The following is a 56642-nucleotide window of genomic DNA, read 5'->3' on the forward strand; positions in this document are numbered from 1 at the left end:
GCAACCTCTCGAGATCAATTTGTTGTAAACAGGAGTTCACTTTAATATTACAAACGAATATTGATCATAGCTTTTATTCATGGCTGATATTTTTTCTGAGTGGTTAAGAACCAATCGCGTTGATGATGCCTTTCTCAGGCGTAACCTGACGGATCATGCGCTTCCGATTTTTCTGACGGGCGCTGGGGCATCCGGTCGCAGCATGCCTCCGGAAACAAGCGCTGAGGCAGCGTGGGAGATGGCCGCACAAGCGCTGACTGCGGGTATTCCCGAACTGTCGCGGCTGATTCGGTTCGTGCAGACGCGGGTGCCGAGAAGTTTTGAAGTGCAGCAGGGCAGGGATGGTCGTGCCTTCACGTACGACCGGGGCGACCGGGGCGACCGGGGTGGCCGGGGGCGAAAGACGTTGCCCTTTGTGAGTTGTCCGTACCGCGGCACGGCTTCCGACATCCTCACGGTCGCGCACGAATTTTCCCACGCCCTGCAGATTGTCAGCTCCGGGCGTTCCACCATGCCGCCTTTATCCCGTGAAGTCTGCGCGTTCGTCGGCGAGCAGCTTCTGTTGGGCTGGGTGCGTCAGGCTCGACCGGCGTTATCGCCATATCTGGAAACTGCCTGGTTAACCGATAATTCCCGCTATCTCGGTACGGATCTACAGTCACTGAAAACCGCTCTGGAATCCGGAAGCGACACCTACGATTACGCATGGAACTACCCGATTGCGCGTCTTCTGGCGCAGTCGATTGGTCAGGAATGGACCAGAAAGAAAATCGCCGCGTTATTCAGAAGCGGCGAAAAGGCCCCGTCTCTCCTTAAAGATTATCACGATCGCCCGCGCATTCTGCAGCAGCGCTACGTTCTGCCTGGCATGCACGATGCGGACGGGACCGTTGCCGGTCTCTACCGCCAGATCGGTGGCCTTTTGTTACTCGACCTTCAGGATATGGATGCAGGCGCCGTCGATCGCTCGATTGGCGACCGCTACGCACGGCTGCTGCAGTCCATGCAGGACCGAAGCGTTTTTCTGGCACTCGATCGTCAACAGGTGCCGCTGGGGTACGTGCTGTGGCAGCGCGACGGGGAGGGCAAGACAGTCCACCTTGAGCATCGAATAGCCTGCAGGCAACGGCTTCCGGATCTGCTCGCGTCTCTTGAGAGCCACTGTCCGCAGGTCGCCATGGAGCTCCGGCACGCAAAACCAACCGATTCATCATGGGGGATCAGGCAATGACGGCCGTGGATCTGTATTCCGGCATTGGCTATGCCCTGGAGCTTCTCGCTCGCTCCGAGAACCATCGCGCCTTCTCCGTCGAGCGCTATCTCGACGTGGAAATCCTGCCCCCCCTCCATCTTGGCCAGGCGCGGTTTTATCTGACGCCGGACGGGATACCCACGGGCTTCGTTAGCTGGGCGCTTTTGGATGAAGACACCGAGCGAGCCATCCTGCAGAGCGGTCGCGCACTCGCATTCCGCGAATGGAGATGCGGCGACCGCCTGTTCTTCAATGACTTCATCGCTCCCTATGGTACGGCGCGTGAAATCATTGCCGATCTGAGACGCAATATTTTTCCCGGCCGTCGTGCAACCAGTGTGCGCAGAAATACCGATGGCGCTCTTCGAACCGTCAAATACTGGAAGAGTTCCGCGTAAGCCGAACATCCGGGCCTTGAGGCATTTTGCAGGTCTCCCACAGCCCGGGACGAATGCCCTCGATGCGTTTCTCGTATCGGGTGCATGCCGGTGAACATTATTCACCGGTCAAACCGCCGGTTATCCGGCTTCATACTCAAAAGCACATTTGAAATAGGGATATTGGAAATGTTTGAAGATTTTCAGATCGATAACCCGGGTATTGATACGCCTGTGAGCTTCGGCGGCGGCGGAGAAGCAGTCCGGGGTCTGGGACACACCATCGGTGCAGCCATCGGTTCGGTTGTCGGCGGAGCGATCGGTGGCTTCTTCGGAAGCGCGCCAGGGGCTGAAGTTGGCGGTGTGGTCGGAAACACCGTCGGCGGGATTATCGGCGACGCGATCGAAAGCGCCGTCGCCTGATCCTCAGTCGCGATAGAAGACATCGCCTTTCGCGGCGATGTCTGCACTGAACGGGGTCGGGGGCCTGAACGCATCAGGGCCCCGACTGCCGGATACCCGATCAGCAGGTCTCCACATGACACAACGCCTTCAACCGACCGATCAGGGCGTCCCCCTGTCCTGGTTCGCAACGACGTTGCGCAAACATATTCCGCTCTATGCGGAGCTCACCTTTCTGGCCGTCTGCGTTCGAACGATCGGGCTGCTTGAGCCGTTTGTTTTTCAGGTTGTCATCGACCGGATATTGCCGTTCCAGCGCGAAGCGTCTCTGATCGTGGTGGTGGTTGTCATGGTCGGCGCCAGCCTCTTTCAGGTCAGTTTCAACCTGCTCGCGGCCTTTCTGGGTATCTCTGTTGCCAACCGCCTGACTCTGGAACTGGGCACACGGCTGTTCGATCATCTCTTCCGCCTGCCACTACAGCACTTCCGAAGATGGCCTGTGGGCGAAACCCTGTCCCGGATCGGCGAGACGGACACCATTCGCGCCTTCCTGGTGGGACTGACCACCGGTGCGTCGCTGGATCTGTTCTTTACTCTGCTCTACATCGCGGTTCTTCTGTCGATCTCGGGGCAATTGACCGTGGTCGTGGCCGTGGCGCTGCCGCTTCAGGCGCTTCTTTATCTGGGGTTCGGGCCCGTGTTGCGAAAGCGCCTGCGCGCGCAGTTCGATGCGGGTTCGCGCCATCAGGCTCGGCTGGTGGAAAACCTGTCCGGCATGACTGCGGTAAAGGCGCTCACCGCGGAGGGCGCGATGCTGTCGCGTCTGCGCCAGACACTCTCCCAGACCCTCCAGGCTTCGCGCCGTGTCTACACGATGAACGCCGTCAGCGGCCAACTGGCCATGCTGTGCGAGAAAGGCGTCTTCATCGGTGTGATCTATGTCGGTGCGCAGCAGGTCTTTGCCGGCGATCTGACGCTCGGGCAACTCATTGCCTTTCAGTTGATTGCGGAGAAGATCGCCGCGCCCATCGCCGGCTTCTCCAAGTTATGGCAGGACTGGCAGAACCTTCGCGTCTCGCGCCAGCGACTGGGCGACATATTGAGCAGCACGCGTGAGCCTTTCGGCGAGAAAAACAGGCTCCCCGCCGGACTTGAACCCCTGCTGGAGTTTCGCTCCGTTTCTTTTGCCTATGCGGTCGATCAACGACCGGTTCTGGACGGGGTCGACCTCCTCATTCCGCCGCACTCATGCACCCTCGTGGTCGGGCCATCGGGGGTGGGAAAGTCAACATTCGGACGCCTGGCTGCCGGTCTGGAAGTGCCGCAGGGCGGCACCATCCGCTTCGGTGGCGAGGACCTTTCGGAATTCGAACCGGAGAGCGTCCGGTCGCAGATCGTCTATGTCCCGCAGGATCCGTATCTCTTTTCGGGAACCCTGCGCGAGAACCTTCAGCTTCGATGTGCGGAAGCCACCGACGCGATGCTGCGCGAAGCGCTGGTCGTGGCGGCGGCGGATGACCTCGTTTATCGGCTGCCGCTGGGCCTCGATACGCCGGTCGGAGAGCAGGGGAATGCCCTGTCGGGCGGGCAGAGGCAGCGCATCGCCATCGCCCGCGCCGTGCTTCAGAACCCGGCCGTCCTCATACTCGACGAGCCGACCAGCGCGCTCGATGAGGCGGCACAGAGCCGGATGGTGAGTGAACTGATGCGGCTCAGGGAAAAGATGACGGTCATCGTCATCACCCATCGACCGGACGTTTTCTCGCAGCGGGATCGCATTATCGATTTTGGTACGGGAGTTGCTCATGCGGATGCTTGACGAACCGGGCGGCTCTTCACCGACATTGCATGTTACCGTGCTGTTCAGCATGGCGGTTTTTGCCATCATCCTGATCGCTGCTTGCATCCTGCGCGTCGAGGTGACCGCCCGCGGCACTGTCCGGATCGTCCCGCTTGATCGGGTGCAGGTGGTGCAGGCCGAATACCCCGGCTCCATCACCCGTATCCTCGTGCGTGACGGGGTGGGTGTGAAGAAGGGCGATCTGCTGCTGACGCTCGACGCCACCGCCGCCGTGGCAAAGCAGGCAACGCTGGTTGAGGAAGAGGTTCGGCTCAGGCGCGAGACTGTGCGGCTCGCCGCTTTTCTGTCGCGTCTCGCTGAAATGCGGGATGGCGGCTCGCCGACACGAAAATTCGATGCCGGCGATCTTCTGCCCGGTGGTGAAGATGGCGATGAAGAGGCCGCGCAGGCACGCCTGCTTGCCGCCGAACTCAACGACTTTACCGACGGGCTGGCCGGTGCGGATGCACGCATCGACGTCAATCGCAAGGCGCTGGATGTCCTTCTTGGACGGGTTGAGCAGGCAGATGCAGCGCTGGCGGTGCAGGAGGAACGGCTTCAGGCGGCGGAGAAGCTCATGGATCGCGGCATTTCCTCCCGCGAGGCGTATCTCAAGGTCCGTGCGGCTTATGACGACCTTCAGGCGGAAAAACACGTGGTCGAGCGCCAGATCGCCAAAACGAGAGCTGAGGCGTCCGTACTGAAAACCGAGCGGGCAGGGCTCTTCAGCGCGAACCAGAACAGGGTCATGCAGCGACGGGACAAGATCGATGCCCGGCTGGCTGCGTTGCGCCAGGAACGCAGGGCACTGGACGAACGGATTGCGGCAGCGGCGCTAAAAGCTCCGGTATCGGGAACGGTCGAACAACTTGCCGTGTCGACAATCGGCGGCGTGGTTCAGGCCGGCCAGGACCTCATGCGGGTGGTGCCGCAGGACAGTGAGCTTGAATTTGAAGCGCTGTTTTCCAATCAGGACAGCGGCTTCCTCAAGGTCGGACAAAGTGCGCGCATCCGGCTCGATGCCTATCCTGCCGAGCGATTTGGCTCGATGATGGCCGTAATCACCGATATCGCGACCGATTCGATCGAACTCGGAGCCAGCGGCCGCTGGGGATTTGTCGTGCGCTTGAAGCCTGAAAGCGATGCGCTGCAATCGCCGTCAGGTCGTCTTGCGCTGCGTCCCGGGATGACCGGCAATGTCGATGCGATCACCGGCGACCGGCGCCTTATCAGCTACTTTCTGGCACCAATCACGGCACAGTTCGGCCAGAGCCTCGGCGAACGTTGATCCGGTCTTCGGGATCGTGCCTCAAAGTCCGCCGCCGATGGCTTCATGCGCCGGCTTGTTGTATTGCTTTGGCCGGTCTGACTGATTGGGGGAACGATGACAGACGGAACGGTTTTACTGGAAAACACGGAACTGCGCGTTCGCGTATCGCCGCGTTACGGTGTGATTCTTGACGGATACCACCGCAACGGGCATCCGATCCTGCGGCCATTCGCCGGGGAGGAGGGGGCGTTTGGCCCGACCGATGCGGCCTGCTTTCCGATGGTGCCCTTTGCCAATCGGGTCGGCGGAAATGCCTTTGAGTATGAAGGCCGCACATACAGGTTTGAACCCAATGATGTGCCGCCCCTCTACCTGCATGGCGAAGGCTGGAAGAGCGACTGGACCGTCACCGAGCGTACCGCGCATTCCGTAGCAATCGACATGCAGCGCGAGGGCGACGCGCAATCACCCTACACCTACAGGGCGACACAGCGGTTTGCGCTTGATGGCAGCCAGCTTACAATCTCCATTGCGGTGGAAAACAGGGCGCGCCACGCCATGCCGTTTGGCCTTGGTCTGCATCCGTATTTCCCCCGGACACCCCGGATGACCCTGCAGGCCCGCGCACGATCCTGGTGGACGGAGGACGACTACCACGTTCCTGATCGAAACGAACCGCTGCCCGATACGGTGGATTTCTCAAAGCCGCGCCTCCTTCCGGATCACGGGCTCAACAATTGTTTCGAGGGATGGGATTGCAGGGCCGGTGTGGTCTGGCCCGAACATGGTCTCAGCGCGACCATCGACACCGACCCCGTCTTCTCGCGCTACATGCTTTTTTCACCGCCGCCGGACTTTGCATTTCTGTGTTTCGAGCCCATGAGCCACACGGCCGACGGTTTTCATCATCCCGATTTCGGAGGCCTACAGCGACTCGCGCCGGGCGAGACGATGGGCGGAAGCATGCGCCTGACGGTGAAGGAGAGCGCGTAACGACGGGCAGGGTATGCGCGCTCTGTCTGCTCTTGCCCCGGTTCTCGAATGGATTGTGTGTCGCCGCGCATCACGAACAGACATTCCCCACACCGCATTTCCTGTTTGAACAGGGGGAGAGAGCACAAGAAGGGAAAGGGCTTCGTGCGCGCATTTTCGTATCGAACCGCTCGCAAGCCGCACTTCAAACTTGAACCCACCCCGCCACATCAGAAGATCGCATAAGATAGATTATGGAACTTATCGACATTGAGCTATTAGATGTCCGGCAGAGCACTGCCGGTGTCGTTTACACCGCAATATCGGCCTTCTGCACACCTGCCGCCGTGAAAAGCGCACCCGGCTCGGCAGAGAAAACGGCATCGTGCGCGCCGGCCGCAGCCCAGACAAGATCGAAACCCGCCAGGCTCTCGTCGCCAAAGCGCGCAACCTCGTCGGGCTGTCCGAGTGGCGATACGCCGCCAATGGCGAACCCGGTGACGTCGCGGATGTGCCGTGGGTCGGCGCGTTTCAGGGTTTCGCCGACCAGTGCCGATGCCTTGGCGGTGTCGAGCTGGCGGCTGCCGGAAACCAGAAACAGATAGAGTTTCTGGCTCTGCTCGCCCTGAAAGATCAGCGATTTGACGATCTGCGCGACACTGCAGCCGCACTGGCTGGCCGCTTCCTCGGCGGTTCGGGTCGATTCACCCATCCGCTTGACCTCGATTGCCAGTCCGGCAGCTTCGGCGGCCGCCTGTACGCGTTTGATGCTCTTGCTCATTCCGTGTCCTCCTCAATGGGCAATTCGAGCACCATGCCGTCAAAGGCCGGCTCCACGTGATCCGGCGTCTCCCGCAGCACGGTTTCATAGTCGAGCGGTATGTGCATGTGTGTCAGAACTGCGCGTCGTGGTGACAGCCGCTCGATCCACTCCAGCGCTTCCCCGAGCGAAAAGTGACTTGGGTGCGGCCGGTATTGCAACGCATCGATAATCAGCGTGTCCGCGCCCGAGATCAGCTCCGGTGTGTCGTCCGGAAATGCGCTGACATCGGGACAATAGGCAAGACCGCCAATGCGATAACCGAGTGAAAGAATGTCGCCATGTATCTGAGGCAGCGGCTGAAACAGAAGCCGCCCGCCAGCGCCGTCGATCGAAAACGCCTCTTCGTGGTTGATTGGATGCGCCTTCAGGATCGGCGGATAATTGCTGCCCGGCGGCGTTTCGAAGCAATAGCCGAAAGCTTCTCTCAGACGTTCCAGCGTCGGCTTGTCCGCGTAGATGTCCATCAGTTGCCGCTGGTTTAGGACATAGCCGCGCAGATCGTCGATGCCGTGAATATGGTCGGCATGGGGGTGCGTGTAGACAGCCGCATCCAGCCGGTCGACGCCGGCAGCGATCATCTGCTCGCGGAAATCCGGTCCCGTATCGATGACGACCCGCGTTATCCCGCCATTTTCCGAGATGCGTTCCACCAGTGCCGCACAGCGCCGACGCCGGTTTTTGGAATTGGCGGGGTCGCAGGCTCCCCAGTCACCGGTGATGCGCGGCGTTCCTGGCGAAGAACCACATCCCAGGATCGTCAGGCGCAGAACATCGCTCACCGCGCCGCATCCCGTGGCACTTTCCTGAAAAGACGGAAGAAGTTCTCTGTCGTCAGATCAGCCGTCTCTTCATCGGAAAGTCCGATGGTCTCCGCTAGAACATGCGCCGTATGTGCGACGAAAGCCGGTTCGTTGCGCTTGCCGCGCTTTGGCACGGGGGCGAGATATGGCGCATCCGTCTCGACCAGAAGCCGGTCATGCGGCACGGTCGCCGCGATGTCGCGCAGTTCCTGCGAGTTGCGGAAGGTCAGAATGCCGGAGAACGAAACGTAGCCGCCGAGTTTCACACCCGCCTGCGCCAGTGCTGCACCGGAGGAAAAACAGTGCAGAATGAAGGGGAAGGCCCCCTTCCCTGTTTCTTCTTCGAGAATTTCGATCATGTCGTCATCGGCATTGCGCGCATGGATGACGAGCGGCAGACCTGTCTGGCGCGCGGCCTCGATATGCGTGCGAAGGCCCTGCGCCTGTGCCTCGCGCGGCGCCTTGTCATAGAAGTAGTCGAGCCCCGCTTCGCCGATGGCCACCACCTTCGGGTGTCCGGCGAGGCGCACGAGCTCATCGGATGTCACATCGAGTTCCTCATCCGCATTGTGCGGATGGGTGCCGACGGAGCAGAAAACGTTCTCATGCGCCTCGGCAATCGCCAGAATCCGGTCGAACTGACGCACACGGGTCGAGATGGTCACCATAAGCCCGACGCCGGCTTCGCCCGCGCGCTCGATGAAACCGGCCCGGTCCTCCTCGAAATCGGGAAAATCCAGATGGCAGTGGCTGTCGACCAGCATCCCTATCAGGCTCCTTCGCCTTCCGTTTTCGGCTCGACATAGCGTGGAAAGACCGGCTGCGGTGCCGGTAGCGCGCTGCCGGAAACGAGCGCATTCTCTTCGCCAAGATGCGCAAAGGACCGGGCGTCCCCTTCCACGGCCAGCAGGTCGAGCAGCTTTTCAGCAGAGCCCGGAATGAAGGGCTGACAGAGAATGGCCACACGGCGCACCAGTTCGGCGGTCGTATAGAGCACGGTCTGCATGCGCGCCGGGTCTGTCTTTTTCAGCGCCCAGGGCTCCTGCCCGGCGAAATAGCGGTTCGCCTCGGCCACGACGCCGAAAATCGCGCCGAGCGCCTGGTGCAGAGCCTGCGTTTCCATGGCTGTGCGTGCCGTTTCAAGCGCCTCGCCAGCGCGCGCCAGAATTGCCTGATCGGCCGCATCAAGCGTGCCCTTCTCGGGAACCTGCCCGCCGCAATTCTTGGCGATCATAGACAGGGAACGCTGCGCAAGATTCCCAAGATCGTTGGCCAGATCCGCATTGGTGCGGTTGACGATGGCATCGTGGCTGTAGCTGCCATCCTGCCCGAAAGGCACTTCGCGCAGGAAGAAGTAGCGCACCGCATCGAGCCCGTAATGCTCAATCAGCGCAAAGGGATCGACCACATTGCCGACCGACTTCGACATCTTCTCTCCGCGGTTGAACAGGAACCCGTGCGCGAAGACGCGCCTGGGCAGCTCGATCCCTGCCGACATCAGGAATGCCGGCCAGTAGACCGCGTGGAAGCGCACGATGTCCTTGCCGATCACATGCACGTTGGCGGGCCAGTAGGACCAGTTCTGCGCATCCGTGTCGGGATAGCCCGCAGCGGTGATGTAGTTGGTGAGCGCGTCGACCCACACATACATCACATGCTTTTCGTCGCCCGGCACCGGAACGCCCCAGTTGAATGTCGAGCGCGAGATGGAAAGGTCTTTGAGGCCCGAGCGCACGAAGCTCATCACTTCGTTGCGGCGTTCGGCCGGACCGATGAAGTCCGGATTGGCCTCGTAATGGGCAAGGAGCCTGTCCTGATAGGCGGAGAGGCGGAAGAAATAGGTTTCCTCCTCGTTCCATTCCACCGGTGAGCCGAGCGGCTCACGGCGCACGCCATCCTCGCCGACCGTCGTTTCGCTTTCGTCGAAATAGGCTTCCTGGCGCACCGAATACCAGCCCGAATAACGGTCCAGATAGATGTCGCCATTGTCGGCCATTTTCTGCCAGATGGCCTGGCAGGCGCGATGGTGCCGCTCCTCGGTGGTGCGGATGAACTGGTCGTTCGAGCCGCCCAGCGCGGCAATCATGTCGCGGAACACGGCGGTGTTTCGGTCTGCGAGCGCCTGCGGCGTGATGCCTTCCTTGTCGGCGGTCTGCTGCATTTTCAGCCCGTGCTCGTCGGTACCGGACAGAAAGAAGACATCCTTGCCGTCAAGCCGCTGGAAGCGTGCCATCGCATCCGTCGCGATCACCGTGTAGGCATGACCGATATGCGGCTTGCCATTGGGATAAAAAATGGGCGTGGTGATGTAATACTTGTCGCGGGCCATTGGGAAGAACGTCCAGGAAACACATTGCTTGATGACGCCCAGATAGCGCATCGCGCATGCGCATGCCAGCCCAACCAGCGTCTTCAGGCGTTGAATGCGGCATTAAGCTTCGCGGCAATGCCTGCAGCATGCTGCTTGCGGTCGAGGTTGAAGGTCTCCGCATCGCGGATTGCCGTGTTTATCTCGTCCCAGAGGTCAGCAGCCGCGGCAGCACCCCTTGTGTCACCTGCTTCGGCCCGCGCCGCGGCGTGCCGATTGATCATATCCAGAACCGCACGGTTGAAGATCGAGAATTGAACGTCCCGGTCGCGCCCGCTGACCGCTTCGCCGAGGCGCAGTGCTTCGGCGGCGTCAAAACTGCGGCCGGTGACCAGTTTCTGCAAAACATCGGCGATTTCGGCACCGCCAAACTGCGATAGGAGAATCGCATTGCGCACGCTGCCCTGCGCGCGTGCCGCAATCTCTTCGTCGCTGCCCGCTTCCGCCGCCCCGAATTGGCGCAGCAGACCCGCGAGGTCGGGCGCGTCGAGTGGTTGAAGCCGAACGATCTGGCAGCGCGAACGGATGGTCGGCAGAAGCCGCCCGGGCGAGTGGGCTATCAGAATGAACACCGTGCGCGGCGGTGGTTCTTCCAGGCTTTTGAGCAGCGCGTTGGCGGCGCTGACATTCAGGTCGTCGGCCGGATCGACAATCACGACCCGATAGCCGCCATCGTGTGGCGTCAGGGAGAGAAACCGCTGGATACGGCGGATTTCATCCACCGTGATGACGGTCTTGAATTTCTTGTCCCGCTCCACGAAGGGCCGCGTCAGGTGCAGCAGCGAGGGATGCGCGTCCTGCGCGATCAGACGGAAGGCCTGCCCTTTGGGGTCCGGAGCGGAAAACCGGGCAGGCGCGCTCTCCGCCTGCGGGTGGGAGAATAGATGATTGGCGAGATGAAAGGCGAGCGTTGCCTTGCCGATACCGGGCGGGCCGGCAAAAAGGAGGCCGTGATGGAGTTTCCCGGCCCGGTAGGCGCCGGCCAGCATGTCGGCCACCCGCTGATGCCCGACCAGAATCGGGTTTTCCGAAGGCTCGGGTATGTCCGGCAGTGTATCGAAGCGCTCGGGTGCCGTCCGCTCAAGCATCAGGCCTGCCTCCGTTCGCGCCCGGTCTGTCCCCTGACCATGGCCTGTTCGACGGCGCGCTGAATGGCTGCGGTGACCCTGTCTGCCGGCATGGATGCGTCAACCACAACACAGCGTCCCGGTTCCGCCCGGGCGATTTCGAGGAATGCCTTTCTGCGGCGGCGATGCGTTGCCAGCGCTTCCTTTTCAAAACGGTCTGGCGCGTCGGTGCCGCGCCGTGCGCCGGCCCTGCGCAATCCCTCTTCAGGATCGATATCGAGGATGACGGTCAGATCCGGCACCATGCCGTTCACGGTGACACGCTCGAGCTCGCGCATGAAACCGTCATCGAGATTGCCTGTAACCCCCTGATAGACGCGCGAGGAATCCAGAAATCGGTCGCACAGAACGACCGCTCCCCGCTCGATTGCCGGGCGGATCACCTGCTCTACGTGGTCGGAACGTGCGGCCGCAAAAAGGATCGCCTCCATCGCCGGTCCAAACGGCTCCGCTGCGCCTGACAGGAGAACATGCCGGACGGCTTCGGCTCCCGATGAGCCACCAGGCTCACGCGTGATGATCACGTCGTGTCCCTGATCACGCAGGCTGGCAGCAAGCTGCGTGATCTGAGTCGATTTTCCAGCCCCCTCGCCTCCCTCGAATGTGATGAAGAAACCGCGAGACAAGAGACCTTGTTCCTTTTTCACCTTTCGTGCGGCGTCATTGCCGGACGCAACCTACTTAGAGCATCGGACCGAAAAGTGGAAACCGGTTTTCGGATTATCCCGATGTCCCGATCAGGAACGGTATTTTCGCAGCCAGCCGATCAGCAACTCGCCCATTGCGTCCAGTGCCCGGTCTGGCAGACCACCCTCCTTCACGCTTTCAGCGGCGTAGAGAGGCGTTTCCTGGCTCAGCGTGTCGCCGATCCATACTTTCAGCGTGCCGACCTGCATGCCCTCCTCCACGGGAGCCGGAATCGGTCCCTGATAGACGATGCGCGCGCGCAGCCGATCGGCATTGGTGATCGGGCGAAAGATCGCGATCGGTCCGTCAGCCCGCACGGCAAGCTCCGCCCTGTCACCGCCGAAAACCGAAACCCGGCCAACTGTTTCGCCGGCTTTGAAAAGTTCGATCTTCTCAAAAGCGCGAATACCCCAGTCCAGCAGTTTGCGGGCTTCCTCGGCCCGTTCGCTCTCGCTCGACAGTCCGCTCATCGCTGCGAAGAGGCGGCGGCCGTTGCGGTTCACCGCCCCCACAATGGCGTAGCCGGAAGCCTCCGTATATCCGGTCTTGAGGCCTTCGGCGCCAATGTTCATACGCAAAAGCGGGTTGCGGTTGCGCTGCAGGATCTTGTTCCAGGTGAAGGATTCCTGCGCGTAATATTTGTAGAACTCGGGGTATTCTTTCTGCAGATGCATTGCCAGCGCAACCAGATCCCGCATGGTGACATGCTGCCCCTCGGCGGGCAGGCCCGTGGCGTTGACAAACACGGAATCCGTCAGGCCGATCTTGCGTGCCCGCTCGGTCATCAACTGGGCGAAGTTCTCTTCAGAACCCGCCATGCCCTCCGCGATGATGATACAGCCGTCATTGGCGGATTGCACGATCACGCCCTGTATCAGCGCTTCAAGAGGCACGGAGGACTTGATCTCCGCGAACATGGTGGATGTTCCAGAAACAGCCCCGCCGGTGCGCCAGGCGTGCTCGCTGACATAGAACGCGTCACTCAGGGAGAGCCGCCCGCTCTTGATCGCATTGAAGACGACCTCCATCGTCATCAATTTCGCCAGTGATGCCGGCGGTATGCGCTCATCGGGATTCTTGGAAAAAAGTACAGTGCCCGTTTCGGCCTCAACGAGAAATGCCTGCTTCGCCCGGGTTTCAAACAGCTGAGCCATGGCTGCCTGGCTCGCAAGGAGCGTCAGACCGAAGGCAAAAAACAGTATCTTTTTGAACGCGGCAAACACGTCGACGCCCCCAAGCGCAGGAAAACTTCCTGAATCTAGCGGTATGAGAGCGTGAAAATCAACCGTTGCGGCGCAGTTTGCCGCCGGCTAACGAACGATGAAAGCGTCCTCGGCACCCGTTGCCCAGGCAGCCTGCAACAACTGGTCGATCCGGAATTGAGCCTCCGGCGTTACCGTCAACGCGTAGTGAACCACACCGGCTTCGTCGGATACGGTTTCGATACGCGTTTTGCCATATGAGGCCAGTTCGCGAGCCCGCGTCTCGGCTTCTGCTTTCACCGTCCAGGTGCCGACACTCACGAAAGTGTCCGGCTCTGCGACGGGCCCCGGCAGCGCCCCTCCGTTTTGCCTGCGCCACCAGCGCGCAACGTCCTGCGAACGGGGGTCTGCGCCCTGCAGAACGCTGTCAAATGCACCCGCTGCAGCGCTGATCCGCTGATCGGCATAGGACAGTGCGGCCACATCCTGCGGGACACCCTCGAGCGGCAGCGTACGCGGACGGTCAGGGATAATCGGACCGGATGCCGGCAGTTCAAACGTTGCCGATGCGGCAATCGGCTGGGGCGGCGTCAGGCCTGGCTGGCTGGCGAAGGCATCCGCAGCCCTCACGCCCGGGAGGGTGGCGGTCGGTGTCGGGCCGTTCATCGCCACCATCACACCGGTCGGCAGGCCGTCGGAGGGATCGGGTGCCGCGCCGCCCGGCCGGTAGGAGGCCAACAGATATTCGTCATCGCGGCCTTCCAGCGGAGCAGGCCCCACATATTCGACCTTCACCTCGGCCACGCCGGCGCTCTGATAATCGAGAAGCTGTGCGGCGCGCTTTGAAAGATCGATGATGCGGTTGTGTGCAAAAGGACCACGGTCGTTCACGCGCACCAGAACCGAATTGCCATTGTCCATATTGGTGACGCGCGCGTAACTCGGCAGTGGCATGGTCGGATGCGCCGCCGTCAGATGCGTCATGTCATAGATTTCGCCATTGGCCGTCAGCCGGCCGTGAAACGCATCGCCGTACCAGGAAGCCGCACCGATCTTTTCGTAGTCGGGGTCTTCCTTGGGGCGATACCACTTCCCCCTGATCTGGTAAGGCTTTCCGACCTGATAGCGTCCACCGCCTCGGCGCAGGTTCGATGTTTTTGTCGCGACCCGCGGGCTGGCCTTCACGCCATATTCGGATTCGGCGAAATACTCTTTGGATTTGCTCTTGCTGACGGCCACCTTCGGTGTCGTCGAATTGCATGCCGAAAGCAGTGCCGCGCATGCGGCAATGGCGATACCGGATGACAAGCGACGGACCGTCATGCGGCGCGCGACAATCGAAAAATTCATGCGCCCGCATCTCCCCCGGGCATCGAAATCTCGTTCATGATCGCGAGATATCCCCACTCATCAAAATTACCGGAAACGAGGCGTTCCAGTCTTGAACAGTACAGGATGCCCTCCGCACCCTGCCCCGAAATACCTTAGCAAGCTGTTAATCATTTGTGGCAGCAAAGGGGCAAATCGCCAAAATTGCGACAGGCCATGGCATTTCTCGTCGCTGGTTTAGTGTGACAGCGACAAAAACGCAAATGACGGCACCGGTGCCTGCCGTCACAATCACATGCGGGCCAGTTCCTCGCTCACTATCCTCTGAACCAGTCTTATGCGGGGGCTCGCCTCCAGTCCCTGATGGGTGATGAGCCAGATCGGCACCGTGATTCCGGGCAAATCGAGCGGCAGGCGCGTCACCTCGGGGGTGCGCTCGGCCACTTCGCGCAGCATGGCGGCAACACCGAGACCCTGCCGGACCATCTGCCAGACGGCGATCCCGGAGTTGGAAAGCAATCGGAAATCCGAAACGCCAATGGGGATGCCCATGCCGTTCAGGTAAGCCGTGTAGCGTTCGACATCCTCTATGCCGATAAGGTCGGAATGCGCCAGTTCATCCACGCTGCGCGGCAGGCCATTGCGCTCGACCCAGTCGTGAGAAGCGTAAAAATGCGCTTCGGTGTCGCGCAGGCGCTGCCCGACCAGCCTCTCCCGGTCGGGAGCGACGTGGCGGATCGCAATATCGGCCTCCCGCCGGTGCAGATCGCTCAGATCGTTGGAGGCCACGACCATCACGCTGAGTTGCGGTGCCTCGAGCCTTATGCGGTCAAGAATTTCAGGCAGGACATAAGCGGAAAACGTATCCGTGGCCGAGATACTGACCCGCCCGGTCAGTGCCTGCACGTTTCCACTTGCAGCCAAGGAAAATGCATCTGCGGCGTCGCCCATGCGCTCGATGTGCTCAAGCAGGGCTGAGCCCGTCGGGCTCAAAGACAGCCTCCGTCCAATCCGCTCAAACAGTTCAACGCCCAGTTCCGCTTCAAGGGCGATGATCTGCCGCGAGAGCGTCGGCTGGGTCAGCGAAAGATGCCGGGCCGCAGCCGAGAGCGACCCCAGCGTCGCCGTGGCGTGAAATGCACGCAGAAGGTTCCAGTCCAATGCTTTCATGCATTTACGTATATATATCGTGCCGATTTAATCAATTGTCGCGCCAGATGCATATGCTAGGCTCTGGCCGATCAATCTGGAGCCTCGCATGACGGCAATTTCGGACGCCCGTTTCTGGGACAGGACCGCCAGAAAATACGCCGCATCGGCTGTTGCCGATCCGGAAGGATACGAGCGCACGCTGGCGCGCACGCTCGGCTTCCTCCAGAAAAACCACAGCGTGCTCGAACTTGGCTGCGGCACAGGGACAACCGCCCTGCGCCTGGCGCATGCAGCCGGCTCTTACCTAGCCACTGACATCTCCGAAGCGATGATTGCCATCGCCAGCGACAGGCTGCGGGAAGCCCCCTGTCCCGGCCTGGCTTTCCGTCAGGCTGTCGCGGAGGATTTTTTGGCGGGAGATGACCGCTTCGATGTCATCCTTGGGTTCAACTACCTGCATCTCACGCGCGATCCCCGGGCCACGCTGCGCACCATCCGCCGGCTGCTCATGCCCGAGGGGATATTCATTTCCAAGACCCCGTGCGTCGGCGAGATGAACCTTCTGATCAGGCGTCTCCTGCTGCCGGCCATGCGAGCCGTCGGCAAGGCGCCGCATGTGAGTGTTTTTTCCGTCAATGAGTTGAAACAGCTCATGAGCGACGAGGCCTTCACCATCGCTGAACTGGAAAATCACGCCAGCAAAGGTTCGAAGGCCCGCCCCTTCATCGTGGCCGTGAAAGCCTAGCAAGCCGAATGTTTGGGCGCCCTGCCCGTTACGACCGGGAAGAAGGGCCCGACGCGAGCCCGCGTCCTGCGCTCCATGTCCGCCTGCATGCAAATCAGGCGAATTGCGCGAGGCCGTGGCCGACAGACCAGTTCTCTTTCGCGGCCTCGATGATGTTGATGAACACATCCTCCGGACGGATGCCCGGGTGTTCGCCGAGAAGGTCTGTGGCCCGCCGGAAGAACGCCTTTTTCTGGTCCAGGGTGCGCGTGTCGAACACAAGGATCTGGATGTAGACCAGATCCTCGCTCCGTGCGACGCCAAACGCCGCGCCATGGCGGAAATTTGCGACATCATGCTCGGTAATGGTCATGAACTGGTCGTCTTCCGGCACCGCGAGTGCGTCGCGCATCGCACTGTAAAGGCTGTCGAGGATCGCCTGTCTGTAGGCTTCCGGCTTTCCAGCGCGCAGTGAGATGTTGAGACGTGGCATGGTGATCCTTTCCATCTGGTTTGGACAGGACACTAACCGCTGCCGATCTATTTATGTATGGTATTGCTTCTTATATCAATGATAACATATCTAAATGATAACACGCACCCTCGACATTGATTCCGTCCGTGCCTTTCTCCACATCGTCGAGCTTGGCAGTTTCACCCGCGCTGCCGAAGCCATGAGCACGACTCAGGGCGCGATCAGCCTCAGACTGAAGCGGCTGGAAGACCGGCTCGATTGCCGGCTCATCGAGCGGACGCCGCGTTCTGTGCAGCTTTCGGCACGGGGCGCGGCCTTTCTGGAACGGGCGCGGGAGCTTATGGAAACCCATGATCGTGCGCTCGCTGCGTTCGCGACCACTCGCCAGCGGCTCACCATAGGCATCAGCGACCATGTTGCTGGGCCGGAACTTCCCGCACTCATCGCGCGCATGAACGCGCAGGACCCGCATTTGCTGATAGACATCCGCATAGGATCGTCGGGCGACCTGCTTCAAAGCTTCGACCGGCGCGAGCTCGACGCCGCCCTTGCCCGTCTGCATGTGGGACGCGGCGACGGAGAGGTTATCGCTGAAGAAAAGTTCGGCTGGTTTGCATCGCCGGGCTGGCAGCATCGCGCGGGCGAGCCCCTGCCGATCGCCACAATGCCAGAGCCCTGCGGCGTACGCACCATGGCGAGCCGGATTCTTGACGAGGCGGGCGTTGCTTGGACGGAGACATTTGTCGGCGGCGGTGTTTCGGCGGTCTCGGCGGCTGTTGTGGCGGGTCTGGGCATTGCCGCCCTTTCTCCACGCATGCTGCCCTTGGGCGCGGTCGATGTGGGCCCCCGGCTCGGCCTTCCCGATCTGCCCCGTTTGCCGGTTCTGCTCCATTCGAGAGTTACCGACGACCGATCCCGGGAGGCCCTCGCCGCCCTGTCCGCTGCTTTTCGGAGCGCGGTGCGGGGGTAGATTGGCGTGAAACGCGACGGTTGACGGAGGGCTGTGATGAAACGGGGAGCTGCGTCTGCGCTATAGCCCCCTAGAATTGACGCAAGAGCGAGTGGCCACAATGCGGTGAGAAGCGGAATGTCTGGTTCTGCCAACGATCGGCGTTAGCGGACCCATTCCGGATGAGGAGCAAGGTGGCGCACCTGTGGATTATGCTGCAGCCCGAGACTCCGATCAACTACTGCCATTATACTGAGCCATTCATTTAAGGATGGAAGGCCGATGTCGGGCAGCGATGAGTACTATTTTTGGGGAAGACTACCTCACTTCACCTATTACTCGCGCCGAATAACAAAAGCCGGTGAGACGAACATCCCACCCAAGCGGTTTATTCATCGGGTGGTAGAGGGCAAGGGGGGAATTATCGCGGTGAGAGAAGGCAAGGAAGTTGTACTACGCAAAAGCCGTGCTGGCCGTTACCAGTTTAAGGCGACGCTGCATGAGGACAGCCAAAAGATCAGTACGCTGACTTTCCAGAAATGGAACAGCAAGGACATGCCCTACGCCGCCGACTCCTTCCCTCTCTATGGCAAGGAAATTGACGAGCTTCTGTCCTTCATCAAAACCTGCGAGACCATGATTTTCGTGGATGAGGATGGTGGGAGGCTCTCCGACCGCGCGCACATTCAGTCGTCGTTCGACCGGCGCCAGATTGCCAAGGTCCTGATTGAAGACCCCGCCCTCCTGAATGCGGTGCTTGAGACGGATGTGCAGGCCCAGGAAATCTACAGCCTAGCGCTCCGCAAGAAGGAGCTGGTGTACTTCAAACGGATGCTGGACGACGAGGATTTCCGCGAAAGCGAGAAGCTAGCCTGCCACGGTCGCATGGAGGATGCTTGGCAGGCCTTCTTCGAGCGGAACACATGGATATTCGGCTACGGGCTCTCCTATGTCCCGATGGACAAACTGGACGGTCAATCACTCAAAGCGAGGGTCGCCGGCTATAACGTAACCGGCCGGGGAAAGGAGGTAGACGGTCTCATGAAGACCGTCGCCGCCATCAATTCACTCTGCTTTGTTGAAATCAAGACGTCGGAAACCGAGTTGGTGAGGGAATACCGGCCCGGCGTCTTCGCCCCGAGCATCGAGATGGCTGGCGCCGTATCCCAGATTCAAGTCACCGTGCAAAGAGCGCTTGAGGACCTCACGGAAGTGCACAGGCCCAACCATCCTGACACCGGCGACCCGACCGGCGAAACCTTATTTCAATTCCAGCCCCGCTCGTTTCTCGTCATCGGTAACCTTGGAGAGTTGGACAGCCCGAATGGGGCGAACAAGGACAAATTTAGGTCGTTTGAGCTGTTCCGTCGCTCCCTTCGTTGGCCTGAGGTGATGACGTTCGATGAGCTCTACGCGCGGGCCAAGTTCATCGTGGAGGACGCCGAAGCGGCGGCTGAGTAATTCATATCGGTCTTGGCAGCATACTCAATGATGCCATTCCTCAAATCGTGATGCCGCTTTCGGGAACCCGCAGAAGTCAATTGAACGACCGCTACGAGGTCGAGAGCCGTCACCCCGATCTTCAAGAGATATCGGACCGTAGCGTATAATCGGCCGTCCGTGGCGTCGGTTGGTGTGAGCGTGCAATCAGCAAAAAATGGCGGAGGGAGTGGGATTCGAACCCACGAGACGGTCACCCGCCTGCCGGTTTTCAAGACCGGTGCCTTCAACCGCTCGGCCATCCCTCCGGTCACTGTCGGGCGCTTTTACAGCCCTGCCCGGCTCGGCGTCAACTCGTTCGATCCATGTCTGTGCGAATTGTGCCGGGGACCGCAGCAAAGTGTTTTCAGGCGGCCGGAAGTGCGATTTGCTTCCCGCTGCGTGCTTGCCTAGAAAGAACCTTCCAGACTCACTCAGCGCATACGCGCGAACAGGCGATCTCTTCATGGCAGACATCACCCCCGTTTTCGACGGCCACAATGACGCGCTCCTTCGACTTCATCTGAGTGGGCGGCAGGACGCCGAAGAGCTTTTTCTGAATGGTATGGACCAGGGGCACATCGACCTTCCCCGCGCCCGTAAAGGAGGCCTTGCCGGCGGCCTCTTTGCGATCTTCCCCCCGCCGCTTTCAAACATGAAGGTAAACGGGAAACGCCCCGAAGACGTTACCTTTCCGCAACTCAAACAGGCCGATGCCCTCGCCTCGACGCTTGCCATGGCTGCACTCCTGCAGCGTGTCGAGCGCGCTTCGGAGGGCCGTTTTGCGATCTGCCGCGACGCGGACGCGATTCGCGCGGCGATGGCATCCGGCGCGCTGGCCGCCGTATTTCATGTCGAGGGCACGGAAGCGGTCGGTGCCGATCTCGACCTGGTCGACGTCCTCCATGCCGCCGGGCTGCGTTCACTCGGGCCCGTCTGGAGCCGTTCCAACATTTTCGGCCATGGCGTGCCGTTCCGCTTCCCCGCTTCGCCCGATATCGGCGATGGATTGACCGAGGCCGGCAAGGCGCTGGTGCGCAAGTGCAATCGCCTGCGCATTCTGGTCGATCTCTCCCACCTCAACGAAAAGGGGTTTCGTGACGTTCAGGCGATCAGCGACGCGCCGCTCGTCGCCAGCCATTCCAACGTTCACGCCATCTGCCCGCAATCCCGCAATCTGACGGACTGGCAGATGCGCGCGATCCGGGAAACCGGCGGACTGGCCGGGCTGAATTTCTCGGTCAGTTTCCTGCGGCCCGACGGCGACACGAATGCGGATACGGAGTTCGACGTTCTGCTGAGACATCTGGATGCCATGCTCGAAGCGCTCGGCGAAGACGGGGTGGCACTCGGATCCGATTTCGACGGTGCACTGGTGCCGCGACAGATCGGAGACGTCACCGGCCTTCCGAAACTGATTGAAGCGATGCGCGCGCATGGTTATGGACGCGAGCTGATCGAGAAAATCGCCTGGCGAAACTGGCTGCGCGTGCTGGAACGCACTATTGGTTAGGGCCGTTCTGCGAAAAGCGGGCACGGGTTTTCCGTCCGGAATTGCGTAAATTCAACAGGATGGAGCGCTTTTGCGGTCCAATGAAATGCGGTAGCGCTCCGGGTTCAGTCCCCGGGTCAACACAGGAAGACAAGGATGCAGCCTTCTAGGGATATCGTCGGCCTTCTCGAGATCATGAAGGCGCTACGCACGCCCGAAACCGGTTGTCCCTGGGATGTCGAGCAGAACTTTGCGTCCATCGCGCCCTATACGATTGAGGAAGCCTACGAAGTCGCCGATGCCATCGAGCGCAATGATCTCAACGATCTCCGCGATGAGCTGGGCGACCTTCTGCTGCAGGTCGTGTTTCATGCCCGCATGGCGGAAGAAGAAAACCAGTTCGATTTCGGTGACGTGGTGGAGGCGATTACCCGGAAGATGATCCGGCGTCATCCGCACGTGTTTGGTGATGCAGAAGCCCGCAGCCGGGGCATGGCAAAGGGCATGTGGGATGAGATCAAGGCACAGGAAAAGGCCGAGCGGCTTGCGCGGCGTCGGCAGAACGGCAGCCCTGCCGAACCTGTAGCCTATCTGGATGAGGTGCCGCGCGCCCTGCCCGCGCTCATGCGCGCACACAAGCTCCAGCAGCGCGCTGCCCGCGTCGGCTTTGACTGGGGGCAGGCCGGACCGGTTCTCGACAAGATCGAAGAGGAAATCGGCGAGCTGCGCGAAGCCCTTCAGGAACGGGACGACGTTCATGCCGCGGAGGAGTATGGCGACCTTCTGTTTGCCGTCGTCAATCTGGGGCGGCATCTGGGGCATGATGCAGAGGCCGCGCTCGCCCGCACCAACGACAAGTTCCGCAGGCGCTTCGATTTCGTCGAACGTGAGCTGACAAAGGCAGGGCGCTCGCTAGACGAGGCGGATTTGACAGAAATGGAAACACTCTGGCAGCGCGCGAAAACCGAAGCGGGCTGAACGGATTTCAGCGTCGTAAAGCCCTTTTCTTTCAGATGGATAGAGCCTTTACCTGGAGGTTTTGTTTCCAGAAAGCTGCTCCTGCACGTCCTGCCTTGCGGTTTCCGTCATCCGCACCTTCAAGGAGATGCTGCCATCGTCATTGTTGCTGCGCTCGACGACTTCGCTGTTGCGGTAAATCCAGTCGAGAAGCGACATCCGCTCGGGCGAAAGCTCGATGGAAGTCATGACGACCTGGCCTGAAATGCGTTCTTCGATCAGCGCCAGAAGGTCTGAAATCCCCTCGCCCGTGATCGCGGAGATCGCCAGCGGCGCGTCGCTTGCGCGCGTTCCCTCCAGCAGCGCGCGGCGGCGCTCCGGGTCCAGGCTGTCGATCTTGTTCCAGACCTCAAGAACCCGCTTCCGGTCCGCCGCATCGACGCCCAGGTCGCCGAGGATGGCTTCCACATCCATGGCCTGGGCGGCCGTGTCGGGGTCAGAAATGTCGCGCAGATGCACGATGAGGTCAGCCTCGATCACCTCTTCAAGCGTGGCGCGGAACGCTGCCACCAGATGTGTCGGCAGATCGGAAATGAAGCCGACCGTGTCGGAAAGAATGATCGTTGTGCCATGTGGGAGCTGCACCCGGCGAAGGGTCGGGTCGAGCGTGGCAAAGAGCATGTCCTCGGCCATCACGCTAGCGCCCGTCAGCCGGTTGAACAGCGTCGATTTTCCGGCGTTGGTGTAGCCGACGATTGCGACGATCGGGAACGGAACCTTGCGGCGCTTGGCCCGGTGAAGGTCGCGCGTGCGGCGGACCTGTTCCAGATCTTTCTTCAGGCGCATGATGCGCTCCTGAAGCTGGCGCCTGTCGGCCTCGATCTGGGTTTCGCCCGGTCCGCCCATGAAGCCGCCGCCACCGCGCTGTCGCTCCAGGTGGGTCCAGCTGCGCACCAGCCGGCCACGCTGATATTCCAGATGCGCGAGATCGACCTGAAGCCGCCCTTCCTTGGTGCGCGCGCGGCGGCCGAAAATTTCGAGAATCAGGCCCGTCCGGTCGAGAACCTTGGCCTTCAGCGCCTTTTCGAGGTTGCGCTGCTGAACCGGCGTGAGCGGATGATCGATGATCACCACCTCGACGGCCTCTTCTTCAACCCGCGCGGCTATTTCCTCGAGTTTTCCCGTGCCGAGCAGCGTTGCCGGGCGTGGCGTGTTCACGCTCACGATCTCTGTAAAAGCCACATCGAGATCGATGGCTTCGGTGAGACCGATCGCCTCTTCATGGCGTGCTTCGGCGGCACGCGAAGAGGCCGCGCTGCTTTCGGCAGCCCGGCGTTCGGATGTGAGAACAGGCGATATGACGGCGGCCCGGGTGGGATCGGGCTCGAAGGTCAACCGATCGTCACCGCGCGCTGCTTCGGCTGGCTTGCGTGTGTCGGCCAATCAGGAGTCCCGATTGCTTTCCTCGGCGTCGTAAAGCTGAACGGGCTGGCTCGGCATGATCGTCGAGATCGCATGCTTGTAAACGAGCTGCGAATGTCCGTCGCGGCGCAGGAGCACGCAGAAATTATCGAATGAAGTAACAATGCCTGTGAGTTTGACACCGTTGATGAGAAAGATCGTGAGAGGATTCTTGCTCTTGCGAACGGTATTCAGGAACAGGTCCTGCAGGTTTTGAGTTCGTTCCGCCATTTTTGGTCTTTCACCCATTCGCTGCCTTGGAGCAGCCAGTAGCGCAAATATGACACGCTCCTGTCAAGAAAGTCTGCGACAGAGACTGCGTGATCAATTGATGCCAGTCGTCGCCCGTTATACCGAGCCGCATCATCATGCGCGTTGGTTAACAGCTAGGACTTTTTTCCGCAATCGCAAAAAACGCCTCTCGCAGGGACCGCGCGACAGTCCCCGGATGGCCATTGGCCACGGGTTTGCCGTCGATGCTGACCACCGGCATGACCACACTGGTCGCGCTCGTCACGAAGGCTTCGCGCGCGCTCTGGGCTTCTTCAACCGAGAATGCGCGCTCCTCGACCTTGAGACCGAGATCGTCGGCGACCTTCATGACGGTCGCCCGGGTTATCCCGCGCAGAATGCCGAAATCGGCCGGCCGCGTTACCAGGCCGCCATCCGCGGTAACGATCCAGGCATTGGTGGACGCGCCCTCCTTGACCGTTCCGTCCGGATCGACGAACCAGGCCTCCTGCGCACCAGCGTCGACCGCCGCCTGGCGTGCCAGAACGTTTGGCAGAAGGCCGATCGTCTTGATGTCGACCCGCTCCCACCGGTTTTCCGGCACCGTAATGACCGTCATCCCCTTTTCGGCCTTCTTTGCCGCGGCTTTCGGGTCCATGCGCTTGGCCGTTACCACCAGAGCTGAGCGAACCGGCGTGGTCGGGAAGGCATGATCGCGCGGTGCGACACCGCGCGTGACCTGCAGATAGACCATGCCGTTGTGAACATGGTTGCGGCGGATGACCTCGCGCATGATGAACTCAAGCGCCCCGCGCTCCACCGGCCAGTCCATGCGAAGCTCGCGCAGCGACCGGTCGAGCCGATCCAGATGCCCCTTCATGTCGATGATGAAGCCGCGGGAAATCTCGCACACCTCATAAACGCCGTCGGCGAGCTGATAGCCACGGTCCTCCACATGAACCATCGCGTCACTGTGATTCGCATAACGCCCGTTCACATAAGCAATGCGTGGCATGTCTGGGTCTCCGTCTGATGGAATCTGCGGGCTGGAATTGTTGCCGCTTATAAGGGAAATCTGTTTTGCCGCCCTGCGCCGGGTTTTTCAAGCGCCTCAGAAGAACTCCAGGCTGACGCGGAACATCTGCTCGACCTGGCGCACGGCGCTTTCGAGCGCAAAGATCACCACCCGGTCCTTCGGCTTGATCTTCAGAGACCCGCTCGGCTTGATCACCGCACCGTCGCGATAGACTGCGCCGATGCGCATTCCGTCGGGGAACTCCACCTCGCTGAGCGGCGGCCCCACAAGCGGCGAGGTCTCAAGCGCCTCGGCCTCGATGACCTCGGCCGCACCGCGCTGAATGTTGTGGACGGCGCGAATGCGGCCGCGCCTGACATGCTGGAGCACTTTCGAAATCGTCACCGAACGCGGATTCACATGGGCATCGATTCCCAGCGTTTTGGCAAAATCGTGATAGGTCGGATTGTTGATCAGAACGAGGTTGGAGCGGCAGCCGAGACGCTTGGCAATCACGCTCGACAATATGTTGACCTGGTCGTCATTGGTCAGCGCCACCATCAGGTCGGCATGCTGGATGTCGGCTTCCAGGAGCAGCTTCTGGTCGAGCGCGCTGCCATGCAGAACGACGGTGCGACGCAGCTTGTCGGCCAGCGCCACCGCGCGTTCGCGCGTGTTCTCGATCACCTTGACCTTGGTGCGGCTCTGCTTCTTCTCCATGGCGCGCGAGACGTAGAGGCCGATATTCCCACCGCCGGCGATGACGATCCGCGTTGCCTCGCGCTCTTCATGTCCGAAAAGGCCAAGCGTGCGCCGCACCTGGTCCTTGGTCGTCACCACATAGGCGAGATCGCCGGCAATGAGCTGGTCGCCCGAATGCGGGATGAAGAGCTTGCCCTCGCGCGAGACGCCCACAACGGTGGACGGCAGGTCGGGGAAAAGCTCGGTCAACTGCGCCAGCGGCGTGTTGATGACGGGGCATTCCTCCAGACATTCGATCGCGACCATCGAAACCCTGTCATCGGCAAAGCTCACCACATCCGTCGCACCCGGCAGCGCGATGCGGCGCATCACCATCTCGCCGACCTCGACCTCCGGCGAAATGATCACGTCGATGGGCAGGTGATCGCGCGAGAACAGGTCCATATAGTGCGATTGCAGATAGGACTGCGAACGAATGCGCGCGATCTTGGTCGGCACATTGAAAAGCGAGTGCGCCACCTGGCAGGCGACCATGTTCACTTCGTCGAACAGGGTCACGGCGATGATCATGTCGGCTTCGCTTGCGCCGGCGGATGCGAGCACGTCGGGATGCGCGCCATGGCCGACGAAGCCGCGCACGTCAAGCGTATCGCGAACCGCGCGAATCAGTTCCGGCGAGGTATCGATCACGGACACGTCGTTCTGCTCGGCCGCCAAGCGCTCCGCGATACCGAAACCAACCTGGCCCGCGCCGCAAATAATGACTTTCATCGCCTGTTCCCTGCCTCATCGAAGACCGGATATCGGGTCTGCAAGGCCCCTGCTCTAGCGCTTTTCCAGCGACATGGAAACCTGAAAGCCGGATGCGCGCTCCGCGCCACTAGACGCCGAGCGATTTCAGCTTTCGGTGAAGGGCCGAGCGCTCCATGCCGACAAACTCCGCCGTACGCGAAATGTTTCCGCCAAAGCGGTTGATCTGCGCCAGCAGATATTCCTTCTCGAAAAGTTCGCGCGCCTCGCGCAGCGGCAGGGCCATGATGTGCTGGTCCGACTGTGTCGGCAGGCGCGGCATGACATCGCCGATTTCCGCCGGCAGAAGATCTGCCGTGATCGGCGTATCCGGCCCGTCCCCGCGCGTGAGGATCATCAACCGCTCGATATTGTTGCGGAGCTGGCGCACATTGCCTGGCCAGTTGTGAGCCTGGAGAACGGCCATGGCATCGTTGCCCAGCGGGCGCGGTTTGATGCCGGCCTGCTCGCCGATCTGCTGCATGAAATGATCGACGAGCAGCGGAATGTCCTCGCGGCGGTCCGCCAGTGGCGGCACCACCACGGGCACAACGGCCAGCCGGTGAAACAGGTCTTCGCGGAACCGGCCGTCGGCGATCAGGGATTCGATGTTCTGCGCCGTCGAGGAGATGATGCGCACATCCACCTTCACCCGCCGCGTGCCGCCCACCCGCTCGAACTGCTGATCCACCAGAACACGCAGGATCTTGCTCTGCGTGCCGAGCGGCATGTCGGCCACTTCGTCGAGATAGAGCACGCCGCCATGGGCTTCCTCAAGTGCTCCGACCTTTCGCTCGCCGCCGTCGGATTCGGTGCCAAACAGCTCGATTTCCATGCGTTCGGGCGTGATCGCGGCTGCGTTCAGCGTCACGAACGGGCCGTTGCTGCGTGGCGAGGCGGCATGGATCGCCCGGGCGACCAGCTCCTTGCCGGAGCCGGATGGCCCCGTCAGCATGATGCGGCTGTTCGACGGCGCCACCCGTTCGATGGTCTGGCGCAAATGGTTGAGCGTTGCCGATTCCCCAACGAGATCGAACGACGCGCCGCTGCGCTTCTTCAGGTCGCTCATCTCGCGCTTGAGCTTGGAGATTTCCAGCGCGCGCTCGCAGATCAGGATCATCCGATCCGTCTTGAAGGGTTTCTCGATGAAATCGTACGCGCCACGCTTGATGGCCGACACGGCCGTCTCGATCGTGCCATGGCCGGAAATCATCACTACGGGGATGTGCGGATGCAGTTCCTTGATCTTGTCGAGCAGAGCCAGACCGTCGAGCTTCGATCCCTGTAGCCAGATGTCGAGCAGGATCAGGCGCGGAACGCGCTCAGAGATCGAGGCGAGCGCGCTGTCGCTGTCGAAAGCGGTGCGCGTCTCATGGCCCTCATCGCTCAGAATGCCGGCTACGAGCTCGCGGATGTCTTCCTCGTCGTCTACGATCAGAATATCGGAAGCCATGATTTACCTTCTTGTCGTGTCAAGAGCGCCGCCATTCTCTTCGGCGGCGGGAAGTATGATGCGGATCATCGCGCCGATGCCGCCATGGAAATCGGCGGGTGCATCGTGCAGTTCGAGGCGCCCGCCATGGTCCTCGATGATCTTCTTCACGATTGCCAGGCCGAGGCCCGTGCCCTTTTCCCGCGTGGTCATATACGGTTCCAGCAGACGCTGGCGGTTTTCACGCGGCAGTCCCTTTCCGTTGTCGATCACCTCGATCTGGATGAAGCGGCCGTTCATGCCCGCATTGATGCGGATCGCACCCGGCTGGCCGTTGCTGCGCTCGGCGGCGTCAATTGCCTCGGCGGCGTTTTTGATAATGTTGCCGAAAGCCTGCCCCATCAGGCGCGCATCAAACCGCCCCATCAGCGGCGTGTCGGAAATATGGCGCTCGAAGCTGATCTCATTGCGGGCCACTTCCACCAGGAAAGAGGCCTCACGTAATGGCTCTCGCAGGTCAAGGCGCTGAATATCCGGCTTCGGCATCCGTGCGAAGGCGGAGAACTCGTCCACCATCCTGCCGATATCGCCAACCTGCCGGATGATCGTGTCCGTGCACTGATCGAAGATTTCCCGATCGTGCTCGATAACCTTTCCGAACCTGCGGCGGATTCGCTCGGCCGACAACTGAATCGGCGTCAGCGGATTCTTGATCTCGTGAGCGATACGCCGCGCCACGTCCGCCCAGGCCATGGAACGCTGTGCCTGCATCAGATCGGTGATGTCGTCGACCGTAACCACATAGGAATGCTCGTCATCCTCGTTGACGCCCTCTTCCGTCGTAATCTGAATGTTGAAGGTACGTTCCGACCCGCCTCGAAAGAAAGTTGCCTGTTCGCGGTAGACGGGGCGACCCGACTTGCGCCCCGTCTCGAACACACGCCCGACATGCGGAAGAACGGCGGAAAGGTTCCTGTTCACCGCATCGTGGGCGGATATGCCGAGCATGGATTCCGCAGACCGGTTGACCATGGCGACCGAGCCGTCAGCCTCCACACCGATGACCCCGGCGCTGACACCGGAAAGGACCGCTTCGGTAAAGCGCCGGCGCTCGTCGATCACGTCCTTGGCGGCGATGAGCTGATCGCGCTGCGATTTGAGCTGCTGTGTCATCTTGTTGAACGTGTCGCCAAGCAGGCCGACATCCCCGTCGGAAGAGCGAACGGGGACCGTGACATCGAGATCGCCAGTCGAGACCGCCCCGGCCGCACCGATGAGCTGCCGTATCGGGCGCACAAGCCGGTCGGCCACGGCGATGCCCGTCCAGATGGCCGCCAGGACAATCGCCAGCGTCACCACCAGATAAAGCAGCGCAAAGGCGATCTGCGTATTGCCCCGGTTGCCCTCGAGAGAACGGTACTCGTCGGTGTTGGTGCGCACGATCTGGCGCGCCTTGAGCACTTCGGGATCGAGCAGCGCACCGGTGTAGAGATAGGCGTCAGGAATGTCCTGAAGCTTGTAGACGGCGGTCACCAGATTGGTGCCGCCAATCTCGTTGAAGGCGATCTGCGAGCTGTTGGCGAGGTCCATCGCCTTGGCTCCCGGGCGCGGCAATGGAATGTCTTCGACCATCTGCGCACTCATGATGACGGAGCCGTCTTCGCGAACCAGTTCGGCGTCCGCAAGACCACGCAGCATGGCCTGACGTGTCATGAAATCACGAAAGCCGTACCGGTCGAGATTGTAGAGGGTGCGCGCCTGGTCCAGTCGAACCCCCATGCTCTCGGTCGTGCCCTGCAGGCTGCGCGCATTCTGCTGCACATAGGCATCGGCAATCGAGAGCGAGGAATAGACAATCACCTTGGTGCGCAGCTCGAACCAGCGGTCGAGCCCAAGCTCCAGGGTTACCGAGGCGATCACCGCCACGAGGATCGCCGGAATTGCCGCCACGAGCGAGAACATTGCGATGATGCGCACGTGCAGGCGCGACGCCGCCCTCTGTCCCTTGCGGGATTTGTAGATGCGCAGTCCTTCGAGCACGATCAGCCCGAAAAGGAGCATGATGAAGGCGAAATTGACTGCGATCAGCAGAAGTGTTGCCCGCTCGTCAGGAGTGAACGGGGTAAGACCAAGAAGTACGGTAAAAGAAATGGCGGCGGTCACAAGCGCGCCGATAGCGGCAGCGACGCCGACGTAAAAAGTGGCTGAGCGCCCGCGCCGAACAGGCGAAGCCGCAACAAAAGGCTGCGTCGGCGAACTCTCGGACAAGCTGACCATTACCCCTGCTTCTACTCTTCCGTGCCGCATCTATGTTGCACATATGCAACGACTGTAACCGACTGGCAACAGTTGCATTTCCGAACATTGCGGCATTGCTGGGGCAGAACGGGGATCGAGGGCCATATTAACAGGGCCTGACACGGGGGCTGACTTCAGTCAAACAGCCGGTTTACGGGCATGTCAGCCCGCGCCGCGATAGATGTTGATGCCATAGTCGCGGATCTTCTTGCGCAGCGTGTTGCGGTTGAGCCCCAGAAGGTCCGCTGCCTTGAGCTGATTCCCGCCGGTCGCCGTCAGCGCCGCGATCAAAAGGGGCTGCTCCACATCCGCCAGCACGCGCTGGTAGAGTCCTGCCGGTGGAAGCTGATCGCCGAATTGCGCGAAATAGCGTTGAAGATGCTGCTCCACCGCCTGGGTGAGGGTCGTCTCTTCGGACAGCGCTTCCGACTGGCTGGCCCGCAATGCGCCGGCGGCGCGCAGTTCCTGTTCGATGATCTCGGCAGATATTTCATCCTGCGGATAGAGGGCCGCCAGACGGCGCACCAGATTCTCCAGTTCGCGCACATTGCCCGGCCAGCGATAGTTCTTGAGACGATTGAGACCCTCCGAACCGATCCGTTTGGGCTGTAGCCCTTCCTGTTCCGCCCGCGCAAAGAAGTGCCTCACGAGATCAGGAATGTCTTCCGCCCGTTCCCGCAGCGGCGGGAGGCGCAGGGGCACGACGTTGAGCCGATAAAAAAGGTCCTCACGAAAGAGCCCCTGATCGATCAGCGTTCTGGGGTCCTTGTTGGTGGCCGCGACGATGCGCACATCGGTGCGGATCGGTGTCCGCCCGCCAACCGTCGTGTACTCGCCCTGCTGCAGCACGCGCAGGAGACGCGTTTGCGCTTCCATCGGCATGTCGCCGATCTCATCGAGAAAGAGCGTCCCGCCCTCCGCCTGCTCGAAGCGGCCGAAGGAACGCGCCTGCGCCCCGGTGAAGGCGCCTTTTTCGTGTCCGAAGAGCTCGGATTCGATCAGGTCGCGCGGGATGGCTGCCATGTTGATGGCCACGAAGGGGCCCTTGCGCCTGCGGCCATACTCATGGAGCGCGCGCGCCACAAGTTCCTTGCCGGTGCCGGATTCACCGCTGATCATCACCGTGAGATCTGTCTGCATCATGCGCGCAAGAAGGCGGTAAATCTCCTGCATCGCGGCAGAACGCCCGATCAGGGGCAGTGCATCCGGCGCTTCGGCGCTGGCGGTTTCCTTCTGGCTCGCCTTCGGTTCGGAAAGTGCGCGCCCGACGATGTTGACGAGTTCCGTCAGGTCGAAGGGCTTCGGCAGGTATTCATAGGCGCCGACCTCGGAGGCGCGGATGGCGGTCATGAACGTGTTCTGCGCGCTCATCGCGACGACCGGCAGGTCCGGACGCGCCTTGCGGATTCTGGGCAGAAGGTCGAACGCATTGCCATCGGGCATGACCACGTCGGTGATCACCAGATCCCCCTCGCCCGCCGAGACCCAGCGCCACAGCGTCTCGACATTCGACGTCACCCGCACGTCATGGCCGGCACGCGACAGCGCCTGATTCAGAACTGTGCGGATGGCTGCGTCATCGTCGGCGACAAGAATGCTGGTCATGCGGGCCTATCCTCTTCGTGATGAAGGACATCCTTGCGGCGCGCTTCGCGCCAGGCGGGCATCAGAATGCGAAACACGGTGCCGCGCTGGCCGGAGGAGTCGCATTCGATTACCCCGCCATGCGCGCCGACGATCTTGGCCACCAGCGCCAGGCCGAGGCCGGACCCGTTCTGCTTGGAGGTCACGAACGGATCGAAGATGATCTGACGAAGGTCTTCCGGAACGCCCGGTCCGTTGTCGTGGACGCAGAACTCCAGCGGCAGGGCCACACGGTCGGGCGAGCCGGGTACCGACAGGCGGATGCCGGGTCGAAACGCGGTCGTCAGCCTTATCTCGCCATCGTCCCGGTCGCCGAGCGCCTCGGCGGCGTTCTTCACCAGGTTCAGAAAGATCTGGATAAGCTGATCGCGATTGGCCCATACGGGCGGCAGCGATGGATCGTAGTCCTCGACAATGCTCACCTTGCGGGCGAAACCGCTTTTGGCAACCGCCTTCACGTGATCGAGCACGAGGTGGATGTTGATCGGATCGCGCTCCACCGGCCTTTCGTCGGAAAACACTTCCATGCGATCCACCAAGGCGACGATCCGGTCCGTCTCTTCCGTGATGAGCCGCGTCAGTGCGCGATCCTCGTCGGACACCGCGTGTTCGAGCAACTGTGCCGCGCCGCGAATGCCCGAAAGCGGGTTCTTGATCTCGTGCGCCAGCATGGCCGCAAGCCCCGTGACCGAGCGGGCAGCACCCCGGTGCACCATCTGCCGGTCGATCTTGTCGGCCATGGAGCGCTCCTGCAGGAGGAGCGCGACAGCGCCCGGCACTTCGGAAACCGGCGCGGCATGAATGTCCACCATGCGCTCCGCACCGAGCCGGGGCGAAGAAATGTCGACACGGTATTCGTTGATGGCCACGCGCTGCTCGCGCACCTGTTCGACAAGGGCGATCAGCGGGCTTCCAAAGGGCACGAAATCCGCCAGCCGGCTGCGCGCGAGAATGGCTGCACCCGAGCGGAAGAAATCCTCCGCCTCGGCGTTGACCTCGATCATGAAGCCATCCTGATCGATCATCATCACAGGGTGCCGCAGCGTGTTCAGGAGCAGACTGGCGGGGCCGGTGTCCATGCGTGTGCGCTCACCCGGTCGGTTCATGCGGCCAGACGCTCCTCTTGCCTGCGAAACAGGTCGCGCAGAAGGCGCGAAATCTCGCGGTGATCGGTGCCCGTCATAATCGCCTTTCTGGACTCGGCATCCACCGCGTCGAGATGGCGTTCCATATACCAGCCGAGATGTTTGCGGGCATGCCGCGTGCCGTGCTCCGTGCTGTAAAGCACGAGCATCGCCTCATAATGGTCGATCACGTAGTCAGCGAGGTTTTCCGGCCGGCGCTCGGTATTCGAGGCCACGGCACCCGCAATCCACGGCGCGCCGTAATGCGCCCGGCCGATCATCACCGCATCCGCGCCGGAAGCCGCAAGAATGCCGGCGGCATCGTCTGCCGTGGTCACGTCGCCATTGGCCACGACCGGAATACCGACAGCCGCCTTGACTGCCGAAATCGCCTGCCAGTCCGCCCTGCCCTTGTAAAACTGGCAGCGTGTACGCCCGTGTACCGTCACCATCGCGACACCGGCATCCTCCGCGCGGCTGGCGATTTCCGGCGCATTGAGCGCATTCTCGTCCCACCCAAGCCGCATCTTGACCGTTACGGGCACCCGCACCGCCGCCACGACAGCCTCGATCAGGCTTAGCGCATGGTCGGGCTCCCGCATCAGCGCAGACCCCGAATAACCGCCCGTCACTTTCTTGGCCGGGCAGCCCATGTTGATGTCGATGATGTCGGCGCCCTGCGCTTCCGCGATGCGCGCCCCTTCGGCCATCCAGCGCGCCTCGCGCCCGGCAAGCTGCACCATGTGCACGTCCACGTCCGGCCGACGCAGGCGGCGCGCCGATTCCGCCTTGCCGCGGGCAAGTTCGCCGCTCGCCACCATTTCCGACACCACAAGCCCCGCCCCGTGCGCATGGGCGCGCGCTCGAAATGCGAGATCGGTCACGCCGGACATGGGCGCCAGAAACACCCTGTTGCGGATGGTTACGGGCCCGACAGTAAGCGGTGTCGACAGAAATTCAGTGAACGAGATGCACAAAATTAAAGCACCTTTTGCTTGTGCTTATTATTTAGCCACTTCGGGCCGCACCTGCAACACACAATTCGCTCGGAATGGGTGTCATGCAAATTCGGCTGGCCTTTCGGGGCGTGTCTTATTATGCGTCTGCCCTATGGACAAGCAGATGACTCAATCCGAAGCCCCTGCCGAACGCCCTGCCGAAACCCCGGCTCCCCGCCGGAAGGGAGAGGTCGCTGCCGTGATTGTCGCCGCCGGGCGCGGCGAGCGGGCCGGGCAATCCACCGAGGGGCCGAAGCAGTATCGCCTGATCGGTGGCAAGCCGGTTCTGCGTCACACGCTCGAGACCTTCCTTGCCGATCCCCGCATCGGGCGCATCGTGGTCGCAATCCACCCCGATGACGAGGCGCTCTTTGCCGAAGCCACGGCCGGCCTTTGCGATCCGCGGGTCCGGGCGATCCATGGCGGTCATTCCCGACAGGCCTCCACGCGGCTCGCTCTGCTTGCTCTCTACGATCCCGAACCCCAGACCGTGCTTATCCACGATGGCGTGCGCCCCTTCATCGACCGTGAACTGATCGACCGCATCATCGGTGCGGTGGAAGAGGGCCGTGGCGCCCTGCCCGCCCTTCCCGTCGCCGACACGGTCAAGCGCGCCGGTCCCGCAGGCTTCATTGCCGAAACCGTGCCGCGCCACGATCTGCACGCTGCCCAGACACCGCAGGGTTTTCCCTTCGCGCTCATTGCCGCTGCCCACGACCGCGCACACAAACTTGGCCGCGAGGATTTTACCGACGATGCCTCGATCGCCGAATGGGCGAAGATACCCGTTCGCCTCGTTGCCGGTGCCGTGGACAACATCAAGCTTACCTGGGCGCGCGACATTGCGCTCGCCGACGAGCGCCTGAACCGGCCGAGCGCCTTCCCGGATGTGCGCACCGGAAACGGTTACGACGTTCACACCTTCACCGATGGCGACGCCGTCATTCTGTGCGGCGTGAGCATACCGCACACAAAACGCCTTTCCGGACATTCGGATGCCGATGTCGGCCTTCACGCGCTCACCGACGCGCTGCTTGCCACCTGCGGCGCCGGCGATATCGGCACACATTTTCCGCCATCCGATCCACAGTGGAAGGGTGCTGCCTCGCACATCTTCCTCGAGCACGCGGCCCGGATCGTGCGCGAGGCCGGAGGCCGCATCGCCAATGCCGATGTCACGATCATCTGCGAGGCACCGAAAGTCGGCCCGCACCGCGAGGCAATGACCGCTGCGCTGTCCACCATGCTCGGCATCGCGCCGCATCGCATTTCCATCAAGGCGACGACAAACGAAAAGATGGGGTTCATCGGCCGCGAGGAAGGCATTGCTGCCATTGCCACAGCCAGCGTGATCTATCCCGGCGAGGTACCGGCGTGAGCAATTTCGAGACACAGGCCCGCGCCGTTCTTTCGGCCTGCGAAACACGCGGCATCATGCTGGCCACGGCCGAATCCTGCACCGGCGGCATGATCGCCGCGGCCCTGACGGACATCGGCGGTTCGTCGTCCGTCGTCGATCGCGGTTTCGTCACCTATTCGAACGAAGCCAAGATGGAAATGCTCGGCGTCTCATCCGAAACACTCGCCGCCCATGGTGCTGTATCGCAGGAAACGGCGCTGGAAATGGCGGCCGGTGCGCTCGCCCGCTCACGCGCTGGCGTGGCCGTTGCCGTCACCGGCATTGCCGGCCCCGATGGCGGCTCAGCGGAAAAGCCTGTCGGTCTCGTCTGGTTCGGCCTTGCATTGAAGGGCCGCGCGCCCCTGGCGCAATCCCACGTCTTTGCGGGCCGCGACCGCGCCGGCGTGCGCGCGGCAACCGTCGAGGCAGCGCTCGACATGGTTCTGGCGGCTTTGAAGGACGGCTGAATTCAGGCGCTCACGCCATAGACCACGTCCGCCCGGCGCTCGAAGGCCTCGGAAAACATGCGGAACGCGCGGTCGAACATCGCGCCCATGACAGCGCCGAGCATGCGGCTCTTGAATTCGTACTCGATGAAGAAGTGAATATCGCACTCCGCCTCACCGGCCGGCTCAAAGCGCCATTCGTTCTTCAGAAAGCGGAACGGCCCATCCACATAGCGCACATCGATGGCCGCATCGTCCGGTTTCAGCGTCACCTGGCTGGTAAAGGTCTCGCGCAGCGCCTTGTAACCCACGGTCATGTCCGCCACGAGCAGCGTTACGCCGTCGCGCTCCCTGCGTGTGCGCACGCTGAGCGCCTCGCACATGGGCACGAATTCGGGATATTTCTCCACATCCGCGACCAGCGCGAACATGTTCTCGGGCGTGTGCGCCACGCGGCGCACGGTCTCGAATTTCGGCATCAGTTCGCGGCAGCGCCTGCGCCTTCGAGGCGGGCGTCGCGCGCCGCCTTCAGCTTTGCGAAGTCCTCGCCTGCGTGATGCGAGGAGCGCGTCAGCGGGCTCGACGACACCATGAGGAAGCCCTTCGTGTAAGCCACGGTTTCGTATGACTTGAATTCTTCGGGCGTTACGAATTTCTTCACCGGATGGTGCTTGCGCGTCGGCTGCAGATACTGGCCGATGGTCATGAAATCCACATTGGCCGAGCGCAGATCGTCCATGAGCTGCAACACTTCGTTGCGCTCCTCGCCAAGCCCCACCATGATCCCGGATTTGGTGAACATGGTCGGATCGAGCTCCTTGACCTGCTGGAGCAGGCGCAGCGAATGGAAATAGCGCGCGCCGGGGCGCACCTTCAGATAATTGCCCGGAACCGTCTCCAGGTTGTGATTGAAGACGTCGGGTTTTGCCGCAACCACCACTTCCAGCGCGCCGTCCTTGCGCAGGAAATCCGGCGTCAGGATTTCGATGGTCGTTTCGGGAGAAGCAGAGCGGATCGCGCCGATCACATCGGCAAAATGCTGCGCACCGCCATCGGCTAGGTCGTCGCGGTCGACCGAAGTGATCACGACATGCTTCAGCCCCATCTCGCGCACCGCCTTGGCGACGTTTTCAGGCTCGTTCATATCCACCGGACCGGGAATGCCCGTGGCGACGTTACAGAAGGCACAGGCGCGCGTGCAGATTTCGCCAAGGATCATGAAGGTCGCGTGCTTCTTGTCCCAGCATTCACCGATGTTCGGGCAGCCCGCCTCTTCGCACACCGTCACGAGCTTGTTTGATTTCACGATCTCGCGGGTTTCCAGATAGCCCTGCGAGGTCGGTGCCTTGACCCGGATCCATTTGGGCTTGCGCAGCACTTCCTGATCGGGCCGGTGCGCCTTTTCAGGGTGCCGCGGGCGCGGCTTGGCGGTGACAGTATCGAGAATCGTGACCATGTTTGTCCTATCGCGCCCGGCTGGAAGACGAGCGTCCGAATACCCAGAGGATCAGGATCGCGCCGAGAATGGCGATCACCAGATTGCCCAGAAAACCGTAGAACGAGATGCCGACCAGACCGGCAAGCGTTCCGCTGACGAAGGAACCGGCGATGCCAACAAGGATGTTGGTCAGAAAACCATGATCGCGGTTCATCGTTTTCTCGGCCACGTAACCGGCCAGAAAGCCGATCACGAGCAGGCCGAAAAAGCCGACGCCGGGCATCCCCAGAAGACCGTAGCTCTCTTCCATCATCCTGTTCCTCGTTCGATGTTCCCCCGCATATAGTCCAGTTGGCGCGGGGGAAACAGGGCCCTTCAGCCCATTTTACGCGTTGAGCGTACGCCCATAGGCATCGAGCACGCTCTCCTTCATCATCTCCGACAGGGTCGGATGCGGGAAGACCGTGTGCATCAGTTCTTCCTCGGTCGTCTCAAGATTCATCGCAACGACGAAGCCCTGAATGAGCTCGGTAACCTCCGCGCCGATCATGTGCGCGCCGAGAAGCTCGCCCGTCTTCTTGTCGAAGATCGTCTTGACGAAACCCTGGTCTTCGCCGAGCGCAATCGCCTTGCCGTTGGCGGCAAACTGATAGCGACCAACACGGATGTCGCGGCCGGCTTCCTTGGCTTTCGCTTCCGTCATCCCGACGGAGGCAACCTGCGGATGGCAATAGGTGCAGCCCGGGATAAGCCCCTTGTCGAGCGCATGGACACCCGGCACGCCGGCGATCTTCTCGATGCAGATAACGCCCTCATGCTCGGCCTTGTGCGCCAGCATGGGCGGGCCCGCCACATCGCCAATTGCGTAGATGCCCTCAACATTGGTGCGACCGTATCCGTCGACCGCCACACAGCCGCGATCCGTCTTCACGCCAAGGGCTTCAAGTCCAAGGTTTTCGATATTGCCCTGCACACCGACGGCGGAAATCAGCTTTTCGGCCGAAATCTTCTCCACCTTGCCGTCCTTGGTCTCGATATGGGCGGTGATCCCGTCCTTGGTCTTCTCAACCTTGGCAACTTTGGCCTCAAGCTTGAACTTGATGCCCTGTTTCTCGAACTGGCGCTTTGCGAATTTGGAGACTTCCGCATCCTCGACCGGCAGGATCTGCGGCATCAGTTCCACCACGGTCACCTCCGCTCCCATGGTGCGATAGAAGGAGGCGAACTCCATGCCGATGGCGCCGGAGCCCATCACGACGAGCGATTTTGGCATGGTCTTGGGAACCATCGCCTCGAAATAGGTCCAGATCTTATCGCCATCCGGCTCGATGCCCGGCAGAACGCGCGGACGCGCACCCGTCGCAACAATGATGTGCTTTGCCTTGTAGGTGCCTGCACCCTTGGTGTTCTTCGGCATGGGCGGCTGCGGCTGCATCGCCTTTTTGGAGGGCTCGGAAACGACCACCTCGCCCGGCTTGGAAAGCTTCGCCTCGCCCCAGATCACGTCGATCTTGTTCTTCTTCATCAGGAAGCCGACGCCGCCATTGAGGCGCTGAGACACCTTGCGGGAACGGTCGACGACAGCATCCACATCGGCGGTGATCTTTCCGTCGATGGTCAGGCCGTAATCCTTGCCGTTCTCGGCATAATGCTTGATCTCGGCCGAACGCAGCAGCGCCTTTGTCGGGATACAGCCCCAGTTGAGGCAGATGCCGCCCAGATGCTCGCGCTCCACGATTGCCGTTTTTAAACCAAGCTGTGCCGCGCGGACGGCGGTGACATAGCCGCCGGGTCCCGATCCGATGATGATAACGTCGTAATTCTCAGCCACAGCTGGTTTCTCCTTGTCGTCGTATCATTGTCCGGGCGCGGCTTTCACACCGCCGCGCCCCGAGAGTTTTTCAGGCCCGCTGCGCCCCGCGCAGGCCAAAAGCGATGAGCAAAAGAAACACGCCGTTTGAAAGCAGTTCGACGGCGAGAAGAATGCCCAGAATTGTTGCCGCGGCCCATGGCATGTCCGCAAGGATCATGACGCCGAGCAGAAGCGAGACGATGCCCGAGAAGAGCACCCACCCCCAGCCGGAAAGCGGCCGGAATGCGAAGGCATACATGACCTTCACCACACCGAGCACCAGAAACATGATGGCCACGAGAATGGTCAGCGAAATGATCCCGGCAGCCGGTTTGGCAATGATCGAAATGCCGACGGCAAGCGTCAGCAGCCCCAGCAGCAGGGCCCAGAGAAACCCGCCCCAGCCGCGAACGCGAAAGGCCTGCACGATCTGAAGCACACCGAACAGGACGAATGTCCAGGCGGCCAGTATCGCCGCAGTCATGGTGGCTGCGAACGGATTGGCAATTGCCAGAATGCCGCCGACCAGTGAAATAGCTCCCAGCAGGGCCAGCCAGCCCCACGAAGCATGCACGCTTTCATTTTCCACAGTGTTGGCCATGCTTATCCCTCCTTTGTCAAAGTCCAAGCATGTCTCTCACGACCGGGGCGAGCCCCCGGCCAATGGAGCCTGTGTTTTCGGCGTCCAGATGAACGCCGTCAAGCGGGCTCGTCTGAGCCACGCTTCCCGCATCGAAGAAGCCCGCACCCGTCTCATCCGCCAGCGCAGCATAATGACCGGCCAGCCTGGCAGATTCCACTCGGGCGCTTTCAAACAGGGCTGCAAAGTCCGGTTCGGGCGTTTCGCAGGCGGCCGGCGGCGACATGATGAGCACCTTCGGTGCCGGCTCGCCCATCGGATAATCATGCCCGCGCACGATGTCGATCAGACGCTGCATGCCCTGCTTCGCGCCGAAAGCGCGGCCACAGATGAAGGGTTTCATGTCGTTCGTGCCGAGCATGATGACGACCAGATCGAGCGGCGCATGACTGGTCAGAAGCGTTGGCAAGACGCGTGCGCCGTTGCGGTCGGCACCGGATGCGAAATCGTCAAACACCGTGGTGCGGCCGTTCAGCCCCTCGGCGATCACACGCGCACCGCCGCCCAGTTCCGCCTGAAGCACGCTCGGCCACCGATCATCGAAGGAATGCCGTCCGGGGCCGGCGGGGTCATACCCCCATGTCAGCGAATCGCCAAAGCACAGGATGGTCTTCATCGTTTGTCCCCGGAAAGCAGGTCCATATCGCCTAGATCAGCATGGTGAGCGGATTTTCGATGACCTTCTTGAAGGCGGCGAGGAGTTCGGCGCCAAGCGCGCCGTCCACCGCACGGTGGTCGGTCGAAAGCGTCACCGACATCACGGTCGCAACCTTCACCTCGCCATCCTTCACCACGGCCCGCTGCTCGCCAGCGCCAACCGCGAGGATCGTCGCATGCGGCGGGTTGATGACGGCGGCGAAGTCCTTGATGCCGAACATGCCGAGATTGGAAACGGCCGTGTTGCCGCCCTGGAACTCTTCCGTCTTCAGCTTGCGCGAACGCGCCCGCGCGGCCAGATCCTTCATCTCGTTGGAGATCGCCGACAGCGTCTTCTCGTCGGCGCGGCGAATGATCGGCGTGATGAGACCGCCCGGGATCGACACGGCCACGCCCACATCGGCATGTCTGTGCTTCACCATGGCGCTCTCGGTCCACGAGACATTCGCCTCTGGCACCATGGTGAGCGCTTTGGCATGGGTCTTGATGACCATGTCGTTGACCGACAGCTTGTAAGCCGGCTTTTCGCCATCCCCGGTCTTTACCATCGGCGCGGCATCGTTCAACTCCTTGCGCAGCGCCAGAAGCGCGTCGATCTCGCAGTCGAGCGTCAGGTAGAAATGCGGGATGGTGGATTTCGCCTCGACCAGACGACGGGCGATGGTCTTGCGCATGCTGTCATGCGGGATGAGCTCGTAAGAACCTTCCTCGAACAGTTTCATGACCTGATCGTCGGACATGGCCTGCGGCGCGGACGGAGCGGCAGAAGGTGCGGTGGCTGCTTTCGCACCGCCATCCTTGCCGGCGGCTTCCACATCGGCCTTGACGATCCGGCCTTTCGGTCCCGAACCGGCGATGGCGGACAGGTCGAGACCGGCTTCCTTCGCCAGACGGCGGGCGAGCGGAGAAGCGAATACACGCTCGCCATCAGCGGACGGTGCTGCTTTCGCTTCAGCCGGCTTTGCCTCGGATTTGGCCGCGGGAGCTTCTTCCTTTGCAGGCTTTTCCGCCTTGGATTCCACCTTGGGTTCAGGCTTGGAGTCGGAACCGCCCTCGGCAGCTTTCGCCGCCTCGCCCGCATCCTCGCCTTCTTCGGCCAGAACCGCAATGAGCGCGTTGACCTTCACGCCTTCGGTGCCTTCCGGCACGACGATCTTGGCGACGGTACCCTCATCCACGGCTTCCACTTCCATGGTCGCCTTGTCGGTCTCGATCTCGGCGATCACATCGCCGGGCGCGACGCTATCCCCTTCCTTGACCATCCATTTGGCGAGATTGCCCTCTTCCATCGTCGGCGAAAGGGCAGGCATGGTGACTTTGATCGGCATGGTTTCCTCCCCCTCAGTTGCGATAGGAAACGGCTTTCACCGCCTCGACCACTTCGCCGACATTTGGCAGCGCGAGCTTTTCAAGGTTCGCCGCATAAGGCATCGGCACATCCTTGCCCGCAACCGTGATCACCGGCGCGTCGAGATAGTCAAACGCCCGCTGCATCACCTGACTGGCGATATGCGCGCCGACCGAAGACTGCGGATACCCTTCCTCCACTGTCACCAGACGGTTCGTCTTCTTCACCGAAGCGATCACCGTATCGAGGTCCATCGGGCGGATCGTGCGCAGGTCGATCACCTCCACGTCGATCCCCTCACCCGCCAGCTCTTCAGCCGCCTTCACCGCATAGGTCATGCCGATGCCGAAGGAGACGATGGTGGCGTCCTTGCCTTCCTTATGGATGCGCGCCTTGCCGATGGGCAGCACGAAATCATCCATCTTCGGAACGTCAAAGCTCTGGCCGTAGAGGATTTCGTTTTCGAGGAAGATCACCGGGTTCGGATCGCGGATCGCGGCCTTCAGCAGGCCCTTCGCGTCGGCTGCCGTATAAGGCATCACCACCTTGAGCCCCGGGATATGACCGTACCAGGCCGCATAGCACTGCGAATGCTGTGCGGCCACGCGGGCAGCCGCGCCATTGGGGCCGCGGAACACGATGGGCGCACCCATCTGACCGCCGGCCATATAGAGCGTCTTGGCCGCCGAGTTCACGATCTGATCGATCGCCTGCATGGCGAAGTTGAACGTCATGAACTCAACCACCGGCTTCAGCCCTGCAAAGGCCGCACCGACGCCGACGCCGGCAAAGCCGTGCTCGGTGATCGGTGTGTCGACCACCCGCTTGTCGCCGAACTCCTGAAGCAGCCCCTGCGTCACCTTGTAGGCGCCCTGATACTCGGCCACCTCTTCACCCATGACGAAGACGTCGCCATCGCGGCGCATTTCCTCGGCCATGGCGTCGCGTAGCGCCTCGCGCACGGTGGTCGAAACCATTTCCGTGCCTTCGGGAATGTCCGGATCGGACGCCACCTTCACCTCGGGCGCCGCCGGCACCGAACCACCGGACTTGTCTTCCGGTTCATCCTGTTCGCCAGCATCGTCCGCCTCATCGGAGGCTTCCGCCTTGGGCTTCGAAGCGGCCCTGTCGAGATCGGCCTCGCTTTCGCCTTCAGTTAGAAGAAGCGCAATGGCCGTGTTGACCTTCACGCCTTCGGTGCCTTCGGAGATCAGGATTTTTCCGAGCGTGCCTTCGTCCACGGCTTCCACTTCCATGGTCGCCTTGTCGGTTTCGATCTCGGCGATCACGTCACCGGGCGCGACGGCATCGCCTTCCTTCTTGATCCATTTGGAAAGATTGCCCTCTTCCATGGTCGGCGAGAGCGCGGGCATGAGAATTTCGGTTGGCATGTCGGCCCTCCCCTCAAAGCAGAATGTCGGTGTAGAGTTCAGACACATCCGGTTCCGGATCCGTCTGCGCGAATTCGGCCGAATCGCCGACGATGTCGCGCACCTCCTTGTCGATTGCCTTAAGCGCGTCCTCGTCAGCCCATTTCTTGGCCACGAGACGCTGCTTCACCTGCTCGATGGGATCATGTTCGGAGCGCATTTTCTGCACTTCATCCTTGGAGCGGTATTTTGCCGGATCGGACATGGAATGGCCGCGATAGCGATAGGTCTGCATTTCCAGAATGATCGGCCCCTTGCCCGACCGGCACCAGTCCACGGCCAGATCGCCGGCAGCCTTCACCGCGCGCACATCCATGCCATCCACCTGAATGCCGGGGATCTTGAAGGAAAGACCACGATGGGAGAAGTCGGTTTCCGCCGAGGAGCGCGCCACGGCAGTGCCCATGGCATAGCGGTTGTTCTCGATGATGTAGACCACAGGCAGCTTCCACAGCGAGGCCATGTTGAAGCTTTCATAGACCTGGCCCTGATTGGCCGCGCCATCGCCGAAATAGGTGATCGAAACGCTGTCATCGCCGCGATAGCGGTTGGCGAAGGCAAGCCCGGTGCCCAGCGGCACCTGCGCGCCCACGATGCCGTGGCCGCCATAAAACTTCTTCTCCTTGGAGAACATGTGCATGGAGCCACCCTTGCCCTTGGAGTAGCCGTTGCGGCGCCCCGTAAGCTCGGCCATCACGCCGCGCGCTTCCATGCCTGTCGCGAGCATGTGACCATGATCGCGGTAACCGGTGATCACCTGATCGCCATCCTTCATGCTCATCTGCATGCCGACGACGACAGCCTCCTGACCGATATAGAGATGACAGAAGCCGCCGATCAGGCCCATGCCATAAAGCTGGCCGGCCTTTTCCTCGAAGCGACGGATCAGAAGCATTTCACGATAGGCGTGAAGCTCCTGCTCCTTGTCGAAATCTTCTGGCTTTGGGGGTTTGGGTGCCTGAACGGCAGCCCCTGCCGCCCCTTTTTTGGTCGAGCGTGACCTTGCGGCACTTGTCTTGCTTGCGGCTCGCGCCATGCCTTTACTCCCTAGCTGACATTCCGGGGAATTTGTGCAACGGTGGAACCAGGCAGAAATTGCGCCATGAGCCTCCCGTCATCTCCCGCTTATGGTAGATGAAGCTAGCACGTGGAACACAATTCGGCCATTCAAAATCCGCATAGCTGCCATGCAGCTAAATGCTTGGATTTTCACATCTTATTGTTGATTAAGTGAAATTCGGTTAATTTACTAATCGGCGCCAATGAGGATAATCACCTCATTTTCACGGGCCAGATTCAGCGCGCGGCGTGCCTGCTCATCCAGCATGTCCTTCTCAAGACTGCCGTCGTTCACCAGTGCGACCCGATGCTCCAGCTCCTTGCGTTTGGCAACAAGGGCGTCGAGCCGCGCCTGTGCTTCGGCGATCCGCGTCTCAAGCCTGTATTTTGAGTAGATGCCATAGTCGCCATTGTAGGCATGAAAGCCAAAATAGGCGAGAAACAGCCCCGTGATCGTCGGAACGATCAGGCGCCCAGTGTTACGGCGTTTGTGATGACGTGTCCACATGCGGAAAAAACCCTTCTCCCGCATGTGACCATATGTTGCTTAAAGGACCGTTATTTCCCTACGGTCACCTGGAAACTTTATCCGCGCAGGATCGATTTTCCGGCGTAGCGCGCCTGAGGACCGAGCTCTTCCTCGATGCGGATAAGCTGGTTGTACTTCGCCGTCCGGTCCGAACGTGCCAGCGAGCCGGTCTTGATCTGCCCGCAATTGGTGGCAACGGCCAGATCCGAAATGGTCGAATCCTCGGTCTCGCCGGAGCGGTGCGACATCACCGCCGTGTAGCCGGCCTTGTGCGCCGTCTCCACCGCGTCGAGCGTTTCCGTCAGCGTGCCGATCTGATTGACCTTGACGAGGATCGAATTGCCGATGCCCATCTTGATGCCGTCACGCAGGCGCGCGGAATTGGTCACGAACAGATCGTCCCCCACGAGCTGCGCCTTGTTGCCCACCAGATCGGTCAGGATCTTCCAGCCTTCGAAATCGTCTTCCGACATGCCGTCTTCGATGGAGATGATCGGATAGTTGCCGACGAGCTTTGCAAGATACTCGGCCTGCGCCTTGCCGTCGCGCGTCTGGCCTTCGCCCTCATAGACGTATTTGCCTTCCTTGAAGAACTCGGTCGCGGCGCAGTCGAGTGCGATGCCCACGTCCTCGCCCGGCTTGTAACCGGCCTTCTCGATGGAGGCGAGAACGAAGTCGAGCGCATCTTCAGCGCTCTTCAGGTTCGGCGCAAAGCCGCCTTCATCGCCTACATTGGTGTTGTGGCCTGCGTCTTTCAGGCCCGCTTTCAGCGTGTGGAAGATTTCCGAACCCCAGCGCACGGCTTCACGGATGGAGGATGCGCCAATCGGCATCACCATGAATTCCTGGAAGTCGATCGGGTTGTCGGCATGGGCGCCGCCATTGACGATGTTCATCATCGGCACCGGCAGAACATGTGCGGAGGCCCCACCCACATAGCGGTAGAGCGGGAGATTGGTGGCTTCGGCCGCAGCCTTTGCCACCGCAAGCGAAACACCGAGGATGGCGTTGGCGCCAAGGCGGCTCTTGTTGGGCGTGCCGTCGAGATCGATCATTGCCTGATCGATCTGCATCTGGTTTTCCGCTTCAAGCCCGCTCAGGGTCTCGAAGATCTCGCCATTCACCGCATCGACTGCCTGCTCGACACCCTTTCCGAGATAGCGCTTGCCGCCATCGCGCAGTTCAACGGCCTCATGCGCGCCGGTAGAGGCACCCGAAGGCACGGCGGCGCGGCCCATGGAGCCGTCTTCCAGAACCACATCGACTTCGACGGTCGGGTTGCCCCGGCTGTCCAGTATTTCGCGTCCGACAATGTCGAGAATGGCAGTCATTTTAACTCTCTCTGATCTGGAGGTTGGTTCCGGCAGTGTTTACCGGAAGGAACGGCTCGCGCCTGTCTTAGCGCAGACACGTGAAAACTCAATGTCGCGCCTGAGGTTCATGCAGCCTTTGCGATCCGGTCGAACGCCATGAGGCGCTGAAGAAGCCCCTTCATCTCGTGGAGCGGCACCATGTTCGGACCATCAGAGGGTGCGTTGTCGGGGTCCTGATGCGTTTCCATGAAAACACCGGCCACGCCAACCGCAACCGCAGCGCGCGCCAGCGTTTCAACGAATTCGCGCTGCCCGCCGGATGAGCCGCCACGCCCGCCGGGCTGGGCGACGGAATGGGTTGCATCGAAGATGACCGGTGCGCCCATCGCCGCCATCTGCGGCAGGCCGCGCATGTCCGAAACAAGCGCGTTGTAGCCGAACGAGGTTCCCCGCTCGGTCGCCATCACGTTGGGATTGCCCGATTCCGTCACCTTGGCGATCACGTTTTCCATGTCCCAGGGCGCGAGAAACTGCCCCTTCTTCACATTCACCACCTTGCCGGTCTTTGCTGCAGCGATCAGGAGATCGGTCTGGCGGCACAGAAATGCCGGGATCTGGAGCACATCGACCACGTCGGCCACGATCCGGCACTGCTCCTCGGTGTGAACGTCCGTGATCACCGGGAGATCGAATTCCTTGCGGATGTCGGCGAAGATCGGCATGGCCGCATCCAGCCCCGCCCCGCGTTTTCCGGAGAGAGAGGTGCGGTTGGCCTTGTCGAAACTGCTCTTGTAGACGAGGCCGATTCCCAGCTCATCCGTGATTTCCTTGAGCGCGCCTGCCATGTCGAAAGCGTGCTCACGCGTTTCCATCTGACAGGGCCCGGCGATCAGCGCCAGCGGCGCGTCGTTGCCGAAAACGACCTTGCCGACAGTCACACGCGGATTGGGTTTCATTGCGAAGACTCCTCAAAGACAAAAACTGCGCCTTGCCCGGCCGCCGGCGGAACGATGATGGAACCGGCCTGCTCTGCGAACAGGACATCCTGCCTGGATAGTTGCGTGCGCAATCTGGCAATATCCGGACACTGGAAAGCAATCGCCGCAAGATCGAGCCGGCCACGGGGCGCAACACGGTCAAGACCAAAGGTCTCTCTATAGCGCCCGGGCGTCATCACGCTCAAAACGGCATTGCCAAGCGGCAGATCGAGTTGGTCCTCCTGAACACTCTCAGGGGTCTTGGTCGAGAACGCTTCCAGGAATCCCGCATGATCTGCAGGTGCGGAGGCAAGCAGGATGATCCGCGCCGTCCCCGTTACGCCGTTCGGATGCGTTTCCAGCGCGCCGCGTCCCGCAGACGCCAGGTTCACACGCTGGCAGGTGAAAAAGAAATGACCGTCCGAATCTTCCGGGGCAGCAAAGGCCAGCCGGAACGATGCAGTCGCCTCCTGTCCGGAGGAATCGCGAAACGGACGCGAAAATGAAAGCGGATCGCCGGCCGATATGCCAGAATCGACAAAGCGCTTGTGATCCTCATCGGCGTCGCCGGTTCCAAGAACCACCGCCGAAAAGCCTTCATCACCGAATTTTTCGCGAAACACGCCGTCACGCTGCACGAAAACATTGCCTGCAGCTTCCGCCTCAAGCGCAGCCTGCGGGGCCACCCGGCTCAACGGTTCGAGATAAGACCCGTCTGCGAAGAAAACGCAGCAGTTCCCGGTTCCGAACGGGTGAGCAGCATCCGCTGCCACCGTGAAGCCGAGCGTTTCCAGACGCCCGCGCGCAACCGCCAGATCGGCGGTTGGCAAAACACAATGGTCGAGCTTGCGTGGAGGATGCACGTCGTCTTCAGAAACCATGCACCGCATGTGCCCTAAGGGCTGACGCTTTGCAAGGCCTTCACCGATGAAGGAAATCACCCCGCCTCGCAGCGGGGTGAGATTTTTACACGAGGCGCGACTGTTCCACCGCTGCTTCAATGAAGGAAGCAAAGAGCGGATGCGGCTCGAAAGGCCGGCTCTTCAGCTCAGGGTGATACTGCACGCCGATGAACCAGGGATGATCGGGATATTCGACCGTTTCCGGCAGAACGCCGTCGGGTGAAAGACCGGCGAAGACCAGTCCGCACTCTTCGAGCTTCTGACGATAGCCGATGTTCACCTCGTAGCGATGGCGGTGACGCTCGGAAATCTCCTCGGAGCCATAGATCCCCGCAATCTTGGAGCCCTCGACAAGCTTCGATTCGTATGCGCCGAGACGCATTGTGCCGCCGAGGTCGCCGGAGGCCGTGCGCTTCTCGAGCATGTTGCCCTTGAGCCACTCGGTCATCAGGCCGACGACCGGTTCGCTGGTCGGGCCGAACTCCGTGGAGGAAGCCTTTTCGATCCCGGCCAGAGACCGGGCCGCCTCGATACAGGCCATCTGCATGCCGAAACAGATGCCGAAATACGGCACCTTGCGTTCGCGTGCGAACTTGGCGGCGAGAATCTTGCCTTCCGCGCCGCGCTCGCCGAAGCCGCCCGGCACCAGAATGCCATGCACCTTCTCAAGCCACGGTGCCGGGTCTTCCTTCTCGAAGATTTCCGCCTCGATCCATTCGAGCTTCACGCGCACCCGGTTTGCCATGCCGCCATGCGAAAGCGCTTCGATCAGCGACTTGTAGGCGTCCTTCAGCCCGGTATATTTGCCGACCACGGCAATCGTGACCTGGCCTTCGGGATTGTGGATGCGGTCCGTGACCTCTTCCCAGCGCTCCATACGGGGCTTGGGCGCCGGATCGATGCCGAAAGCCGACAGCACTTCCGAATCGAGGCCTTCCTCGTGATAGGCCATCGGCACGTCGTAGATATGCGCCACATCGAGCGCCTGGATGACGGCCGATTCGCGCACATTGCAGAAGAGCGACAGTTTGCGCCGTTCTTCCGCGGGGATTTCCCGGTCCGCGCGCACCAGAAGGATGTCAGGGGCAATGCCGATGGAGCGCAATTCCTTCACGGAATGCTGCGTCGGCTTGGTCTTGAGTTCGCCGGCTGCCGGTATCCACGGCATCAGGGTCAGATGCACATAGACGGCGTTGCCGCGCGGCAGTTCATTGCCGAGCTGGCGAATCGCTTCGAGGAAGGGCATCGCCTCGATGTCGCCGACGGTTCCGCCGATTTCGCACAGAACGAAATCGTAATCGTCATTGCCTTCGAGGACGAACTGCTTGATCTCGTCGGTAACGTGCGGGATCACCTGCACCGTGGCGCCCAGATAGTCGCCACGACGCTCTTTTTCCAGAATGTTCTGGTAGATCCGGCCTGTGGTGATGTTGTCCTGCTTGTTGGCCGAGCGCCCGGTAAAGCGCTCGTAATGGCCAAGGTCCAGGTCGGTTTCGGCACCGTCATCGGTGACGAAAACCTCACCGTGCTGATAGGGCGACATCGTGCCCGGATCAACATTCAGGTAGGGATCGAGTTTACGGATGCGAACGCGGTACCCACGGGCCTGTAACAGCGCGCCAAGGGCCGCTGCTGCAATGCCTTTTCCGAGGGAGGAGACCACGCCGCCGGTTATGAAAACATATCGCGCCATGGGACTCATCGCTTAACCGGACACAGGCGATTCCGCCAGCAAAAAATAACGAGACGCAAATCTTTTTGCGCCCCGCGGTGAATAAGTTTTGCGATTGGCAAAGCCGGCCGCAGCTCAGGCGACCGGTCAACCTCGCGGCACGGAGCTTACTGCCCCGTGGGAACCTGATCTTCAGGATTGGCGTCAGCCGGAGCCGCAGGCTCCTCGGTGGGAGCAGAGGCGCCCGCACCGCCAAGCTGGTCGAGAACGCCACCCGAACCTTCCGTCTGCTCGCTTCCGGCAGGGATACGGTCCAGAATGTCCGTCGGGCTCGCGCCGTAACGGGCGATCAGCGACAGGGCCAGCGATGTCGCAAAGAACGCCGCCGCCAGAATGGCCGTCGTGCGCGTCAGGGCATTGGCCGCGCCGCGCGCGGACATGAAACCGGAACCGCCGCCGATGCCAAGCCCGCCACCCTCGGAGCGTTGCATGAGGACGACGCCAACCAGCGCGACCACGACGATCAGATGAATGACGATGATAACGGTCTGCATGTTTCCTTCCGGCTCTCCGGCTCGAAGCATCCGCCTCAATGCGGACGCGGCTCATTACACGGCTTTTGCCGATTTTCCAAGACCGCTGGAAATTCGCGTCCTGGTGCCTGTAAAATTTTTCCAGAAAACGGAGCCATACGCATCCGTTTCGGGGCATTTATGACGGTTTTCGGTCAAACCAGCCGGAATTCGCGAATTCCCGTCAAACCCATCCTCACATAGGCGCTTGCTGCTGTAACGCAAGCGTTTTCTCTGTCTCAGACCGGACAGGCAGCCGCAATCGCCAGAAAATCCACCGCCTTCAGGCTCGCCCCGCCGACGAGCGCGCCATCCACATGCTCGACCGAAAGCAGTTCCGTCGCGTTGCCCGGTTTGACCGACCCTCCATAAAGAATCCGCATCTTCCCGGCCTCTTCTCCCAAAAGCTTTTCCAGTTCGCCGCGAATGTGCCTGTGTGCTTCAGCAACGTCCTCAACCGTTGGCGTCAAGCCGGTCCCGATGGCCCAGACAGGTTCGTACGCAACCACCGTGTTTTTCGCCTGTGCGCCTTTGGGAACGGACCCGAGAATTTGCCGTGAGAGAACCGAAAGCGTTTCGCCCGCTTCGCGCTCCGCCTTTGTCTCGCCGATACAGATCACCGCCGTCAGCCCGGCACGCCAGGCGGCTTCCGCCTTGTCGGACACGAGGGCGTCGGTCTCGCCGTGATCCGTGCGGCGCTCCGAATGGCCGACCAGAACATGGGTCGCGCCGGCATCCGCCAGCATTTCGGCCGAAACATCGCCCGTATGCGCACCGGATGCCGCCGTGTGGCAATCCTGTCCGCCAAGATGAACCCTTTCACCCAGCGCATCCCGCGCCAGCATCATCAGCGTTGCCGGCACGCACAGAAGAGCTTCGGCGCCGTTGAACGTTCCCTCGCCTATGGCCTTCAATTCGCCAGCATCGGCGCTCATACCGTTCATTTTCCAGTTGCCTGCGATCAAGGGGCGAATTCCGGGCGTCATGGGCGGTGTCCTCAACAAAACCAAACTCGGCAGCCTCCCTAGCAAAAACGCGGGCTGATGCAAAAGCAATTGGGACGGCAATTCCCACTCCGCTATCGACACTTGGCGTCTGGGACGCTATTGCGCTTCGGTGGGAACACTGCCCCGAATACACCAAGGAACTTCGGAAAAGCCATGCTCGACAGTCTGAGAAACGCCGCCTCCACCTGGATCGCCAAGCTGCTCCTGGGCCTGCTTGTCGTGAGCTTTGCTGTCTGGGGCATTTCCGGTCAGGTCCTGAATGACCAGTCCCGCAACGTTCTGTCAGCTGGCGACTCCTCGGTTTCCATGCTGGATTTCCGGCTTGCCTATGACCGGCAGATCAACGCTCTTTCACAGCAGCTCGGAACCCGCGTGACGCGGGAGCAGGCGGTCGCCTTCGGTCTGGACGACCAGGTGCTGCAGCAGCTTGCCGCCGGCGCTTTGCTGGACGAAGAGGCCCGCCGGCTCGGCCTCGGCCTTTCGGGTGACAAGCTCGCCCAGCTGACCGCGGACGACCCGGCGTTCCGCGGCCCCGACGGCCGCTTCGACCGCCAGCAGTTCGATTTCGTGCTGCGCCAGATCGGCATGCGCCCCGAGGACTATCTGAAAAACCGCGAGCAGGTGGCCATTCGCCAGCAGATTGTCGAAGCCGCGACAGACGGCATGAGCGTGCCGGATGAGCTGTTCAAGAATCTCGCGCTCTATCGTGGCGAAGACCGCACCGTCGAATATCTCGCCGTGCCCCGGGCTCTTGTCGAACCAGTCGCCCAGCCGGACGATGCCACGCTCCAGGCATGGTTCGATGAGCGCAAGGACGCCTATGCCGCCCCCGAATACCGCAAGTTCAGCTATGTGAAGCTTGAACCCTCCGATATCGCGGATCCGGAAGGCATTTCCGATGCGCAGGTGCAGAAAGCCTATGAGGATCTGCGCGATCGCTACACGACACCGGAGAAGCGCACGATTGACCAGATCGTGTTTTCGGATCGCGCTGCGGCTGAAGCGGCGCTCAAAGACCTGCTGGACGGCAAGAATTTTGCAGACGTGGCAACGGCTGCCGGCAAAAGCAGCTCGGACATCGCCCTTGGTACGCTTGCCCGCGGTGACGTTGCAGACGATGCAGTCGCCGATGCGGCATTCTCGCTCGAGGCGAACCAGTTCAGCGATGTGATCGACGGGGCTTTTGGACCCGTCATCGTCTATGTCTCGGACATTCAGTCTGAGGTTGTGCAGCCACTAGGTGAAGTCGAGAGCGAGATCCGCCAGGACCTGGCGCTCGAAGAGGCTGCACGCGTTCTGCTTGATGTTCATGATTCCTATGAAGACGCCCGCGCAGGCGGCGCTTCCATGGCCGAAGCTGCAGAAAGGCTGAAGCTTTCCATGCGGACCATCGAGGCCATCGACGCAAGTGCGCGCCGCCCTGATGGAACCATTGTGGGCGACCTGCCCGTTTCGGCCGAGCTTCTGCGCGAGGTTTTCGAGAGCGAAACCGGCATTGAAAATGCGCCGCTTTCCATGGGCGGCAACGGTTTTGTGTTTTATGAGGTCGAAGGCATCACGCCCGAGCGCGACCGTTCGCTGGATGAAGTTCGCGATCAGGTTACACAGGACTGGCTGAAGGCGGAAACGGACCGCCTGCTGGCCGAGCGTGCCTCTGCATTCGCCAAGCGTCTTGAGGAAGGCGCGTCGCTGGACGAAATCGCGACCGAAATCGGCCAGGAGAAGCAGGTCAAGCGCGGCCTCAAGCGCAATGCCAACGACGCCGACCTTGGCCAGGCGGGTGTTGCGGCGGTGTTCTCCGTTCCGCGCAACGGAACCGGCGTTTTTGCGAATCCGGCTGGCGACGGCCAGTTCCTGTTCAGGGTCACGGAAGTGTTCGAGCCGGCCAGTGCGACGGCAGAGAGCATTCCCGACAATCAGCGCGCCACGATGCGTTCGGCACTTGCCGATGACCTGCTTGACCAGATGGTTGCGCGCCTGCAGGGCAAATATCCGGTTACGGTGAACCGGGCGGCCATGCAGGAAGCCCTGAGTTTCTGAGGCGGCAGATGAACGGATTCAAAACCTACATCGCCAAGGTCGCTTCTGGCGCCCCCCTGAGCTTTGACGAGGCAAGGCAGGCTTTCGACATCATGATGTCGGGCGATGCGACGCCAAGCCAGATCGGCGGTTTTCTCATGGCTCTGCGCGTGCGCGGCGAAACCGTGGAAGAGATTTCCGGCGCCGTTGCCACGATGCGCGACAAGATGCTGCCGGTCTCTGCTCCCGATGACGCGGTGGACATCGTCGGCACCGGCGGCGATGCCTCCGGCTCTTATAATGTTTCGACCTGCTCGGCCTTCATCGTTGCGGGTGCAGGCGTGCCCGTTGCGAAGCATGGCAACAGGGCGCTCTCTTCGCGGTCCGGTGCGGCTGACACGCTGGCTGCCCTTGGCATCAATATCGAGCTGACCCCGCAGGAGATCGCCGATTGCATCAACGAGGCGGGGCTGGGTTTCATGTTTGCGCCCGCCCATCACTCGGCCATGCGCCACGTCGGGCCGTCACGCGTTGAGCTCGGGACCCGCACGATCTTCAATCTTCTAGGGCCGCTTTCCAATCCGGCGGGTGTCCGCCGCCAGCTTGTGGGCGTGTTCGCACCGGAATGGGTGGCGCCAATCGCCGACGTGCTCAAACAGTTGGGTACAGAATCCGCCTGGGTCGTTCACGGCGCCGGGCTGGATGAGATGACCACCGCCGGAACGACGCAGGTTGCAGCGCTCGAGGACGGTGAAATCCGCCATTTTGAGATCACGCCCGAGGATGTCGGCCTGAAGCGGGTCACGATGGCGGATCTGAAAGGCGGCGAAGCGGCGTACAATGCCAGGGCGCTGAAAGCGGTTCTGGAAGGCGAGAAAAACGCCTATCGCGATATCTGCCTGTTGAACTCGGGTGCGGCGCTGGTTGTCGCAGGACGCGCAAAGACCCTGAAGGATGGCATGAAGCTGGCCGCTGAATCGCTTGACCACGGGCATGCGCTGGCCACCCTGAATCAGCTGATCGAGGTTTCGAACAGGGGAGCCCCGAGCGGTGACGACTGATATTCTACGCAAAATCGAAGCCTATAAGCGCGAGGAGATCGCTGCGGCCAAGACCACTACGCCCCTGCCCGATCTTGTTGCCAGAGCACGCGACGTCGAGGCACCGCGCGGCTTCGCCGATGCGCTTCTTCACAAACAGGCGGCCGGCCGCTTTGGGCTGATTGCCGAAATAAAGAAGGCGAGCCCGTCGCGCGGGCTCATTCGCGCAGATTTCGACCCTCCCCGGCTGGCCGCGGCCTATGAAGAAGGCGGTGCTGCGTGCCTTTCCGTGTTGACCGACGGACCTTCCTTTCAGGGTGCGCCTGCGTTTCTCGAAGCTGCCCGCTCCGCATGTGCGCTGCCGGCGCTGCGCAAGGATTTCCTGTTCGAACCCTATCAGGTTTACGAAGCGCGTAGCTGGGGGGCGGACGCCATCCTGATCATCATGGCAAGCGTTTCGGACAATGAAGCCCGGGCCCTTGAGGATACGGCCCTCGAACTCGGCATGGACTGCCTGATCGAGGTCCACGACGAGCGTGAGCTGGAGCGGTCTCTCGAGCTTTCGTCACGCCTCATCGGTATCAACAATCGCAATCTGCGCACCTTTGAAACAAGCCTTGAAACCAGCGAACGGCTGGCTCCACGCGTGCCGGAAAACCGGCTGGTGGTTGGCGAGAGTGGCATCTTCACCAATGAAGATTGCCGTCGCCTGGCGCGTGCCGGCATGAACACCTTTCTGGTCGGCGAGAGCCTGATGCGGCAGGAGGATGTCGCAGGCGCAACCCGTGCCCTGCTGGGGCTCGACACAACAAATCCGGCAGGCTGAACGATGAGCAACGACACCGGAAAGCTGACGCATATCGGCGCTTCCGGAGAAGCGCATATGGTGGATGTGAGCGGCAAGCAGGAAAGCCGCAGGGAGGCCGTCGCCGAAGGCGCTGTCGCCATGCAGGCGCAAACGCTGGAAGCCATCCTTTCGGGCAATGCCAAGAAGGGCGATGTGCTCGCCACCGCGCGCATAGCCGGTATCATGGGCGCCAAGAAGACATCTGACCTCATTCCACTATGCCATCCGCTGGCGCTTTCCAAAGTGGTGGTGGAAATCGAGGCGGATAACGCGCTGCCCGGCCTGAGAGTGCGTGCCCGTGTGCGGGTGACCGGCCAGACCGGGGTTGAAATGGAAGCGCTGACAGCCGTCTCCATCACCTGCCTGACCATTTACGACATGGCAAAGGCGCTGGATAAGGGAATGATCATCAGAGACGTTCGCCTTCTCGAAAAAACCGGAGGCAAATCCGGCGACTGGCGCGCACCGGAGCCTTCGGCATGACGCTTCTGCCGGTGGACGAGGCGCTGGAGCGCATTCTCGACGGCGTGAAGGCCCTGCCCGGTGAAATGGTGCCGATCGAAGAGGCGGACGGACGTGTTCTGGCCGCACCGCTTTCGGCGATGCGCACACAGCCGCCTTTCGACGCGTCCGCCATGGATGGCTACGCCGTGCGGGCTGCGGATGTCGAAACACCGCGTGCGGTGCGGTTGCGGGTGATCGGGGAATCGGCTGCCGGCAATCGGTTTCATGGCGCGGTCGGCGCCAGCGAAGCCGTTCGCATCTTCACCGGAGCGCCGGTGCCGGAAGGCGCCGATACGATCCTCATCCAGGAAAACGCCGACCTTCTCGACGATGGCAGCATCGAAGCAACGAGCACAGTGGCCAGCGGGCGCCACATCCGCAGGGCCGGGCTCGATTTTGTCGAAGGCGATGTCGTTCTCGAACAGGGCCGCCGACTCGGGCCGGCCGGTGTCGGTCTTGCCGCTGCCGCCGGCCACGCAATGCTTTCGGTGACCGAGCGTCCGCTGGTTGCCATCATCGCCACGGGCGATGAGCTGGTGCGACCGGGCGAGGCCTGCGGCCCCGATCAGATCGTCGCTTCCAACGGGTTCGCCATTGGGGCTCTTGCCAAAAGCGAAGGGGCCCAGATCCTCGATCTCGGCATTGTCGGCGACGACAGCGCCGAGATCACCGCCGCAGTGCAAAGGGCCGCCGCGGCGGGCGCGCATGTGCTTGTAACCCTTGGCGGCGCTTCCGTAGGGGCTCGCGATCTGGTGCGGCAAGCCCTGCTTGATGCCGGCATGTCGCTCGACTTCTGGAAGATCGCCATGCGCCCGGGCAAGCCGCTCATGTTTGGCCGGCTGGAACATCGGAACAGCCGAAACCCGGATTCCACTTCCCGGCCCGATACCACCGGAACCATGCGGGTGCTTGGCCTTCCCGGCAATCCGGTCTCAAGCCTTGTCTGCGCCCATCTTTTCCTGCGCCCGCTTGTTGCCCGCCTTGGCCAGCGCAGCCACACGCCGGATCTGCGCGCTGCGGTTCTGGCGAGTGCCCTGCGCGAGAATGACGATCGCCGCGACTATATCCGCGCTTCGGTCGCTTCCGGCCCTGAGGGGCTGATCGCAACGCCCTTTTCGCTGCAGGATTCCTCCATGCTGACCACCCTGGCCGCGGCCAATGCGCTTATCGTGCGCGAACCGGGCGCGCCGGCTGCCGAGCCAGGTTCGCGCTGCCGCGTTCTGATGCTGGCATAGCCTCCAGGTATCCGCCGGAGAGCGGCGCTGCAGGGTAGGAAAAATCGGGACCGAGGACCTTACCCGTCGCCGCGGCCGGGAATGGGCAGTGTCATCTCTCTTCCGCCAAATCCATGAACGGAATCGCGTGCGCGAATGGTGACATGGGTCAGCCCGTCAGGCAGCGACACGCCGGAGAGGCTGCGGGTAAATGGCTGTTCGTTCACATGCGGGTGCAGGAGTTTGCGTGACCCGAGGACGTTGCCGGCATCGTCGACCACGTCCCATTGATCCGCGTAGTGCTCCCACCCTTCATCTGCATGTTCCACGGTGACGTCGAAGCGGTAGGCGCCGCCGGTTTCGGCGACGATTTTCACGTCGACGACATCCGCTTCACCGGCCATCA

The 56642-nt window shown here is 61.4% G+C and carries 54 protein-coding genes and 1 tRNA gene (1 of these 55 running past the window's edge); 18 read left to right on the forward strand and 37 right to left on the reverse strand.

All coding sequences use genetic code 11. The annotated features are described in order from the left end of the window. Positions 1-79: 79 nt before the first annotated feature. From KUG85_RS02940 to KUG85_RS02965, 6 genes are all read left to right on the forward strand, one after another. A complete protein-coding gene (locus tag KUG85_RS02940; RefSeq protein ID WP_223004067.1) occupies positions 80-1231 on the forward strand; it encodes a hypothetical protein in 1152 nt (383 codons plus the stop codon). After that, positions 1228-1650 (forward strand): toxin-activating lysine-acyltransferase, encoded by a 423-nt coding sequence (locus KUG85_RS02945; protein WP_255606233.1) that lies wholly within the window; start codon positions 1228-1230, stop codon positions 1648-1650. Before KUG85_RS02940 ends, KUG85_RS02945 begins: the two co-directional genes overlap by 4 nt. Before the next feature lie 84 nt (positions 1651-1734). After that, positions 1735-2052, forward strand: a complete 318-nt coding sequence (locus KUG85_RS02950; RefSeq protein WP_255606234.1) for a glycine zipper domain-containing protein — start codon at positions 1735-1737, stop codon at positions 2050-2052. A 115-nt stretch (positions 2053-2167) separates the two neighbouring features. Beyond that, complete coding sequence (locus KUG85_RS02955) at positions 2168-3850, forward strand: peptidase domain-containing ABC transporter (protein WP_223004068.1); 1683 nt, start codon at positions 2168-2170, stop codon at positions 3848-3850. Beyond that, complete coding sequence (locus KUG85_RS02960) at positions 3837-5159, forward strand: HlyD family type I secretion periplasmic adaptor subunit (protein ID WP_223004069.1); 1323 nt, start codon at positions 3837-3839, stop codon at positions 5157-5159. Before KUG85_RS02955 ends, KUG85_RS02960 begins: the two co-directional genes overlap by 14 nt. 96 nt (positions 5160-5255) lie before the next feature. Further along, on the forward strand, positions 5256-6134 hold the full coding sequence (locus KUG85_RS02965) for an aldose 1-epimerase (RefSeq protein WP_223004070.1): 879 nt from the start codon (positions 5256-5258) through the stop codon (positions 6132-6134). A gap of 289 nt (positions 6135-6423) precedes the next feature. Here KUG85_RS02965 and KUG85_RS02970 read toward each other — a convergent pair whose 3' ends face one another. From KUG85_RS02970 to KUG85_RS03010, 9 genes are all read right to left on the reverse strand, one after another. Continuing rightward, positions 6424-6894, reverse strand: coding sequence for a YbaK/EbsC family protein (locus KUG85_RS02970; protein WP_025029416.1), 471 nt, complete (start codon positions 6892-6894; stop codon positions 6424-6426). Then, positions 6891-7715 carry an MBL fold metallo-hydrolase gene (locus KUG85_RS02975; RefSeq protein WP_223004071.1) on the reverse strand — a complete coding sequence of 275 codons (825 nt, stop codon included), beginning with the start codon at positions 7713-7715 and terminating at the stop codon, positions 6891-6893. The genes KUG85_RS02970 and KUG85_RS02975 overlap by 4 nt, the downstream gene beginning before the upstream one ends. Beyond that, positions 7712-8500: a TatD family hydrolase gene (locus KUG85_RS02980; protein ID WP_065815326.1), complete on the reverse strand. Its 789-nt coding sequence runs from the start codon at positions 8498-8500 to the stop codon at positions 7712-7714. The genes KUG85_RS02975 and KUG85_RS02980 overlap by 4 nt, the downstream gene beginning before the upstream one ends. A gap of 5 nt (positions 8501-8505) precedes the next feature. Continuing rightward, positions 8506-10065 carry a methionine--tRNA ligase gene (metG, locus tag KUG85_RS02985; protein ID WP_223004072.1) on the reverse strand — a complete coding sequence of 520 codons (1560 nt, stop codon included), beginning with the start codon at positions 10063-10065 and terminating at the stop codon, positions 8506-8508. A gap of 83 nt (positions 10066-10148) precedes the next feature. Further along, a complete protein-coding gene (locus KUG85_RS02990) occupies positions 10149-11192 on the reverse strand; it encodes a DNA polymerase III subunit delta' (protein WP_223004073.1) in 1044 nt (347 codons plus the stop codon). Beyond that, entirely contained in the window at positions 11192-11857 is a 666-nt protein-coding gene (tmk, locus tag KUG85_RS02995; RefSeq protein ID WP_223004074.1) for a dTMP kinase, read from the reverse strand. Before tmk ends, KUG85_RS02990 begins: the two co-directional genes overlap by 1 nt. Before the next feature lie 111 nt (positions 11858-11968). Beyond that, positions 11969-13072, reverse strand: coding sequence for a D-alanyl-D-alanine carboxypeptidase family protein (locus tag KUG85_RS03000; protein WP_255606235.1), 1104 nt, complete (start codon positions 13070-13072; stop codon positions 11969-11971). Between the two features lie 156 nt (positions 13073-13228). Next, positions 13229-14470 carry a septal ring lytic transglycosylase RlpA family protein gene (locus KUG85_RS03005; protein WP_223004076.1) on the reverse strand — a complete coding sequence of 414 codons (1242 nt, stop codon included), beginning with the start codon at positions 14468-14470 and terminating at the stop codon, positions 13229-13231. A 270-nt stretch (positions 14471-14740) separates the two neighbouring features. After that, positions 14741-15619 carry a LysR family transcriptional regulator gene (locus KUG85_RS03010; protein ID WP_255606236.1) on the reverse strand — a complete coding sequence of 293 codons (879 nt, stop codon included), beginning with the start codon at positions 15617-15619 and terminating at the stop codon, positions 14741-14743. A gap of 88 nt (positions 15620-15707) precedes the next feature. On the opposite strand from KUG85_RS03010, the gene KUG85_RS03015 reads away from it, so the two are divergent. Next, entirely contained in the window at positions 15708-16346 is a 639-nt protein-coding gene (locus tag KUG85_RS03015) for a class I SAM-dependent methyltransferase (RefSeq protein WP_223004077.1), read from the forward strand. A gap of 94 nt (positions 16347-16440) precedes the next feature. On the opposite strand, the gene KUG85_RS03020 is transcribed toward KUG85_RS03015, so the two are convergent. After that, on the reverse strand, positions 16441-16818 hold the full coding sequence (locus tag KUG85_RS03020) for a tautomerase family protein (protein WP_223004078.1): 378 nt from the start codon (positions 16816-16818) through the stop codon (positions 16441-16443). Between the two features lie 94 nt (positions 16819-16912). Here KUG85_RS03020 and KUG85_RS03025 point away from each other — a divergent pair, with 94 nt between their 5' ends. Beyond that, positions 16913-17770 (forward strand): LysR family transcriptional regulator, encoded by an 858-nt coding sequence (locus KUG85_RS03025; protein ID WP_223004079.1) that lies wholly within the window; start codon positions 16913-16915, stop codon positions 17768-17770. Between the two features lie 261 nt (positions 17771-18031). Further along, entirely contained in the window at positions 18032-19210 is a 1179-nt protein-coding gene (locus KUG85_RS03030; RefSeq protein ID WP_223004080.1) for a Shedu immune nuclease family protein, read from the forward strand. A 197-nt stretch (positions 19211-19407) separates the two neighbouring features. Here KUG85_RS03030 and KUG85_RS03035 read toward each other — a convergent pair. Next, positions 19408-19497 (reverse strand) — tRNA-Ser (locus tag KUG85_RS03035). A gap of 197 nt (positions 19498-19694) precedes the next feature. On the opposite strand from KUG85_RS03035, the gene KUG85_RS03040 reads away from it, so the two are divergent. Further along, positions 19695-20741 (forward strand): dipeptidase, encoded by a 1047-nt coding sequence (locus KUG85_RS03040; RefSeq protein ID WP_065817454.1) that lies wholly within the window; start codon positions 19695-19697, stop codon positions 20739-20741. 135 nt (positions 20742-20876) lie between these two features. Continuing rightward, positions 20877-21698 (forward strand): nucleoside triphosphate pyrophosphohydrolase, encoded by an 822-nt coding sequence (gene mazG / locus KUG85_RS03045; RefSeq protein WP_223004081.1) that lies wholly within the window; start codon positions 20877-20879, stop codon positions 21696-21698. A gap of 48 nt (positions 21699-21746) precedes the next feature. Here the strand turns inward: mazG and hflX are convergent, their stop codons facing one another. The 9 genes from hflX to dusB all read right to left on the reverse strand — a co-directional run bounded on the left by hflX (position 21747) and on the right by dusB (position 33350). Further along, positions 21747-23072 (reverse strand): GTPase HflX, encoded by a 1326-nt coding sequence (hflX, locus tag KUG85_RS03050; RefSeq protein ID WP_255606266.1) that lies wholly within the window; start codon positions 23070-23072, stop codon positions 21747-21749. 48 nt (positions 23073-23120) lie between these two features. After that, entirely contained in the window at positions 23121-23369 is a 249-nt protein-coding gene (gene hfq / locus KUG85_RS03055) for an RNA chaperone Hfq (RefSeq protein WP_007007454.1), read from the reverse strand. Between the two features lie 148 nt (positions 23370-23517). After that, positions 23518-24384, reverse strand: a complete 867-nt coding sequence (locus KUG85_RS03060; protein ID WP_007007453.1) for a D-amino-acid transaminase — start codon at positions 24382-24384, stop codon at positions 23518-23520. Between the two features lie 96 nt (positions 24385-24480). Next, entirely contained in the window at positions 24481-25857 is a 1377-nt protein-coding gene (gene trkA / locus KUG85_RS03065; RefSeq protein WP_007007452.1) for a Trk system potassium transporter TrkA, read from the reverse strand. Between the two features lie 109 nt (positions 25858-25966). Beyond that, entirely contained in the window at positions 25967-27328 is a 1362-nt protein-coding gene (gene ntrX, locus KUG85_RS03070) for a nitrogen assimilation response regulator NtrX (RefSeq protein WP_065817456.1), read from the reverse strand. 3 nt (positions 27329-27331) lie between these two features. Beyond that, positions 27332-29584, reverse strand: coding sequence for a sensor histidine kinase NtrY-like (locus KUG85_RS03075; protein ID WP_065817457.1), 2253 nt, complete (start codon positions 29582-29584; stop codon positions 27332-27334). 183 nt (positions 29585-29767) lie between these two features. Further along, the gene (gene ntrC, locus KUG85_RS03080) at positions 29768-31210 is read right to left on the reverse strand and encodes a nitrogen regulation protein NR(I) (protein ID WP_223004083.1); all 1443 of its coding nucleotides are present in this window, start codon (positions 31208-31210) and stop codon (positions 29768-29770) included. Continuing rightward, on the reverse strand, positions 31207-32355 hold the full coding sequence (locus tag KUG85_RS03085; RefSeq protein WP_223004084.1) for a two-component system sensor histidine kinase NtrB: 1149 nt from the start codon (positions 32353-32355) through the stop codon (positions 31207-31209). The genes ntrC and KUG85_RS03085 overlap by 4 nt, the downstream gene beginning before the upstream one ends. Continuing rightward, positions 32352-33350, reverse strand: coding sequence for a tRNA dihydrouridine synthase DusB (gene dusB, locus KUG85_RS03090; protein WP_223004085.1), 999 nt, complete (start codon positions 33348-33350; stop codon positions 32352-32354). The genes KUG85_RS03085 and dusB overlap by 4 nt, the downstream gene beginning before the upstream one ends. A gap of 145 nt (positions 33351-33495) precedes the next feature. On the opposite strand from dusB, the gene KUG85_RS03095 reads away from it, so the two are divergent. Together KUG85_RS03095 and KUG85_RS03100 are read left to right on the forward strand one after the other, a co-directional pair. Further along, complete coding sequence (locus tag KUG85_RS03095) at positions 33496-34749, forward strand: bifunctional 2-C-methyl-D-erythritol 4-phosphate cytidylyltransferase/2-C-methyl-D-erythritol 2,4-cyclodiphosphate synthase (protein WP_223004086.1); 1254 nt, start codon at positions 33496-33498, stop codon at positions 34747-34749. 56 nt (positions 34750-34805) lie between these two features. Next, positions 34806-35237 carry a CinA family protein gene (locus KUG85_RS03100; protein WP_407673645.1) on the forward strand — a complete coding sequence of 144 codons (432 nt, stop codon included), beginning with the start codon at positions 34806-34808 and terminating at the stop codon, positions 35235-35237. Between the two features lie 2 nt (positions 35238-35239). Here KUG85_RS03100 and KUG85_RS03105 read toward each other — a convergent pair whose 3' ends face one another. From KUG85_RS03105 to tpiA, 16 genes are all read right to left on the reverse strand, one after another. Beyond that, positions 35240-35695, reverse strand: coding sequence for a type II toxin-antitoxin system RatA family toxin (locus KUG85_RS03105; RefSeq protein WP_065817463.1), 456 nt, complete (start codon positions 35693-35695; stop codon positions 35240-35242). Next, complete coding sequence (lipA, locus tag KUG85_RS03110; protein ID WP_223004088.1) at positions 35695-36672, reverse strand: lipoyl synthase; 978 nt, start codon at positions 36670-36672, stop codon at positions 35695-35697. The genes KUG85_RS03105 and lipA overlap by 1 nt, the downstream gene beginning before the upstream one ends. Positions 36673-36679: 7 nt before the next feature. Next, entirely contained in the window at positions 36680-36964 is a 285-nt protein-coding gene (locus KUG85_RS03115) for a GlsB/YeaQ/YmgE family stress response membrane protein (protein WP_223004089.1), read from the reverse strand. A 75-nt stretch (positions 36965-37039) separates the two neighbouring features. Then, complete coding sequence (gene lpdA, locus KUG85_RS03120) at positions 37040-38485, reverse strand: dihydrolipoyl dehydrogenase (protein ID WP_223004090.1); 1446 nt, start codon at positions 38483-38485, stop codon at positions 37040-37042. Positions 38486-38555: 70 nt separating this feature from the next. Further along, positions 38556-39107, reverse strand: a complete 552-nt coding sequence (locus tag KUG85_RS03125; protein WP_223004091.1) for an HdeD family acid-resistance protein — start codon at positions 39105-39107, stop codon at positions 38556-38558. Between the two features lie 16 nt (positions 39108-39123). Next, complete coding sequence (locus KUG85_RS03130; protein ID WP_223004092.1) at positions 39124-39762, reverse strand: SGNH/GDSL hydrolase family protein; 639 nt, start codon at positions 39760-39762, stop codon at positions 39124-39126. Between the two features lie 31 nt (positions 39763-39793). After that, on the reverse strand, positions 39794-41131 hold the full coding sequence (locus KUG85_RS03135; protein WP_223004093.1) for a pyruvate dehydrogenase complex dihydrolipoamide acetyltransferase: 1338 nt from the start codon (positions 41129-41131) through the stop codon (positions 39794-39796). A 13-nt stretch (positions 41132-41144) separates the two neighbouring features. Further along, entirely contained in the window at positions 41145-42542 is a 1398-nt protein-coding gene (locus KUG85_RS03140; RefSeq protein ID WP_223004094.1) for a pyruvate dehydrogenase complex E1 component subunit beta, read from the reverse strand. A 13-nt stretch (positions 42543-42555) separates the two neighbouring features. Continuing rightward, positions 42556-43617 carry a pyruvate dehydrogenase (acetyl-transferring) E1 component subunit alpha gene (pdhA, locus tag KUG85_RS03145; RefSeq protein ID WP_065817470.1) on the reverse strand — a complete coding sequence of 354 codons (1062 nt, stop codon included), beginning with the start codon at positions 43615-43617 and terminating at the stop codon, positions 42556-42558. Positions 43618-43830: 213 nt separating this feature from the next. Continuing rightward, positions 43831-44148 (reverse strand): FtsB family cell division protein, encoded by a 318-nt coding sequence (locus KUG85_RS03150; RefSeq protein ID WP_223004488.1) that lies wholly within the window; start codon positions 44146-44148, stop codon positions 43831-43833. 77 nt (positions 44149-44225) lie between these two features. Then, positions 44226-45500, reverse strand: coding sequence for a phosphopyruvate hydratase (gene eno / locus KUG85_RS03155; RefSeq protein WP_065817471.1), 1275 nt, complete (start codon positions 45498-45500; stop codon positions 44226-44228). Positions 45501-45607: 107 nt separating this feature from the next. Then, positions 45608-46438: a 3-deoxy-8-phosphooctulonate synthase gene (kdsA, locus tag KUG85_RS03160; RefSeq protein ID WP_223004095.1), complete on the reverse strand. Its 831-nt coding sequence runs from the start codon at positions 46436-46438 to the stop codon at positions 45608-45610. Beyond that, positions 46435-47340 (reverse strand): VOC family protein, encoded by a 906-nt coding sequence (locus tag KUG85_RS03165; protein WP_223004096.1) that lies wholly within the window; start codon positions 47338-47340, stop codon positions 46435-46437. Before KUG85_RS03165 ends, kdsA begins: the two co-directional genes overlap by 4 nt. A gap of 85 nt (positions 47341-47425) precedes the next feature. Next, positions 47426-49054 carry a CTP synthase gene (locus KUG85_RS03170; protein ID WP_223004097.1) on the reverse strand — a complete coding sequence of 543 codons (1629 nt, stop codon included), beginning with the start codon at positions 49052-49054 and terminating at the stop codon, positions 47426-47428. Positions 49055-49200: 146 nt separating this feature from the next. Further along, complete coding sequence (gene secG, locus KUG85_RS03175) at positions 49201-49587, reverse strand: preprotein translocase subunit SecG (RefSeq protein ID WP_065817475.1); 387 nt, start codon at positions 49585-49587, stop codon at positions 49201-49203. Positions 49588-49844: 257 nt separating this feature from the next. Further along, on the reverse strand, positions 49845-50591 hold the full coding sequence (gene tpiA / locus KUG85_RS03180) for a triose-phosphate isomerase (RefSeq protein ID WP_223004098.1): 747 nt from the start codon (positions 50589-50591) through the stop codon (positions 49845-49847). A 174-nt stretch (positions 50592-50765) separates the two neighbouring features. On the opposite strand from tpiA, the gene KUG85_RS03185 reads away from it, so the two are divergent. Genes KUG85_RS03185 through KUG85_RS03205 form a run of 5 tightly spaced genes read left to right on the forward strand, consistent with a single transcriptional unit; the run spans position 50766 to position 56257 of the window. Next, a complete protein-coding gene (locus KUG85_RS03185) occupies positions 50766-52652 on the forward strand; it encodes a SurA N-terminal domain-containing protein (protein WP_223004099.1) in 1887 nt (628 codons plus the stop codon). Positions 52653-52660: 8 nt separating this feature from the next. Beyond that, positions 52661-53692 carry an anthranilate phosphoribosyltransferase gene (gene trpD / locus KUG85_RS03190; RefSeq protein ID WP_065817478.1) on the forward strand — a complete coding sequence of 344 codons (1032 nt, stop codon included), beginning with the start codon at positions 52661-52663 and terminating at the stop codon, positions 53690-53692. Beyond that, on the forward strand, positions 53682-54497 hold the full coding sequence (gene trpC, locus KUG85_RS03195) for an indole-3-glycerol phosphate synthase TrpC (RefSeq protein ID WP_223004100.1): 816 nt from the start codon (positions 53682-53684) through the stop codon (positions 54495-54497). The genes trpD and trpC overlap by 11 nt, the downstream gene beginning before the upstream one ends. A gap of 3 nt (positions 54498-54500) precedes the next feature. Beyond that, the gene (gene moaC / locus KUG85_RS03200) at positions 54501-55001 is read left to right on the forward strand and encodes a cyclic pyranopterin monophosphate synthase MoaC (RefSeq protein WP_223004101.1); all 501 of its coding nucleotides are present in this window, start codon (positions 54501-54503) and stop codon (positions 54999-55001) included. Further along, complete coding sequence (locus KUG85_RS03205; RefSeq protein WP_223004102.1) at positions 54998-56257, forward strand: molybdopterin molybdotransferase MoeA; 1260 nt, start codon at positions 54998-55000, stop codon at positions 56255-56257. The genes moaC and KUG85_RS03205 overlap by 4 nt, the downstream gene beginning before the upstream one ends. A gap of 59 nt (positions 56258-56316) precedes the next feature. Here KUG85_RS03205 and KUG85_RS03210 read toward each other — a convergent pair whose 3' ends face one another. Continuing rightward, positions 56317-56642 carry the 3' portion of a hypothetical protein gene (locus KUG85_RS03210; protein ID WP_322098555.1) on the reverse strand. It continues 112 nt past the right edge of the window, so only the last 326 of its 438 coding nucleotides appear in the window; its start codon lies off the right edge, out of view; its stop codon occupies positions 56317-56319.

This window comes from Nitratireductor rhodophyticola, from assembly GCF_019891355.1.
GTDB classification, from domain to species: domain Bacteria; phylum Pseudomonadota; class Alphaproteobacteria; order Rhizobiales; family Rhizobiaceae; genus Nitratireductor; species Nitratireductor rhodophyticola.

Excerpts from the sequence above, each read along its gene's own strand:
- KUG85_RS03095 (WP_223004086.1), top strand. The coding sequence starts at position 33,496 with ATGACTCAATCCGAAGCCCCTGCCGAACGCCCTGCCGAAACCCCGGCT.
- KUG85_RS03010 (WP_255606236.1), bottom strand. The coding sequence starts at position 15,619 with ATGAAAGCATTGGACTGGAACCTTCTGCGTGCATTTCACGCCACGGCG.
- KUG85_RS03115 (WP_223004089.1), bottom strand. The coding sequence starts at position 36,964 with ATGGAAGAGAGCTACGGTCTTCTGGGGATGCCCGGCGTCGGCTTTTTC.
- ntrC (WP_223004083.1), bottom strand. The coding sequence starts at position 31,210 with ATGACCAGCATTCTTGTCGCCGACGATGACGCAGCCATCCGCACAGTT.
- KUG85_RS03075 (WP_065817457.1), bottom strand. The coding sequence starts at position 29,584 with ATGGTCAGCTTGTCCGAGAGTTCGCCGACGCAGCCTTTTGTTGCGGCT.
- KUG85_RS03100 (WP_407673645.1), top strand. The coding sequence starts at position 34,806 with ATGCTGGCCACGGCCGAATCCTGCACCGGCGGCATGATCGCCGCGGCC.
- KUG85_RS02950 (WP_255606234.1), top strand. The coding sequence starts at position 1,735 with ATGCCGGTGAACATTATTCACCGGTCAAACCGCCGGTTATCCGGCTTC.
- KUG85_RS02980 (WP_065815326.1), bottom strand. The coding sequence starts at position 8,500 with ATGCTGGTCGACAGCCACTGCCATCTGGATTTTCCCGATTTCGAGGAG.
- moaC (WP_223004101.1), top strand. The coding sequence starts at position 54,501 with ATGAGCAACGACACCGGAAAGCTGACGCATATCGGCGCTTCCGGAGAA.
- KUG85_RS03130 (WP_223004092.1), bottom strand. The coding sequence starts at position 39,762 with ATGAAGACCATCCTGTGCTTTGGCGATTCGCTGACATGGGGGTATGAC.
- KUG85_RS02960 (WP_223004069.1), top strand. The coding sequence starts at position 3,837 with ATGCGGATGCTTGACGAACCGGGCGGCTCTTCACCGACATTGCATGTT.
- KUG85_RS03140 (WP_223004094.1), bottom strand. The coding sequence starts at position 42,542 with ATGCCAACCGAAATTCTCATGCCCGCGCTCTCGCCGACCATGGAAGAG.
- secG (WP_065817475.1), bottom strand. The coding sequence starts at position 49,587 with ATGCAGACCGTTATCATCGTCATTCATCTGATCGTCGTGGTCGCGCTG.
- KUG85_RS03000 (WP_255606235.1), bottom strand. The coding sequence starts at position 13,072 with ATGGCTCAGCTGTTTGAAACCCGGGCGAAGCAGGCATTTCTCGTTGAG.
- KUG85_RS02940 (WP_223004067.1), top strand. The coding sequence starts at position 80 with ATGGCTGATATTTTTTCTGAGTGGTTAAGAACCAATCGCGTTGATGAT.
- KUG85_RS02965 (WP_223004070.1), top strand. The coding sequence starts at position 5,256 with ATGACAGACGGAACGGTTTTACTGGAAAACACGGAACTGCGCGTTCGC.
- KUG85_RS03085 (WP_223004084.1), bottom strand. The coding sequence starts at position 32,355 with ATGAACCGACCGGGTGAGCGCACACGCATGGACACCGGCCCCGCCAGT.
- pdhA (WP_065817470.1), bottom strand. The coding sequence starts at position 43,617 with ATGGCGCGAGCCGCAAGCAAGACAAGTGCCGCAAGGTCACGCTCGACC.
- ntrX (WP_065817456.1), bottom strand. The coding sequence starts at position 27,328 with ATGGCTTCCGATATTCTGATCGTAGACGACGAGGAAGACATCCGCGAG.
- eno (WP_065817471.1), bottom strand. The coding sequence starts at position 45,500 with ATGACTGCCATTCTCGACATTGTCGGACGCGAAATACTGGACAGCCGG.
- KUG85_RS03185 (WP_223004099.1), top strand. The coding sequence starts at position 50,766 with ATGCTCGACAGTCTGAGAAACGCCGCCTCCACCTGGATCGCCAAGCTG.
- KUG85_RS03170 (WP_223004097.1), bottom strand. The coding sequence starts at position 49,054 with ATGGCGCGATATGTTTTCATAACCGGCGGCGTGGTCTCCTCCCTCGGA.
- kdsA (WP_223004095.1), bottom strand. The coding sequence starts at position 46,438 with ATGAAACCCAATCCGCGTGTGACTGTCGGCAAGGTCGTTTTCGGCAAC.
- KUG85_RS03060 (WP_007007453.1), bottom strand. The coding sequence starts at position 24,384 with ATGCCACGCATTGCTTATGTGAACGGGCGTTATGCGAATCACAGTGAC.
- KUG85_RS03030 (WP_223004080.1), top strand. The coding sequence starts at position 18,032 with ATGTCGGGCAGCGATGAGTACTATTTTTGGGGAAGACTACCTCACTTC.
- KUG85_RS03040 (WP_065817454.1), top strand. The coding sequence starts at position 19,695 with ATGGCAGACATCACCCCCGTTTTCGACGGCCACAATGACGCGCTCCTT.
- KUG85_RS03125 (WP_223004091.1), bottom strand. The coding sequence starts at position 39,107 with ATGGCCAACACTGTGGAAAATGAAAGCGTGCATGCTTCGTGGGGCTGG.
- KUG85_RS03020 (WP_223004078.1), bottom strand. The coding sequence starts at position 16,818 with ATGCCACGTCTCAACATCTCACTGCGCGCTGGAAAGCCGGAAGCCTAC.
- KUG85_RS02970 (WP_025029416.1), bottom strand. The coding sequence starts at position 6,894 with ATGAGCAAGAGCATCAAACGCGTACAGGCGGCCGCCGAAGCTGCCGGA.
- KUG85_RS03105 (WP_065817463.1), bottom strand. The coding sequence starts at position 35,695 with ATGCCGAAATTCGAGACCGTGCGCCGCGTGGCGCACACGCCCGAGAAC.
- hfq (WP_007007454.1), bottom strand. The coding sequence starts at position 23,369 with ATGGCGGAACGAACTCAAAACCTGCAGGACCTGTTCCTGAATACCGTT.
- lipA (WP_223004088.1), bottom strand. The coding sequence starts at position 36,672 with ATGGTCACGATTCTCGATACTGTCACCGCCAAGCCGCGCCCGCGGCAC.
- KUG85_RS03205 (WP_223004102.1), top strand. The coding sequence starts at position 54,998 with ATGACGCTTCTGCCGGTGGACGAGGCGCTGGAGCGCATTCTCGACGGC.
- metG (WP_223004072.1), bottom strand. The coding sequence starts at position 10,065 with ATGGCCCGCGACAAGTATTACATCACCACGCCCATTTTTTATCCCAAT.
- mazG (WP_223004081.1), top strand. The coding sequence starts at position 20,877 with ATGCAGCCTTCTAGGGATATCGTCGGCCTTCTCGAGATCATGAAGGCG.
- KUG85_RS03015 (WP_223004077.1), top strand. The coding sequence starts at position 15,708 with ATGACGGCAATTTCGGACGCCCGTTTCTGGGACAGGACCGCCAGAAAA.
- tpiA (WP_223004098.1), bottom strand. The coding sequence starts at position 50,591 with ATGACGCCCGGAATTCGCCCCTTGATCGCAGGCAACTGGAAAATGAAC.
- trpD (WP_065817478.1), top strand. The coding sequence starts at position 52,661 with ATGAACGGATTCAAAACCTACATCGCCAAGGTCGCTTCTGGCGCCCCC.
- KUG85_RS03005 (WP_223004076.1), bottom strand. The coding sequence starts at position 14,470 with ATGAATTTTTCGATTGTCGCGCGCCGCATGACGGTCCGTCGCTTGTCA.
- KUG85_RS03165 (WP_223004096.1), bottom strand. The coding sequence starts at position 47,340 with ATGGTTTCTGAAGACGACGTGCATCCTCCACGCAAGCTCGACCATTGT.
- KUG85_RS03025 (WP_223004079.1), top strand. The coding sequence starts at position 16,913 with ATGATAACACGCACCCTCGACATTGATTCCGTCCGTGCCTTTCTCCAC.
- KUG85_RS02990 (WP_223004073.1), bottom strand. The coding sequence starts at position 11,192 with ATGCTTGAGCGGACGGCACCCGAGCGCTTCGATACACTGCCGGACATA.
- KUG85_RS02955 (WP_223004068.1), top strand. The coding sequence starts at position 2,168 with ATGACACAACGCCTTCAACCGACCGATCAGGGCGTCCCCCTGTCCTGG.
- KUG85_RS02945 (WP_255606233.1), top strand. The coding sequence starts at position 1,228 with ATGACGGCCGTGGATCTGTATTCCGGCATTGGCTATGCCCTGGAGCTT.
- trkA (WP_007007452.1), bottom strand. The coding sequence starts at position 25,857 with ATGAAAGTCATTATTTGCGGCGCGGGCCAGGTTGGTTTCGGTATCGCG.
- KUG85_RS03150 (WP_223004488.1), bottom strand. The coding sequence starts at position 44,148 with ATGTGGACACGTCATCACAAACGCCGTAACACTGGGCGCCTGATCGTT.
- KUG85_RS03135 (WP_223004093.1), bottom strand. The coding sequence starts at position 41,131 with ATGCCGATCAAAGTCACCATGCCTGCCCTTTCGCCGACGATGGAAGAG.